We start from the raw sequence: 57,671 nt of genomic DNA, 5'->3' as shown, positions 1-57,671 counted from the left end.
ACTAAAAGATAACCTTATTCCTTCTTCTCTTGGTACCATCTTAGTAGGATTTTTTTCTGGATTAGCCTTAATCACCGAATACACTTCCGCCATAATAATTATGCTCTTGTTCATCTACTTAATAATTACTCTACCTGAAAAAAAGAAGCTCTGGCTTTACTTTCTTTTTGCCTTACCTTCCCTTATTCTTCTTCTGATTTATAACTATTTATGCTTTGAAAATCCTTTTGATGTAGGATATGCCCACCAAGCTCCGGAAATAGCTGCAAAAGCTATGGGAAAAGGTTTTTTTGGCTTTAGCCTACCTAAACTAAGTATCTTATATCAGATTCTCTTTAGCTCTTATCGGGGTGTATTTTATACCTCCCCTGTTCTCCTTTTTAGTATTCTTGGATTTTACTATCTTTATAAAGAAAGACATCTCCGAATGGAATTTTATATCTGTCTTATTTCTACCATAACCCTTTTTTTATTAAATTCTTCTTTTGCGGCTTGGCATGGAGGATATGGAATTGGTCCCAGATATGTAATCCCCATGTTACCTTTTATGGCCTTTCCTATCATCTTTATATTTAACAAAAATAAACACTACTTTAAGCTTTTTCTCCTTTTAACTTGCCTTTCTATCTTCTTAATGTTTATCACGGTAATGATTGATCCAGAAGTTCCTCAATTCTTTGAACATCCTATTAGAGACTATATACTACCCCAAATTTTTAATAATCATTTAGACTATAATATAGGATTTTTTCTTTTCTCAAAATCAAACTTGATATCTATTCTCTCTTTATTTACCATTATCTCAATTTTGAGCATCTTGATATATAAGCATTCAGCCGTTAGATGCCAGCTTTGTCAGCCAGGACAAGAAAACAAAAGGGAGCAGTAAGTATTAGACTCTCTTCTGGAATATCCTGAAATAAGTTTAGGACAAAATCTAAAAGTTGAAAGTGAAAGAAGTTAACTATATGGCAGATAATTTAATCTCTATTATTGTGCCGGTGTATAATGCTGCTTACACTCTTAAAGAATGCTTATCAGCTATCTATGCTTCTTGTTATCCTAACCTTGAAGTCATAGTCGTCGATGACTGCTCTACTGATCATTCTCTAAAAGTAGTCCAAGAGTTTCCTTGTAAAATTATTAAACTTCCTGAAAATAGCGGGGCTGCAGTAGCTCGGAACGAAGGAGCAAAACTAGCTCAAAGTGAGATATTATTCTTTATTGATGCTGATATTATCATTAATCCTGATAGCCTTTCTTTAATAAAAGAAGATTTTAAGAGGGGGAATATTTCAGGAGTAGTTGGGCTTTTGTCTCCTCAATTAAGGTATAAAAACTTTGCCAGTCAGTATAAAAACTTATGGATGCACTATACCTATAAAATCTTACCAGACTTTATAGGGGTATCTTATACTAGTATTACTGCTTTTAAAAAAGATGTTTTTTTAAAGTTAGGCGGGTTTGATAAAAGATATAAAGAGGCTAATGTAGAAGATACTGAATTTGGCCAAAGACTATTAACTCAAGGCTACAAAGTTTACTCTAATAAAAAGCTTGAAGCAGAACATATAAAGCATTATAATTTAAAGCAAGTTTTAAAATTAGACTTTAAACGTTCTTATGAACTTACCATAATGTTTATAAGAAACTTCTTTAAAAAAGAAAGACAAAAAAATTATACTTCGGTCCCTTTTTCATTTATCCTTAGTCTCTTTCTTGTCTATTTTGGTCTTTTGTTACTGGTACTTTCACAAGCTTTATCAAGCTTTTATCTTTTGATCGGTGGTTTATTAGCTTTAATAGTAGCGGTATTTTCAAATATTAATTATCTACTATTTTTGAAAAAAGTAAATGGACCTTTGTTTATGCTGAAGAGTGCTTTATTTATTTGCCTTGATTCTTTTGTTTCAGGTTTAGGAGTAATATCTGCTTTTTTGGCTTATTTATTAGGGAAAAGATATTAAAAAATAGATAAGAAGGAGAACAAAGATGAAGTCTTTAAGTTATCTCAAGTATGCCAAGAAGATGTTTTATAAGAAAGATAGTTTACCTCTTTACTTAGTCTACTTCATTACCTTAAATTGCAACATTAAATGTAAACATTGTTTATTAGGCGATCTTCCTCCTACTAAGGATGAACTTACTATTGATGAGATTGAGAAGATTTCTCAAAGTATGGATGACTTCTTATTCTTACTTCCCACAGGTGGAGAGCCTTTTTTAAGAAAAGATATTGCTGAAATAGTAAGAATATTTCATGTTAATAATAAGATAAAGATCGTGGGTATTCCAACTAATGGTTCCTTAACCCAAAGAGTGGTGGAATCTACTAAACTAATCTTAGAAAATAATCCTAACTTAGAGGTTACAGTCGATGTTTCTATAGATGGTATCAGTGAAGATCACGATCATATTCGGGGAGTTAAGGGTCTTTTTCAAAAGACCATTGCTACTTATAAAGAACTTAGGGAATTAGAAAAACATTATAAGAATTTTAATATTAATGTAGAGACTACAGTCTCTTCTTATAATGATAGTAAATTATTCGATATCTATCATTATGCCACCAAAGAATTAGAGGCAAAAAACTTATTTACTTTACTTTGTCGGGGTAAGCCTCGAGAACCATCCTCTAAATTCTTTAACATTAATAACTATGAAAAGTATGCCCAACTTTTAGAAAAGAGTATTAAATCACAAACCTTAAGTGGTTACGATAACTTTCCATTTTGTGATATAATTAATGCTAAAAGAATAATCCGCCACCAAATTATTACCAAGTTAGTTAGAGAAAATCAGTACCAAGTTCCTTGTTACGGCGGTTCTTTAGGTGCAGCTATCCTTAGCAAAGGAGAGGTGCTTCCTTGTGAACTCCACAATGATCTGCCATTAGGGAACCTTCGAGAAGTTAATTATGACTTTAAGAAGATCTGGTTTAGTGAAAAAGCTAATCATGCTCGTCAATACATTCAAAAATCTAAGTGTTTTTGTACCTATGAATGTTTCCTGACTATTAATATCTTATTTAATCCTCGGCTTCTACCAAGAATTTTAAAAGAATACTTAGCTATAAAACTAGCTAAGATCTTAAAAAGATTTGGTGGTAAAGATGTATAAAGATAAGAAAATATCGTTAGTTACCCCTTGTCATAACGAGGAAGAAGGAATTAAGGCAATCTTAGTCAAGATGCCTGAGATAGTAGATGAGATTATTGTGGTAGACAATAACTGTACTGATAAAACAGTAGAAGTAGCTAAAAGTTTTGGTCATAAAGTAGTAGTGGTGGTAGAAAAAAAGAAAGGTTATGGAATAGCTTACCAAACAGGTTTTAAGGCTGCCACAGGTGATGTTATTGTCACTATGGATGCTGATGGAACTTATCCTCCAGAAAGCATTCCTTTACTACTCTATATTCTCTTTGAAGAAGAAGTAGCCTTTATTACTGCCCGCCGTTGGCATTCTAATGCTGGAGAAAAGAAGAGCTTTTTAAGAGTCTTTGGAAATATTGTTCTGAGCACCGTCTTAGCCATCTTATTCTTTAAAGTAATTGTCGACTCTCAATCTGGAATGTGGGTCTTTAAGAAAGAGATCTTAAATAAGATAAAACTCACCAGTGATGGTATGGCTTTATCCCAGGAATTAAAGATTGAGGCTTTTACTAACCAGACCATTAAAGCTATTGAGATACCTATCTACTATGGTCAGAGAGTAGGTAAAAGTAAGTTAAACCTTTGGAAGGATGGTTTTGGTAATTTATTCTTCTTATTTAAAAAACGGTTCTTTAGATAGGATAAAATTATGAAAGCATTAGTTACTGGCGGAGCAGGCCTTATAGGTTCTCATCTGGTCGATCTTCTTTTAGAGAGAGGATTTGAGGTAAGAATCTTAGATAGTCTGGTTAAACCTACTCATTTAAAAGGCAAACCCCCCTGGATTCCCAAGGAAGCAGAGTTTATCCTTGGTGATATGCGTAAGATGGAAGATGTGGATAAAGCTTTAGAAGGAGTAGATTATGTCTTTCACCAAGCTGCTGAAGGTGGTTTTATGCCAGAAGTTTCTAAATATGTCCATGCCAATTGCTTAGGAACTGCTATTCTCTTAGAATTAATTATTAAAAAACACCCTGTAAAAAGATTAGTAGTTGCCTCTTCTCAAGCTGTTTACGGAGAAGGGAAATATAGCTGTTCTACCCATGGTCCAATTAATCCTAACTTACGAGCAATGAATCAACTTGCTAAAAGAGAATGGGAAGTTAAATGTCCTTTTTGTAATTTAGATCTTAAGCCTTTGCCTACTGATGAAAATTCTCATATTGGAGCTGAAACTACTTATGCCATCACTAAGTATACCCAAGAAAGATTAGTCATTGGCTTAGGAAAGGGGTATGGCATTCCCACTGTAGCCCTTAGATACTCTGTAACTTATGGGCCCAGGCAATCTATCTTTAATCCTTATACAGGAGTATGCTCTATCTTTTCAACGCGGATGTTAAATAATCTTCCTCCCATTGTTTATGAAGACGGCTATCAAACCAGAGACTTTATCTATGTAAGAGATGTAGCCGAAGCCAATCTTTTAGTAGCAGAAAAAGATGAAGCTATCCATCAAGTCTTTAATGTAGGCACAGGAGGGCAAACTACTGTCTTAAAACTTATTCAAACTTTAGCCCATAAATATAATTTAGAGATAAAATCTTTAATGAAGAATGAGTTTCGACCAGGAGAGGTTCGCCACTTATTTGCAGATAACAGTAAATTAAAAGCTTTAGGTTGGAAACCTAAAATTACCATAGAAGAAGGAGTAGACCGGTATGTAGAATGGATCAAAACTCAAAGTGATATTAAAGAATATTTCACTGAAGCAGAAGAGCAGCTGAAAAAAATGAAAGTAGTAATGAAGACTTAAAATAAAGGAGATAATATGCACTCTAAAAGAAAAGTTATTGCTATACCACCAGCTTTTAACGAGGAAAATAGAATTGGCCAGGTAGTTAAAAAAATCTCTAAAGATGTTGTAGATGTCATTTGTGTCGTCGATGATGGTTCTACTGACCGTACTGCGGCGGTGGCTAAAGAAGCTGGAGCAGATATAGTGATTAGTCACAAGCAACGACGTGGATTAGGAAGTGCCATTAGAACAGGTATTGATTATGCTATCTCTAACCACTTTGAGATCATAGTGATCTTAGCTGGCAATGATAAAGATAATCCAGCAGAAATTCCTCTCCTTTTAGATCCTATTGTTAAAGAAGACTATGACTATGTTCAAGGCTCTCGTTATTTAGAAGGAGGAAGATATGGCCAGATGCCTTTACATCGAGTTATCGGTACTCGCCTTTACCCTATCCTTCTTAATATAGCTACTTTAGGTAAGTCTAAAGCTAGCGATGCTACTAATGGTTTTCGAGCTTATAAGACCAGCCTCTTTCAAGATAAAAGATTGAATATTTGGCAAGATTGGTTAGATGGTACGGAATTAGAGTTTTACTTACACTACCAAGTAGTTAAGTATGGTTATAAAATAAAAGAAGTTCCAGTAAGTAAGCTCTACCTACAAGTTAAAAAATATAAAGAATATACTAAAGTAAAACCTATTGTTGATTGGTGGAAGATCTTAAAGCCTTTGGTTTGTTTAACCTTAAAAATCAAAAGCTAACCTTATGAAAAAAACAACTTACTTATTCTTAATCTTAATTATACTACTGGCTTGTTTTCTCCGTTTTTATAATCTTACCAATAAAGGTATCTTCTTAACCGATGAAGGTAATTATCTTCAAGAAACTCAATTTGTGGTAAGTGGAATCCAAAGTATCTTTAATAAAGAAGATCTTCAGAAGACGCGCATTCAAACAAAAGGCATTGCTTTAAGGCATAGCAAACCAACTCACACTCTTTTAATTTCTGCCCTGGCTCTTTGGGAAGGAAAGGTCAACGAATATGTAGCTTTTATCAACTCAGCTATATTTGGTGTCTTAACTGTTATCTTATTGTTCTTGATCGCTAAAAATATATTTAATAAAGAGATTGCTTTGATTTCTGCTTTAATCTTAGCCCTATCTCAATATCATGTAATGTATTCCAGAGAAGGTTTAGCTGAAGTGGATAGTGTCTTCTTCTTTCTTTTTTCCTTCTTCTTTTATCTAAAAAGCTGTAAGGATGACACTAAGTATAAGTTGCTTTTTTTAGCTATTTCAGGACTTCTGGCTGGAATTGCTTATACTTGTAATTATCGGCTCTTTTTAATACCCGTATTTCTATGGATATATGAAATTGTCTACTTCTTTAAAAAACCACCTTTATTATATAGGGACCTGATCAATCGGATCCTTATTCTTAATCTCTGCATGGTTTTGCCTATCTTATTATTTGAGGTGCCATACCATTTAGCTCTTCTTGTTTTTCGAAGAAATAATGGTGTTCTCCCCTTCCTTACTTATTTTGAACAATTATTTGAACACCTCTTCTTTTATGGAAGTAAAAGTAATTTAAACTTTAATGATATTTTAACTTATCCATATCTTATTTGGCACTTAGAAGGTCCTATTATCACCCTTCTACTCATTATCGGCTTGATCTTTTTATTCATCAAGATGAATTTGCATAAATTTTACATCTTACTTCAATTTTTACTTCCTTTTATCTTCTTTAGCCTCTTTGAAGAAAATAATGCTCGTCATTTAGCTATTTCCTTGCCAGCTATGGCTTTAACCTCAGGATATGGTCTTTATCATTTAAACCAGAACCTTAAAAAAAATATTGATAAAATTATCATTCTTCTTATTTTAGGAATTGGAATTTATAATTGCTCTCACCTTCTTTATTTAAAATCTGGGTTTAACGAAGCTTATCAATTCTTAAAAGACAAGAAACATCTCAGTACCCATTGGTGGGTTTCTACCTTTTATGTTGACCATAAATTAGTAGCTGATTTTAGAAAGGTCAAAACTAAAGAAGAGTTAAGAAGGTTTTATCATCAAGGTTATGATTATTTATTGGTGGACATTATGAAGTATTTCAGCCATCCTTGGCCTAACTGGTTAGGAGAAAAAAGTCAGTTGTTAGTTGATATTGAAACTAAGTGTCAACCTCTTTATACTACTTTTGATAATCGAGGTACTCATCTTCAAGTTTGGTTTGAACATAACATTTCTTTTAAAAAGACTAAGGAGTACTTTAATAATGTTCCTTGGAAAGAAAAAAATTATATTAAGATCTACGATCTAAAAGAATACTTTTCTGGAGAAAAGATTGACTAAGATAAAGAATAGCATTTCTATTATTATGCCTGCTTATAATGAAGAAGAAAATATAGAAGAAGCCATCACCAGTTCTTTAGAAAACCTATGTAAACTTACTTCAAATTATGAAGTAATCATCGTTAATGATGGCAGCGTGGATAAAACTTTTGAAAGGGCCACTAATATTTCTAAAAATAATCCGGCGGTGAAAGTATTGTCTTTGGTTAAAAATGAAGGTATGGGTAGCGCCATTCGATTAGGAATTAAACAAGCTAAAAGTAATCTATTATTTATTACTTGTGCTGATAATCAATTTAATATCGCTGAACTTGATAAGTTTTTACCTCCTTTCTTAGATATGAATGTAGATAATGTAGATATAGTAATTGGGACGAGAATTAATAGAAAATATACTCTTTTTAGAAAGGTTAATACCAGAGTTTATAATTTCTTAATATGGTTACTCTTTGGTGTAAGGTTTAAAGATCCAAGTTGGGTAAAGCTTTATAAAAGAGAAGTCTTTGACAAAATAAGTATTACTTCCCCTGGCTTTTTTTGGGATATCGAAACTTTAATTAAGGCTAAAAGAGAAGGCTTTAAGATAAAAGAAGTAGATGTTTCTTCTTACCCTCGCACCAGAGGTGTAGCCCATGGAAGTAATCCTATAAAGATTGTTAAAACTTTTTTCAATATGGTCCATTTTTGGTTTCAACTAAAGTTTCATAAATGAATAAAAATGAATAAAAAACTATTTCTTTATCTTTTGTTAATTATAATCTTGTTTTTAGGGGGTCTGCTTAGATTTTATCACCTCAAGGAAAAAGGCTTTTTCCTTACTGACGAAGCTGCTAATTCTCGAGAAGCAGTCTTCGTAGAGAGTCTATTTAGCCATACTTTTAAGAGTCTTTTCTTTAAAAATATTACCGATCAAGAAAGAGCTACTTATATCTCTAACCACCTGGAGGGATTACCTTTAGCTAACCCTAAGCCTGGCCATGCAAGTTTAATTGCTCTATTTGGTACTTTTACGGCCGGGGTAAAAGATTATACCAGTAGTTTAATGTCTGCTTTTTTTGGATTAGCTACTATTTTTTTAATCTACCTCTTAGGTAAATCACTTTATTCTTCTCAGGTAGGAGTATTAACAGCCTTTTTACTATCTATCTCAGGATATCATTTATTATATTCTCGACAAGGAATAGGAGAAATAAATACCCTCTTTTTCTTTGTTTTAGCTACCACCTTATACTTACAAAGCATCAAAGACAAATACTTCTCTTTATGGTATCTTGCTCTTTCCGGTCTCTTTATAGGAATAGCTTATAGCTGTAACTACCGTTGGATATTAATGCCGATGTTCTTCTTTTTATATGAATTATACTTTTTCTATAGAAAAAGGCCTTACTTCTCCACAGAAAATCTGAAGCGGTTTTTAACCTTATCTATAGCCATGATCTTACCTTTGGCTATCTATGAATTATTTTACCATTTAGTATTAATCATTTTTAGGAGAGCCAACGTTATCTTTTCCTTCAGAACATATTTTGAATTATTATTCGATAATTTTTACCGATTTGGGGGTAGCGCAAGTTTTAATATTTATGACTTTATTTCTTACCCTTACTATTTGTATAAATTAGAAGGAATAATTATTTGTTTATTACTTATTTATGGAGTATTTAAACTCATCAAATCTTATCAACCTCTTCATTTTATTATTCTCTCTCCATTTCTTATTTCTTTAATCTTTTTTGGGTTCTATAGCGCTGACTTCCCTAGATTCTTTGTTATTGCTCTACCAAGTATCTTCTTAATTATCGCTAAGTCTTTAGAAGATTTAATTAAGTCCTCAACATCCCGTAAAAAGAAGATCTTGATCCTTATCTTGATCTTAATTGGTATCTTCTCCGTACCTAAGATAAGAAATATCTTAAGTTTAAATTCGGGTTTAAGGGAGTCATTTAAATTTTTAGAAAGTTTAAAAGATTTAAAACATATTACTACTCACGAACAAGTTTCTCTTTTTTATGTTAAAGACCCTAAGTTAGTCAAGGATATTCGCAGTATTAAGAATTTAGCTAATTTAAAAGATTTGTATGGTGAGGGTTACCACTACTTATTAGTCGATACTCAAAAATATATAACTAAATTCCCCCACTTTCCTTTAGAAAGTTCACCTCTTCTTGTCAAGATAGAATCTAAGATAAAACCTATCTTGGTAATTAAGGAAAATAGAGGCCTTTATTTTCAATACTGGTTTGAACATTGTGTTGTTTCTTTCTCTAAAACCTTAGCTTTTTTTAAGAATGTTGATAAAAAAGAAGTCTCTGAAGTAAGAATTTATCATCTAAAAGATTTATTTAAGAAGGAGAAGCTATGAAAAAAAATATTTTTTTCTATCTTATCTCCTTAACCTTTTTATCTTTATTTTTGGTTAATACCTCTACTGCTTCCCAGACTATACCTATCTTAACTTACCATAGTTTTTGTAAAAAAAATTATAGAAGAATAAATATTCCACCTCAACAATTTTTGGAACAACTTCAATTCTTAGCTTCTCAGGGTTATCAAGTGATACCCTTAGAAAGGCTAATAGAAGCTTTAAAACTTAAACTACCTCTTCCTCAAAAATCAGTAGTCATTACTATCGATGACGGGTGTAAGACTGTTTATGAGGTAGCTTTTCCTTATTTGAAAAGATTTAACTTTCCAGCTACCTTATTTTTAACCCTTAATTTTGTAAATAAAGATTTTTCTTGGGAAAAAATAAGGATGATGGAAGCAAGTAAAATAATTGATACCCAGGGACATTCAAAAACCCATTACCCTAGAGCCCTGGTAAGAAATTTTAAGACTGAAATAAAAAAATCTTATCTTAAACAATTAGAAAGAGAACTCTTGGAATCAAAGAAGATTATTGAGAAAAAACTAAATAAAAGAGTAAAATACTTAGCTTATCCTTATGGTAAATACGACCAAGTGACGATTGAAAAAGCTAAGGAATATGGATACGAGGCTTTATTAGCCTGTCATGGAGGAACTAATACCTTAAAGGCTGATCCTTTTAATTTAAATCGTTTAGAAATACATAATAATCTTGATTTAAAAAAATTTGCTTCAATCTTAAATATTAAACCATTAGAAGTCGACTACTTAAATCCACCTTTAGCTACCTGGACATTTTACAAAAAACCTAAGATTTTTGCCCTGCTTAAAGAACCTGTTAATTTAAGTAACTATCAAATAACAGCTACCTTGGACGAAAAAACACTTCCTTATAATTATGACCAGGAGACTAAAAAACTTAGTTTAATCCTTAAAGCTCCTTTAATTCAAGGAACTCATTTCGTCGCAATCCAACTAATAAATAAGCACACTCTTCAAGTTGAAAAGGAAGTAGGTTGGGTCTTTACCAGGCAAGGCATTCCTTTTATTACTGTAAAAAGCATTGAAATCTTTTTAAAGATTCTTACTCTTTTAGCAATAGGCTCAATCTTGGTCATTATTATCATCAAAACAATTAAAAAAACACCCTTTAAAGACTTAAGGTGATGCCTATATGTCCAAACCATTAATCTTAATTCCTACTTATAACGAAGCTAAAAATATCGAAGTATTAATTAACCAGATCTTAAGTCTAAACATAAGTTGTCTTATCTTGGTGGTAGACGATAACTCCCCTGATGGCACAGGAAAGATTGTCGATAAATTAGCTCTTCGTAATACTCAAATAAGGATAATTCACCGCCAGGGAAAACGAGGTAGAGGCCTGGCTGGAATCGAAGGAATGCTCTACTCTTTCCAAGAAAAAGAGATTGATTGTCTAATAGAGATGGATGCTGACTTATCCCATGATCCTTCTTATATTCCTGAATTTTTAAAAGAAATTCAAGACTATGATCTGGTTATCGGTTCAAGAACTATTAAAGGAGGAGCAGAAAAATATCGTCATATTATCAGAAAATGGATAAGCCTTTTTGCCCATGTATACCTAAGATTAATCTTAGGACTTAAAGTAAGAGATCCATCCTCTGGATATCGTTGTTTTAGAAAAGAAGTCTTAGCTAAGATAAGATTAGATAAGCTTATTTCTCAAGGACCTTCTTTGGTTTCAGAAATTCTTTACATAGCTAGCCAAAAAAATAACTTTTCCATTAAAGAAATACCTATCATCTTTGAAGATAGAAAATTTGGTGATTCTAAACTAACTCTTAAGATTTTATTACAAAATTTAATATTTCCTTTAAGGCTTCGGTTAAATTCTTTATTACAGAAGTTTAAGTAGTAAGATGAATAAAAATATCTTATCTATAATCTTAATAGGTGTCATCTACTTTACCTTAACTTTTTCTTTTTCTTCCCATCAAGTCTTCTTTAGTGGCGATAATGCCGCTAAATTTATCCAAATTCAAAACTTAATTAAGCATCATTGGGGAAAACTTCAAATTGAATATCCAGGAGAGTACTTAGATTCAGATCATAAGCATTTTCCTCTTAGATTTCCCCCTTGTTATGAAAAAGATAAAAAATTTTATCTTATCTTTCCTATAGCTTTCTCTTTTTTTTCTTCTTTTCTTTACCAGATAATAGGATCCTTTGGTCTATACATCCTTCCTCTTTTATCCTCTGTCTTGACCATCTTTTTAATTTACCAACTCTTCTGGTCTATCACCAAAGTAAACTCTTTCTTGATCATCTTAGTAGCTGGTTTCTGCACTCCTATTTTCTTTTACAGCTCTGTCTTTTGGGAACATTCTTTAGCTATGCTTCTCTCTTTCTTGGCTTTTTATCTTTTCTTTAAAGATAAAGACCAGAAGATATCTAAACTCTTTATTTCTGGGTTAATATTTGGTATTAGTCTCTGGTTTAGATTAGAAATAGTATTCTTCTTTGTAGCTACCATAGTCTCTTATTTCTTAATTGATTCTTCAAGTTATTCTAAAAAACTATTAAATATCTCTATTATTAGCTTAGGGTTAATATTAGCTACTTCTCCTCTTTTGTGTTACAATTATACTGTTTTTGGAAATCTTATTGGTGCTCATGCTTCCATTAATTGCTCCTTGTATGAAACTAAATCAGTCCTTTATTTAGTAAAGAGCAAAATCTCAGATCTTTATCATTTATTATTTGATACCGGTATCAATCGAAGTATAAATTTACTCTTTCTCTTCTTAACCTTTTTAATCCTCTCTTTCCAGGTAATTCCTAAGTTAAGAAGATTAAATAATATCATCCTTATGATGCTTATCCTGATCTTATTTGTATCTGCATATATAGCTTGTTTATGTGGCTTTTCCAGAATTATTGGTCTCTTGGTTACTTCTCCTTTTTTGATAATCATAGTTTTAAATATTCCTACCTTTTTAAAAAAACAATCTCCCGATCGATTGAATTTACTCTTTTACACTTCTCTTTTTTATATCTTCTTCTTATTTACTCCTCCTGGGTTTGGAGATAAACAATGGGGACCAAGATTTTTATTACCTCTTTATCCTTTATTAATCATCTTATCTTTATCTACTTATTACTCTTTAAATAACCTCAATCTTAAACCTACCTTAATTAAGATTACTAAAAAGATATTTATTCTTCTCTGCTTAATTAGCTTCCTTATTCAAGGTATAGGAATTTATAAAAACTTTAAAGAAGAAAATATTATCCTAAAAGAGATAAAATCTTTGAAAGATCTCAACTCTCAAATAATAATTACCGATGTTTGGTGGTTACCACAAGAATGTGCTTCTATCTTCTATGAAAAATGTTTCTTCTGGGTAAGAAATGAAGAATCTCTTCATCATCTCCTTCGTAATCTTAAAAAAAGAGGGGTAGAAAGCTTTACTTTTTCTACCTTTCTTGCTCCTACTTCTAAGGAAAACATAGCTCGCACTATTAGTGACCACTGGTATCAAATTATGACTCAGTATGGGTATGGCAGAGAAAGAGTTATCTTCACTTCTCAAAGGTTTGAAAATAGTCTTTTGGTGTATAAGAAATAATTTCCTGTGGTTAAGATAAACAAAATTTATGGTAAGGGGATGGGAAAGCGAGTGAGAAGGTTGTAAGAATCTTAATAGTAGTTATTAACAAAAACTAGACATAGGAAATAATACCGAGCAATAAAAGATAAACTCGTTGGCCATCAGATTAATTTGCTCTAGGTCAAATTTTCATTAATAAGTATCTTAAGCAGCAGGTGATAAATGGATAAATTGCAAAGTAGTTCAGAATTAAACTTATCATTAAAAAAAAATGAAAGGATAGCTCTTAGAAATTTAAAAGAGATGCTATCCCAGAAATTTAAGATTGTAGACTTTCGCCTTTTTGGTTCAAAAGCTCGAGGTGAAGATACTCCTGAATCAGATATAGATGTAATGGTTGAAGTTGAGAAGATTACTTCTGAAATAGAATCACAGATAGATGATATTGTTTTTAAGATTAATCTTGAAAAGGACACTTTTATGTCTATAATTATATTTGGTAGGGATGAGATAGAAGAAGGCCCGATGTCGGAATCACCTATTTATAAAATAATCCAGAAAGAAGGTGTTCAAATTTGACGATTGAAGACAAGCAGTTTCAACTAGCTAAATACAGATTAAAACAAGCTAAAGAAAGCATTGAGGAAGCAACTTGTTTACTCTCTGCGAAGAAAAGTTCGCGTTCAGTTATCAATCGTGCTTATTATGGAATGTTTTATGCAGTTCTCGCATTAATAATATTTGAGCCATTTACATCGTCAAAACATAGTGGAGTTTTATCTTACTTCAATAAGCGATTTATTAAAGGTAAAGTATTTTCTGAGGAGATAGGGTATTCAATAAACAAGGCTTTTGAATTAAGACAGAGAGGGGATTATCGCGAATATGCTGAACTTACCTATGAGCAAGCTGAACCATTCATAGAAAAGGCTGAGGTATTTGTGCAAAATATTAAAGAATACTTAGAAGAAAACAAATTTTTCTCTTTCTAATCTCTTCAATTTTTTATATTCGCTTGGAGTTATACCAAATCCGCGGTTAAAATTTCATAGTCTCTTTGTTCTTTTGCTCCTCGTTTTTGCCACTCATCAGTTAACTCTTCACGAATGGCAATTCCGCGCATTCTTTTTTCTATCCAGTCATCAGAATATCCCTTGAGTTTGTAAAGCATTCTTGTCCGTTTAGTTGCCAATTCAGGATTTTCAATTTCCTGCACTCGTTCATAACCAACTTTTGCCAGCCAGCGTTTAAATGGCCTCAAAGTTAAAATAAATTCCATAGTAAAGGTCAGAGATTATTCCATAGCAGCAGTAGTTATTTTTCTTTCTTTTTTTTAAAGGCATTTTACATCTTTTTCGGTTCTTTTAATGGGTAATTTTCAATTACAATTTATGAGTATTATTGCATTAAAATTTTCAACTACGGCGTAATTTCCGGAAGCTTAACCACAAAAATCGTTCCTTCCCCTACCTTGCTTTTGATCTCAATTGTGCCTTTATGTGCCTCAATGATGTGTTGACAGATGGTTAAGCCTAATCCTGTGCCTTTACCTTTTGTGGTAAAAAACGGGTCAAAGATACGACTTAACTCTTCTGTTGGTATCCCCTTACCCGTATCAGAAATACTTATTTGAACAATCTCTTCTTCCTTAATTTTTAATTTTTCACTTTTAATTTTTAATTTTCCCTTTTCCTCCATGGCTTCAGCCCCATTCTTGATGAGATTGGCGAAGACTTGTTTGAGTCGGTCAGGGTCTGCTGTTAGAAGTGGCACATCAAGGGCGAAATCCTTCTCTATTTCTATCCCGGTTAACATCTCTTGATGTAGTTCGTTAATAGAGTCCTCAATAACCTTATGGACATCAACCGGTTTCAGATTAAGCAGCGGTGGTTTTGAGAAATTCAGCAGGTCATTAATATCTGTCCGTTCTTTTACCAATTTCTCAAAGTCATTTTTATTCATAACACTCTCCTATTACTCAATGTTTAAGTTTTTTCGATTTGTACTGTTAGCCTTAAAAACGGACACCCACAAGGAGGTAGCACCTCTGGCAGAGATGTCTCTACAATTTTTGTTGATATTCCGTTGTAGGGACAGGGTTTATCCATGTCCGTAACCATATAAATCAAGAATCTTTGTGTTTTTGCGGTAAATCACCCTAATTACAAGTCAAACAGTTCAAGTATGTGGTGATTTCTAATTGCACAGATCAAAAAACTTGAACATCGAGTATAAGTTTATCTGCCCAATTATACACATCTTCTGCAAGTATTAATGCCTCCTCATATTCTTCCTCGTCAACCGGTTCTATCTCTCCAGGGTATCTTGTTCTTACTGCATAGTCTGTTAAGTCTATTGCCATTTTGACTTTGTCAGGAATCTCAATGCCTTCTTCTAAGACTAACTCTAATAGTTTTGCAATAGAATGGGTCCATGGAAATTTTTTATTGCGGGAGATGAGCAATGCCTTTATAGTCTTTTCAACTGCCTGTTGACAGTCAAAGCAAAGGTCTTCGTACAATACTTCTTCAGATGTTTTGCCCATCCTTGCCCTTGCAAGATGGCTTTTTGCTCTCTTCAACCATTCCAGAACAAATTCCTTATCTTTCATAAACCACTCTCCCAAATTTTGCAATCTCACTGTGAACAAGAAACCATTTATCCTTCAATTCCTTAAACTTCTCAGGGGTTTCGATTATGACATCCACAGCCGCTCCCACACCAAAGAGTCTCCGGTAGATTCTCTTTTCAAGCACTCTTCTGTTCTCAACACCACTCTTTAATATGCAAATATCATAGTCACTATCCTGTGTCCCTCCATCCTTCCCCCTTGAACCAAAAAGAATAATTTTATCAGGAGCTATTTCATCCACAATTCTATTAGTTATCTCTGAGAGTGTATCCTTCATTCAAATAACCTCCCTGTCAATGGCTGGCACCGGCAAATTAACCACAAACATCGTCCCCTTCCCTACCTCGCTTTTAACCTCAATCCCGCCTTTATGTGCCTCAATAATGCGTTGACAAATGGCTAAACCTAATCCTGTGCCTTTACCTTTTGTGGTAAAAAACGGGTCAAAGATATGTTTCAGGTCTTCCTTTGTTATCCCTCTACCCGTATCAGAAATGCTTACCTGAACAATCTCTTCCTCCTTAATTTTTAATTTTTCACTTTTAATTTTTAATTTTCCCTTTTCCCTCATCGCCTCAACCCCATTCTTGATGAGATTGACGAAGACTTGTTTGAGTTGGTCAGGATCTGCTGTTAGAAGTGGCACATCAAGGGCGAAATCCTTCTCTATTTCTATCACGGTTAACATCTCTTGATGTAGTTCGTTAATAGAGTCCTCAATAACCTTATGGAGATCAACCGGTTTTAACGCCATGACAGGTGGTTTTGAGAAATTCAGCAGGTCATTAATATAGGTAACTGCCCTTTGTGTGGCTTCATTCATTCGGAAAAGTGTCTTTTGAGCCGTCTCATTCTCAGGCAGAATTTTTTCTAAGTAATAAAGCCCAGCCTTAATAACGGCTAATGGATTTTTTATTTCATGGGCAGCCTCAGAGGCAATCTGAACAGCGGCGGCAAGTTTTTCTGCCTTTATAATCTTTTCCTCCATTTGTTTTTGTTCAGTAATATCTGCATCTGCACCTCGATATCCAAGAAGAATCCCCTTCTCATCCAGGATTGGCAATCCACTTGTTTTCAAGATAACTAAATTGCCATTCTTGTGGACATTGGGATTAATAAATCCTGTAAAAGTTTCTTTTCTGCCAAAAACATCAAGGGCTGCTTTTTTAAATTCTACCCTTATATTCGGAGCAAAAAAATCATAAAAATGTTTCTTTCCGACAATTTCTTCTGGTTTATAGCCCAATATTTTTTCTACGATAGGACTGGCATAAGTGTATAACCCATCTGCATTGACTTCCCATATCCATTCATCAGCACTTTCGGCTACCTGACTGAAGCGTTCCTCGCTTTCTGCCAACTTCTCGGTACGTTCTTTTACCAACTCCTCAAGGTGCTCTTGGTCTCTTAATGTCTGCTGATATGCAAGGCAACCCTCAATAGAAATAGTGAACTTGTAGATTAGTGCTTTAAGTTGATTGATTTCTTCTTCCGATATTTTTGCAAGAGAAAAAAGTTTTAACACACCTATCTCTCCTAAGGCGAATATGAGCAGTCCCCCTTCTGTAATCCCTTTTTCGCTAACAAGTAATTGGGCAAAGGTATCCTCGGCAGATGAAACGAAGAGAACATCCTTGCCTTTTAATAACGAAAAGATGGGGTGTTCAACAGAAATCCGTTTTTCCCCTACCCGAGCCAGAGGATGGGCATAAACCAGGGTAGCCCAACTTTCATCTGTTTCATCCGGCAGATACTTGTTTTTTATCCAGACAGAGACATAAGAAAGATTTTTTCGGGACATAAGGGTTTTCAGGAAGCCCTCACAATTTGCCACCAAATCTAATGACTTGCCGATAGAAAGGGATAGCTCATAGACCAATGATAGATTATCTAATATCGGTTGGTCATTTTTATTCATAACACCCTCCTTTTATAATATCTGAAGACTTCTGCAAAATAGCTGCTTGACTGCACAAATCGAAATTATTTTGATTAAATGGGTAGTAGTCGTACCCGATATCTTGTTTCTTCAACGTAATGTGTCAGTGATTGGGGGAGGGATTTCTATAGGAAGGAGATTCCACCCCCTAACCCCCGCCAGCGGGGGATATTCGGAGCCTCAACCTTCTGCCGCCAAATATCAGTACCCTATCCCTCGCTGGCGGGGGATATAATCCACTAACCTCTCTCAAGAAAGGATTTAGGGGTGTGTGAAGTTCACTCCGCTAAAACAAATTCCCCCAATCACTGACTCATTACTCTTCAACACTTATTATATCCCTCGCTGGCGGGGGTTAGTGACCTCTGCCAGGGGTGCTCTACTCCCTCAGCAGGCAATATCCCCCGCTGGCGGGGGTTAGGGGGTGGCTGTCCCCCGCTGGCGGGGGTTAGGGGGTGGAATCTCCTTCCTTCCCTGAATTTCCTCAACATTAAATTCTATTTCTCTTCTCACATTTTCAATATCATTTAATACTTCCTCATCATTAAATCGTATTACTTTAAATCCTGCATATTCCAAATCTTTTTGTTTAATTTTATCTTTTTCATTTACTTCTTCCTGTTGATGTGTTATCCCATCTACCTCAATCACTAACATTAATTCTTTACACATAAAATCAGCAATATATTTTAAAACCGGTCTTTGTCTGCGAAAGATAAATCCTTTCATATTGCCGGCTCGTAAAACAAATTTCCATAAACAAGCCTCAGCCTTTGTCATATTTTTACGCAAGGTATTTGCAAAAGGCTGTAATTCTTTTTGATAGCCAAAGTTATTTGTATTATCAGAGTTCATTCCACCCCCTACCCCCGCCAGCGGGGGATATTCAAAGCCTCTCAACCTTCTGCCGCCAAATATCAGTACCCTAATCCCCACCAGTGGATGAGATTCCACCCCCAGCTACCGCCAGCGGGGGATACTTATCATATCATCAAAGGTAATTCTTTTTCCCCCTGACCGATCATTTTTATTTATAACATCCTCCTATCACAATAGTTTTATTAAAAAACTCTAATGTTGTCTCACCGTAAGATGAGATTTCACCTAAGGTCAACATGCCTGCGGGAATACCTTGCTCACCTGTTCCAGACGCGTCTGACACCACAAGATTTTCCTTTACAGCGGCTAATTCTCTGATAAAATCCTCTCTCAGGAAAAGTGTCCTTGAGATGCAGTCAGCCACCAAAGGACAATGGATTTCTTTTCCGCAAGCCTCTTTAGCTGCCTTGCCTGCGGCTTGAATAAGGGAGTCCGGCTCACCCTTTAAGATGTTTAACAGACTATGCTCAGGCACCTCACCTACACAGATTAATTCTCCCTTCTCATTTGTCATAATCGGGTCGCGCACAATATCCTCAGCCCCTTCTTTGTATATCCCAAAGGGATACCGCATTGCCAGATCATAAAAGTTTTCTATAGATAGCTTAATCCCTGAATCAGCTTCTACTATTTCCCGGTACACGGTAAGGGCGTTTTTCCAGTTTAGTTCCATGACTACATTTTTACAGGTTTTGTTGGCGACAATGGGTCCGGCAAGTTTTTTCCAGCCATGGGCAACACCAAGTTTACATTGTGCTTTGATAAAGGTAACCACGGCGGCATCCTGGACAAATCCCTCCCGAGTAAAAAAAGGCAGGGTTGTGGTTTGAGGGTAATAGAACCTGCCCCACCACCAAAATAATGGACAGAATTGCCCAGCCGGTCAAACAGTTGGGAAAGGAATAAGGCGATATTTGAGGTCAGCCCATCTACAAGAACCATAGCCGTATATTTTTTGTTTGGGTAGCTGAAAAAATCGGGTATCTCAATCTGTTCAGTGTCAAGCCCCTTAATCAAGTACGGACCGGCTAATGCCGGCAAAACCTTAATCACCGCCCCTTGTTCATATTTCTTGTCATCGTAAATAAGACCGGGAAAGACCCCGCCAAAAAACTTTAACCCACTTTCATTCAGCCCCGAAATCATCCGGGTAACATCCGGCATATCCTTTTCGCCAAGCAGGATCAAGACGACATCTGTGTCCCTTATCTCCATACCGCAAACGATGTTAACAATCTCCTCGGCATTAGTTGTTGGAAAATACATTGTTTTTGCCTCCTTAATTCATTCGTAACTACTCAAAATCTTTTCGGAAATATTTAACCACAAAGTGCACAAAGGAAGCACAAAGGACACAAAGAATGAATGAAAATGAATTATATTGTAAATCTTTGTGAACTTTGTGAATTTTCTTTGTGAACTTTGTGGTTTATCTTTATGGTTTTTCCCCCAATTTTATGAGTAGTTACATTTTATTCCATCTTCAATAAGGGCTTCAAGATACCCGCCCATTGCCTCTTTAAGATTAGCTAAAGATTCTTCTTTTGTAGCACCTTGCGATACGCAACCCTTTAATATAGGGCAAAAAGCAACATAACCAGACTCTCTTCCATTTTCAATAATAACTGTATATCGCACCTTGATTCACCTCCTATTTACAGATTCGCCTCCTTGAGTAGCTTAGTTAATTCATCAATATCAATTGGTTTTTTGATATACGCATAAACAGATAATTGCTTTTTATCCTTGAGCATCTCAGATAAGTCGCAATCCGCCATAATAATAACCACAATATCAGGATATAATTTCTTTGCATCTTCTAATATCCTTAAGCCGTTTACTTCAGGCAAACTTATATTTAGCTAAGATACAATGATAGGACTTCTCTTTAAGTTTTGTAAGTACTTCTTTGCTGTCCCTGGCTGTGCAGGTGCGATAACCTTTTTCAGCAAGTGCCGACTGGACCTCTTCCCTTGTTTTGCTATCACCATTAGCAATTAAGATTACCTTTTTGTTTTCGCTGATAACCTCTTGTATTAATTTTATCACCTTCTGTAAATCAAATGGTTTATGGATGCAGGCATAAGCCCCTTGTTTAATTGCCTCTTCAATCAAATCCTCTACCGCAAACCCGGTCATCATCACTACCTTTACCTTCGGGTCAATCTTTTTAATCTGGATAAATGTCTCCACCCCATTTATCCCGGGCAATCTAATATCCATCAGGACAAGGTCATAATGGGTATTCTTTGTCTCCTCAATTGCCTTATACCCATCTAATACTGAGGTTACCTGATGCCCTTCAAGTTCAAGGATATCCCCTAATGTAATAGCTAAGTCCTTTTCATCATCAACAATCAATATTTTGGCCATAGTATTCCTCCTTAGTAAGATTAGGTCGTTATCTCAACAAGATTTTTAGATCAATTAACCCCCACTCTTCTTTTTCCTTTAAATAATCTGGGAGTTTTGAAAATCTCCATTTCGAAATAATTTGGGAAGCTAAAGAATCTACCCTTCTATCACCAAAAGACTCTTCTACTGAGACCTTATCTACATAACCATCGGGCAGCACCCAAAATTTAAATTTACCTCGCCAAGTAATTCCTTCTCTTTCTAACCAAGAAGGAATGGGGAAATTTTCTTGATGTAAAATTTTTCTAAGAAATACAGGGCCGCTAATCTTAGTGGTGCAAGTAATATTATTTAATAAATCTTTATCTTCTTGGATCATTAGTCTTTCCTTCTCTTTAGCCCGAGGAAAAGAAATAGGCATTTCCTCCTCTATGTCTTTGGCCATGGCCAAACCAGAATTTAATTGATACGGCAATATTTCCTTAGTGATAGAGACTTGCTTAGAAATAAAGTCTTCTTTTAAACGATTTTTAGGTTTAACCTCTTCTAACTTCTTTAAAATTAAAGGATCTTCCTCTATCATTCCTTCCTTTTTAGCTTGAAAACTCTCTAACAGTGAGGTAAGTTTTACCTCACTACTTTTGTTCTTCTCCTTAAATTTTAACATCTCTTTTCTTTCGCAAATCTCTTTGACCATGCCTTTAGCAATTACTAAATAATTATCAGGGACAAGATCTATTAAAGAGATTTCAATTACTTTAAAAGTAGAAGATCGATTATAATTTATAGGTACTCTCGACAATATTAGTCCAAAAACAAGATGAATAAACATAGAAATCATGAGAAATTTAGTAAATCTTACTTCTTTCATTAACCCTTCCTTCTTGGCTATCTTCCACCTTTAATCTTGACTCTTTACTTCCTCTGGCTGAGTAGCAATGGCTAATTTACTTAAACCTGATCTTTTTATCTGATCTAATACTCCGACTACCCTTCCATGTCGAACATCTTGATCTGCTTTGACAATGACTAACTTATTAGGATCTTCGCTAGCCAGCCTTAGCAATCTCTTATTTAATTCTTCTTCAGGGATTAACTTTTCATTAAGATAAAGAAAGTTATCCTTATCAATAGTAATATACACTTCTTCTTCCTTTGATATCTCGGTAGTTTTAGCTTTAGGTAACTTTACTTTAATTCCTGGTTGTAAAACAAAAGAGGAGGTTAACAAAAAGAAGATCAGTAGTAAAAAGACAACATCAATTAATGGAGCCATATCCAGACGAGCCTTTAAAACTAAAACTTTCCTAAACTTCATAAAAGATCTCCTGATGGTTTATCTTTATCACCAATCAAGCTTACTAACTGATAGGAGTCTTCCTCTATCTCTTTAATTACATGATTGATTCCATCTACTAAATAATGGTGAGCAGCCATAGCTGGAATAGCTACTACTAATCCAGCGGCGGTAGTAATCAAAGCTTCCCAAATCCCTCCAGCTAAAGAAGTGGCGTTAACTCTTCCTGCTAACTGCTCTACGACCATAAAAGCTCTGATCATTCCGGTCACGGTCCCTAATAATCCTAAAAGAGGAGAAATATGAGCTACGGTAGCTAAAGTATTTAACCCTTTTTCTAAGGATAAGACTAAATCTTCTGATTTATGAGCTATTACTTCTTTGAAATCTTTCTTTTTTTGTAAGATTCTCTCTAAACCTTCTTTCCAGATCAAAGCCACTATAAAATCTTCTTCCTCGCAAAAAAATTTGGCTTGTTGATAATCTTCTTTCTCTAAGATCATTCTCAAATTAGGCATAAATTCTTTGGATCTTCTTCTAAGTCTTATTAAGACATAAGCTCTTTCAATGATAATAGCCAGAGCGATAATTGAACAAATAAAGATGGGAATCATTACCACGCCACCTTTTACTAATAACTGAATCACTTTTTTCCTCCTTAAAAATAAAGTAAATATTTAATCTTCTGTAGGTCGAAGCTGGGGAAATAATATTACCTCTTTGATTGAAGAAACATCAGCTAAGATCATGACTAATCTATCAATACCAATCCCCAACCCGCCGGTAGGTGGAAGACCATATTCTAAAGCTTGCAAGAAATCTTCATCCATCTTTTCCTTTTTCTGAGCTTTAAACCTTTCCCTTTGCTCGAAAGGGTCATTTAATTCTGAATAAGCATTACCGAGTTCTTGTCCCGCCATGTATAATTCAAACCTTTCTACCCACAAAGGATCCTTCTTCTTTTTAGCTAAAGGAGAAACTACGGTAGGATAATCCATAATGAAAGTAGGGGCTATTAAATTTGGCTCGACATATTTTCCAAAGATATGGTCTAAGACTTCTCCTTCATTTTCTTCTTCTTGAAATTCTACTTGTAACTTTAAAGCCAATTCTTTCACTTTGTCCAAAGAAGTTAAATCTTCTCCAGTGTATTTCTTGACCGCCTCTAATAAGGTCATTCTTCTCCAAGGTTCCTCTAAGTTTATTGGTTGACCTTGATAGGATAACTTTAAAGAACCTAAGGTTTCTAAAGCCACAAATTTTATTAATCTCTCGGTGAGATCCATCATGCTTAAGTAATCAGCTAAAGCTTGATAAATCTCGATCATGGTAAATTCTGGATTATGTTTAATAGAGATTCCTTCATTGCGAAAACAACGATTTAATTCATAAACTTTATTAAGACCCCCTATGATTAACTTCTTTAAATATAACTCAGGAGCAATTCTTAAAAAAAGCTTCATATTTAAAGCATGGTGATAAGTTTCAAAAGGACGAGCTAGGGCACCTCCGGCAATAGGATGCATCATTGGTGTTTCTACTTCTAAAAAATCTTCTTTATTTAAAAATTCCCTTATTTTATGAATAATCTTACTTCTAAGAATAAAAACATTCGTCACTTCCTTATTGACCATTAAATCTAAGTATCTTTGACGATAACGAAGCTCAACATCCTGCAGTCCATGATACTTTTCTGGAAGTGGATGTAAGGACTTAGTTAAAAAAGTAAACTCTTCTACGGAGATAGTAATCTCTCCTTTTAAGGTTCTAAAGACTTTACCTGAAACCCCGATAAAGTCTCCTATGTCTAACTTAGTAAAAAAACGATAATTCTTTTCTCCTAAAAGATCATATTTAGCATAAACTTGAATCTCTCCTTTGGCATCTTTGATGTTAGCAAAACAAGCCTTCCCATGTTGACGAAGAAAGATAATTCTTCCTCCTATCTTGACTGTCTTTTCTTCCCCCTCTTTAAAATGTTCTTTAATCTCTTGGGAATTACTATTAACTTCATACCTGCCTCCAAAAGGATCTATTCCTTCTTCCTTTAGTCTTTCTAATTTTTCAAGACGACTTTTAATAATTTCATCGGTAACTTTCATTTCTTACTTTACTCCTTTTTTAACCTGATCTCTTTTTCCTTAAATTTGAAGGAAGGACGCCTAACTCTTCTCTATATTTAGCTATCGTGCGACGAGCCAGCTTAAAACCCTGCTCTTTAAGCTTTCCAATAATCTCTTCATCCTTTAAAGGAGCATCTTTTTCTTCTTGATCTATAATTTTCTTTAAGATCTCCTTGATCCCTACTTTAGAAACTTTCTCGCCAGAAGCATTCTCTTTTCCACCAGCAAAGAAGTATTTAAAGCTAAAAAAACCAAGTGGTGTTTGAAGATATTTATTAGCCACAGCTCGACTAACTGTACTTAAATGAACTCCCAGGGAATTAGCAATGCTTTCCATCTTTAAAGCTTTTAACTTATCTGGCCCGTCTTCTAAAAATTCCCTCTGATAGCTAAAAATAGCCTCAGCAATAGCTAAAATAGTTTGCTGACGTTGATCAATACTTCTGAGAAACCATTTAGCTTTCTTTAATCGCTCGATGAGATAAGATCTAATCTCCTTTTGAATATCTTCCTTCTTTAATAAGAAGGTGTAGTATGAACTAATCTGAAGAGGAGGCAACCAATCGTTATACAATTCTATTAGATAGCTAGAATCTTGTTTGGTAATGATGACATCTGGCACTAGATATAAAGGATTTGCTCTTCCGTAAAGCCTGGTAGGTTTGGGCTCTAAAGTCTTAATCTGGCTAATATAGTCCAGCACTCTTTCTTGAGAAATATTTAAACCCAAAGCAATCTTCTTATATTCGCCTTTCTGGATACTAAGTAGATAACTCTTGATAATCTGCTCTAAGTTTTGATCTAATATGCCTAAATAATTAGCTTGGATAAGTAAGTTTTCTTCTAAATTTCTTGCTCCTATCCCTGGAGGTTCAAAGTTCTGAATCTTCTGTAAAACCTCTTCTACCGCCTTAACTTCTTCTTTAACTATTTCGGCAATAGATTCTAAGTCACCCTCTAAATAGCCATTAGGTGTTATTCTTTCTAGAAGGAGTCTGCCAATAAGGAATTCTTTTTCACTTAAAGAGAGAAGTTGAAGTTGATGGAGTAAGTAATGGTATAAAGTATCTTCTTCTGAAGCTAACCATTCGATGCCTTGAGATTCTCTCACGATATTATCTGGATTCTTTAAAGTTCCAGATATTGCTGCCTCTTCTTCGAGATCATGGATAACCTTTTCCAAGTCCCTTTCTTTTTTTAAATCTTCTAACCTTTCCAAAGGAGATACTTCTACTTCTTCTAAAAAAGGATTCTCTAACACTTCATTCTTAATTTCCTCTATTAATTCTACATTTGAAAGTTGAAGAATCTTTAAACTTTGCTGGAGTTGAGGAATTAAGATTTGTCTTTGTTGGATATTTATATCTTGTCTTAACATTAAAACTCCTTATAAAAATAAACGTTCAGCCTTCAGTTATCTTTATTTTCTGACTACTATAGTAGTTATATGCAATCCATTAATTAAGTTGACATACCTCGTAGGGAAAATCCACCCCCTACCCCCGCCAGCGGGGGACAGCCTCGAGCTTATCCCCCGCTGGCGGGGGTAGGGGGTGGAAATACAAGTTATTTATCAGATTGCATATATTAACAAAAACCTTCCCTGGCCGTCTTGAGTCTATGGTCTAAGGACTACCGTCTTCTTTAACTACTTTTTGCCAACTTGATTTATTTGGATCTTAGTTGGTAAAAATATCTCCCCAGCCAAAACTTCCTACATTTCCACCTTGAAAAATACTCGACTGTAATCTCTTAAATTCTTTTAAGTTAATCTTATATAAAACTTTTGTCTCCCATGGCTTACTTCCATAAGTCTTATATCTTTGAATATTTAACTCTGACTCCAAGCAATGAAGATCTCTCTTTAAGATTATTTCCCCTTGTTGAAGTTCTTGTCTTTTTAAATCATACCAAATAGCTATACTTAATGGTAAATATTTAATAAAGTTGGTAGAAAACTTACTCTTAAGTTGCCAGGTAACTTCAGGCACATAGCTATTAGCCAGAGATAGATAGTAGTCTTTCTTGTTTTTTTCAAGATTACAAGTTAAAGAACCCTCAATACTCTCTATCTTCTGGTTTTTTAAACTATAATTTTTATTTAAAATAAAACTAACTTCTTTTAAGTTTAAGCCATCTCTTAATTTAATCTCTTGCTTTTTTAGGGTTAATTGAGAAATTAAATTATTATATTCCTTCTTTAAAAAGTTATATCCAAAAGTAGTATTAAAACTTATACCCTTTCTCAGGGGATGAAGATAATTTAACTTTACTTCATTTTCTTTGCTCTTCAAATCTTTTAAACTTCTTTTATAACTATATTGAGGAATAACTCTAATTTTTCCAGAATAAAAATTTATGGGCAGGGAAAGATTAGTATAATAATGAGCATTAAAATAAGGATCCTCTTGATAAACACTCTCCTGATCTTTCCAATCCCCTTCTATTCCCAAACAAGGAGAAAAAGAAAGCCACTTGCCTATCTTATATCTTCTCAAAGAGTAACTTTTAAGAAACTCTACTCTTCCTTCCCAGAAATTACGATAATATCGATCTTGATATGTTCTTCCTAATTGAGTAAAAACTTTATAGTAGTAACCACTTCTCTTAATTTCTAACTTTTTAGTATCAAAAGTGATCTCGGGCAATTTTTCTTTCTTCTTGATCATCTCGTCTTTGTCTCTATCTAAAAGATCATATCGGTCATAAGTACCTCTAAGGGTATAAGCTGGCCTGGTCCTGGTTAAGGAAATACTTGAGGTAATTTCATTTATAAAACCATCCATACTTTCCAGATAGTCTTTACTAAAAGACTTATCACTAATGTAATTAAGATTAGAGACCAAGGTCAAATCATTAGGAAAAGTTTGGTAGTAATAATTAGATAAATTCCACCTCTTTTTAATCTTTAAATCTTCTTTTCTTTCTTTGAGGTAATAAAAATTCAATCTTCCTTTACCTTGATCTTTAAAGTTATACCCATGATTAATTCCCCAACCACAACCCCTTAACTCATAATAATCCAATAACAACAAACCTGAATTTAGCTTATTTAAATAATAACCATACTTAACTGAGGTTGTCCAGCCATTTATCTGGCTATAGCCAGGCTTAACACTCAAATGAGTATGCTTGTCTTCTAAAGAAGACCACCAAAAAGGAAGATAAAATATAGGTGTCCCCCCTACCTTAAGAAAGATATGCTTAGCTAAAACTCTATCTTTAATCTTTAAATCAATACTTTCTGCTTCCATGGTATAATGAGGTTGTTCACATCGACAAGTAGTTGAGTCCCCTTCTTCAATCTCATAGTGATTTTTAGCTTTAATATGGGCTACCTTTCCTTTATAAAAAGTAGGCTGATGATAAGAAGAGATATTGATCATTTGACCTTGATAGTTATCTAGATTTAAGCTTAAAGTATCCCCAAAAACTTCCTGATCTTCATCCTTTAAGGATACTTCTTTTTCAGCAATTAATCTTTTCAGGTGTGGAAAAAACTGGACTGATTGGGCTTGCAAGGTAGTCTTTTCGTGAAGAAGTTTAACATTACCGGTAAGATTGATCACTCTTTTTTCTTCTTTACCCTCAAAACTTAACTCTTCTGCCTGTTCAATAATTACCTTTTCCTCTGCCCATAAATTTGAAGAGAAAAAAATAATAACCGCGAAAAAAATGACCAAGTAATTCATTTCTTTAAATCTTCAAGATCGCTTGAAAGGCTTCTTGAGGAATAGCTACTTTTCCTACTTGCTTCAATCTCTTTTTCCCTAATTTTTGTTTCTCTAATAGCTTTCTCTTTCTGGTAATGTCCCCTCCGTAACATTTTGCTATTACATCCTTACGAAAGGCAGGTATAGTTTCTCGGGCAATAATTTTACTACCTATCGCTGCTTGAATAGGGAGAACAAAATTCTGACGAGGAATTATCCCGCGTAGTCTTTCGACTATACTTCTTCCTGTGGTCTGGGCTTTCTCGTGAAAAACTACCAGGGAAAGAGCATCTATGACCTCGCCTAAGATTAAAATCTCTAATTTAACTAACTTGCTTTCCCGATAGCCAATATGTTCATAGTCAAAAGAAGCATAACCATGACTCAAGGATTTTAACTTATCGTAAAAATCTATAATGACTTCAGCTAAGGGTAACTCGTAAGCAAGGATTACTCTCTTGTCATCTAAGCTGACAAAAGATTTTTGCTTACCTCTTCGACTATTAAGTAAATCTATCAAAGGACCAATATGGTCAGAAGGAGTAATAATGGTGGCTAAAATATAAGGCTCTTCCATTTTTAAGACTTCACCAGGATTAGGAAATAAAGCCGGATTACTAACTTCAATGACACTATGATCTTTTTTGGTTATCTGATACAAGACATTAGGAGAAGTAAGAATTGACTCAATGTTATACTCTCTTTCTATCCTTTCTTGAATAATCTCTTTATGTAAAACTCCCAAAAACCCACACTTAAATCCAAATCCTAAAGCATTAGAAGATTCTCCTTCGTAAGTAAAAGAAGCATCATTAAGTCTTAATTTTTTAAAAGCCTCGCCTAATTTTGAATAATCAGAAGAATTTATAGGATAAAAACTACAAAAGACCATTGGTTTTTCTTTTTTATAACCCGGTAGAGATTGTAAAGCAGGATTACTCTTTAAAGTAATCGTCTCTCCCATGTTCACATCTTCTATATCCTTAATTCCAGCAAAGATATAGCCTACTTCTCCTGCTTCTAATTTCTCCTTAGGGTGTAAACCTAAAGTTAATACTCCTACTTCGGTAACTATGTAGCTTTTATGATTAGACATCAAGATAATTTGATCTCCTGTTTTAATCAAACCATTGACTACTCTAAGGTAGATTATTACTCCTTTATAAGGATCAAACCAGGAGTCAAATACCAAAGCTTGAAGAGGTTCATTTTTATTTCCTTGGGGTGGGGGAATTTTCTTAATAATAGCTTCTAATAAATCTTTAATTCCTATCCCTTCTTTAGCGCTGACTAAGATAGTTTCATCAGGATCTAAGTTTAGCGCTTTTTCAATCTGGTGTAGGGTAGAATCTAAATTAGCATTAGGTAGATCTATCTTGTTGATACAAGGAATAATCTTTTTAAATAAGGATTTAGCTAAGTTGGCGTGAGCCAAGGTTTGAGCTTCTACTCCTTGAGAAGCATCAATTAACAATATTATTCCCTCAGTAGCTACTAAGCTTCGAGAAACTTCATAAGTAAAATCAACATGACCAGGAGTATCAATTAAATTTAAGATATAAGTTTCGCCTTGACCAGCTTCAACTTGGTAAGATAGCTTTATGGGATGAGCTTTTATGGTAATTCCTCGTTCTCTCTCTAAATCCATATTGTCTAAGATTTGATCTTTTTCTACTTTTTGCTTTCCTAAAGTATTGGTATCTTCAATCAACCTATCAGCTAAAGTTGATTTACCATGATCAATGTGAGCCACAATAGCAAAATTCCGAATCTTAGAAGTAAACTTCATCTTTATTTCACCACCAAAAGAGAAACTTTTTCTTCGGTATCATCTTCTATATATTCAGTAGCTTGTGAATCAGAAAGCCAAATAGTCTCATTGATTAAAAATTTATACCTATAGCTGCCAGGAAAGAGTTTAATCTTAATCCTCCACTTCGATTCACCAATATTTTCTAAGAAATGTTTATCTTTCGACCAATTATTAAAATCACCGAGCACCACTACTTTTTTAGCTTTAATAGGTAGTTTATGAACATACTCGATAATTAAATCTTTACAAAAACAAATTTGATTCTTACCTTCCTTTTTAGCCTGGTATAAAGCTTTATCTGCTTCCTCGATTAAAACAACATTAGTTAAAGCATCATCAGGATACGTGGCTAATCCAATACTTACCGTAATCCTCTTTCCTTTTTGATTACTTTCTTTAGGAAATTTATAGCTTTCTACCTTCTTAACAATCCTTTTCCCTAAAACAATAGCTTCTTCTTTATTTGTCCAGGGCAAAATAACTCCAAATTCTTCTCCACCATATCTAGCCACAATATCGGTAACTCGAGTAGTTTCTAACAAGATTTGAGCAATTTCCCGCAAGACAATATCTCCGGTAGGATGCCCATACCGATCGTTATATTCTTTAAAATAATCAATATCAATCATAAATAATGAAACAAGATGAGAATCCACGGCTGCATTTTTTAGCTCATTAATCAAGGCTTCTTGAAAGTGTCTATGAACAGCCAACTTAGTTAATCCATCAGTAATAGATAGCTTCTCTAATTTTTCATAAAGCAGAGAATTTTCTAAAATTATCATTAAGTGATCTCGGATCAAAGTTAAAAGTCGAAGATCTTCTTTGCTAAAGGCTTTTCTTTTAAATTGCCCCAGAAAGATCAGGCCCACTACTTTATTAGCTGTCTTGATAGGTAAGAATAAAATGGAAGCAATCTCAGCATTGCTTACCTGGCTTGTTTCTACTAACATAGAATTTAAAAAGACTTCCTTGACCTTACTTTCTTTAAACTCTAATCTATCTGAAAAATTATTATACTTTTCTATAACTTGGGTCTTAATCTCTTTAAGGCATCCTTGATCTAACGAGTAGGGAGAATCTATGAATAATTCCCCCTCCTCTTCTTCATTTATTAAAAGAAAAGAAAGAATATGGTAATCAATAATTTCGTTTATTACCTTAACTACCGCAATTACCACATCCTTATGCCGAGAAGCTGGATTTACGACTTTATTAATCTTATTAATGAGCGTTAAATCATAAAGCTTCTTGTCTAAAAGCAGATTAACTTTAGAAACAACCAACTTACTGGCGGCAAGTTCTTTAGTCATATTAGATAATTCTTCTACTCTTTTCTTTGTTTCTTCATATAACTTAGAATTATCCATAGCTATGGCTACTTCGCTAGCAAAAGTCTCTAATAACCAAAGATCATCCACCACAAAAACATCTTTAGAAATCTTATTATTAATATTGATTACCCCCATAACCTTATCCTTGACAATGAGGGGAGTGCCAATAAAAGATTTATTATAATACTTTTCACTGCTCTCTTTAGCAAACCTGCTATCCTTTTCAATATCTGAGATTAATAAAGGTTTCCCATGCTTAAAGACCCAACCTGACAAACTCTCCCCAACTTTGATTCTTGTTTCCTGGATCACTTTTTTACTTAATCCTTTGGCTACCTTAATGGTAAGGCAATTAAACTCTTGATTAAATAACATTAGCGAACCAATTTCTGAATTTAAAATGAAAGTAGCTCCTTCGATAATCTTTTTAAGAAGTGATTCCAGATCTAAGGTAGAGTTAATATCTTTAATAATTTCCACAATTAAAGAAAGTCCTTTTACTTTCTTCTTTAATAATTCAACCTCAAGTGTTTCTTTAGTTAATAAACCATCACTCATCTAAACTTACCTTTCTTGATTAATAATTCTTCTAGACAGTCTAATACTTCGTTGGGTAAAGATTGATAATTCTTGTCTTCTTTTGATAATCCCACTCATCTAAACTTACCTTTCTTGATTAATAATTCTTCTATGCAATCCAATACTTCCTCAGGATTAAAAGGTTTAGTAATATATTTATCTGCACCAGCTTCCATTCCCCAAAAACGATCTCTCTTTTGACTTTTAGAAGTTAAGATGAGAACGGGTAAAGATTGATAATTCTTGTCTTCTTTCAATAACCTGCATACTTGGTAACCATTCATTTCTGGCAGATTAATATCTAAAATTACTAAGTCAGGATTTTGTTCGTAAACCATATTGACTGCTTTTATCCCATTGCAAGCCTCTAATATTTTATATTTACCTTCTAAAGTTACTTTTAAAATATCAATGATGTCTGGATCGTCTTCGACTATCAAAATCTTCTTCATAACTTTCCTCTTTAAATAAATCACCACTTTACCCTAACCTTTTAAATCTAAGACAAAATTGGCTACTTTTATTTACTTCACTCGAAACTTCAATCAGAGCTTGGTGAAGATCTAAAATTTTCTTGACGATATTTAATCCTAAACCGATACCTTTCTTATCTTTAGAAACTAATGAAGAACGAAAAAATTTATCAAAGACTTTAGGCAACTCTTCTGGCAAAATACCTAGACCAGTATTAGTAAGATAAACTTTAATCTCATCTTCCCCGCCTTTTAATTCTAACCTTATCTTTCCCTTAAAAGGAGTGTATTTAATAGCATTATCGATTAAATTAACAAATACCCTCTCTAAACTAGGTTCATCTCCTAAGATGCAATAAGAATCTTGATCTTCTTTTAATTTGAAATCAAGTTCCTTCTTCTTAAATTCCTCTTTAAAGATATCCACTGTTTCTCTAATTATTTTGCTTAAAGAAACTTTCTCTAAACTTATTTTATCTAGACCAATTTTAGGCAGTTCTAATAAATTATTGGACATATTATTCAAACTATTTACTTGTTGTTCAATCTTAGTTAATCTATTTCTTTGAGCTTGGGTAATCTTTCCTAACTTTTCACTTAATAAGATAACGGCGTAACCTTTTATGATGGTTAAAGAAGTTTTTAATTCGTGAAATAACAAGGAATTAGTCTCTGCGTCTACTTCGTCCATCTCTTTAAATTTTGAAATATCATTAAATGCTTCAATTACTCCTACGATCTCCCTTTTTTCATCTTTTAAAGTAGCTTGATTAATCATTATTGATTGAGATTTTAAACGCTCTTCTAAGCTCTGGTTATAAGTCTCAATTTCATCTTTATCTTTAGCTAAAGCTTTATTAAGGTGGTATAAATTATCGATTAAAGCATTTTTTTCTTGCAAGACCATCTCTTTTTGTTTACTCAAATACCACAATAAGAAACTTACTAGGTATAAAAATCCTACCTGAGGGATTACTTCATAATATCTTAGCTCATAATATCTTAGCCCTGGTCCCTCAAGAGAAAAAGAAGCTATCAAGAGATAGAGGATCGAAAAAAAAGTAGTTAAAAAGAAAGATCCTTTCTGGTTCCTGAGAATCCAATCTTCTATAATCAATAAAGAGCATAGATAAGGAGCAAACCCTAAGATAGACTCTTTATTTAAAAAGATAATTATGTTTAAACTTAAAATATCCAAGACTACCACGAGAAAGTTAGGAAATACCTGATCTCTCTTAGCATATAAGCTATAAGTAAGATGAAATAACACCAAAAAAGAAATCACTCCTAAAGAAAGTAATAAATAAAAACTCGGCTCTTTAATGAGAAATAAAGTAACTACCAAAGTTAAAAACAAGAGAAAGATCCATTTTATCTTAATAAAATGAACTATTTTATCCTGTAAACTTCTTTCTGTTCTTTTTCTAATCATGGTCTTTAAATCTATAAGCCTTAAATTTATAAGCCTTCAGCTATCAGCAGTCAGCAGTTTTTCCTCATAGAGAACTTCTTCAAACACTTCCACGATTTTAGGATCGTATTGAATCTCTTTACCTTTCTTAAGTTCTAATAAAGCTTCTTCCGAAGATAGACTCTTTCCATGAAAGTATCGAGGTCTTCTTGAAGCCATAGCTGCAAAACTATCTGCTACAGCAATAATTCTTGCCCCCAGAGGAATTTTTTCACCACTTAGTCCCTCTGGATAACCACTACCATCATACCATTCATGATGATGGTAAACATAAGGGATAAGAGGTCTTAGGCTTTTTATGGGAAAAAGGATCTGTTTTCCAACAACTGGATGCATTTTAATAAGATGATCTTCTTCTAAGTTTAAACTACCTTTTCTCTTTAAAATTTCATCGCTAATCCCTACTTTTCCTAAATCATGGAGTAAGCTAGCATTATAAATCTTATCTATTTCCATCGGATCAAGATTTAATTTGATTGCAATCAACTTAGCTAAACGAGCTACTTGGGCTGAATGCCCATGGGTATGGGAATCTCGAGCATCAATAGCTAAGGCTAAACCTTGAATAATGGAAAGATAAGATCTTTCTAATTCTTGATATAATTGAATGTGCTTAATAGAGATAGCAGCTTCATTAGCTAAAATATTTAAAGAAATTAATTCGTTAATTGAAAATAGCTCATTAGCTATCTTATTTCCAAACCAAAGCAAGCCTATCACTTCATGCTTAATCATTAAAGGAACATAAACAAAGGAACCATTTTCATAAGTTAATCTCTCTAGATCTTGAAATCTAATATCTGTCTTAATATCATGAACCAAGACTGATTCTTTCTTCTTTATGGCCCAACCAGAAATAGTATTTTTAGTAGGAATAACTTTCTTAATCCTAACTTCTTCACTTTCACCTTTTTCACTTTTAACTTCTTTACTTTCACCTCCAATAAGACTATTTATCACCCACTGGGAAGAATCAGGATCTAATAAAATCACCATTCCTGATCTGGCTTTTAATATTTCTAAAGCCACTTGAAGTATTAAATTACAAAGTAAAGTTAAATCAGAAGTTAAAAAGACAGTTCTTTCAATCTTCTTTAAAAAGGCTAATTTTTCTACCTTTTCTTTTAACTTGGGAATATACTCCTCAAGAGTCTTAGTGCAATTATGATTGATAGTCTGGATAATCTGAAAGAAATTTTCTATCATTTAACAAATGTAACTCATAAATTAAGATCTACTGACGGAACTTTGGCTAATTTTGATATAAACCAGTTAAATCAAAGGTTTTCTTAAGCTAAGAGGCTTAAGTTCAAAGGTATAATCCAAATGCCAAATCAATGTCAAATGTTCAGTCCTTAAATAAACTAAGCTGATAATTAATTATAACATAATTTCTAAAAAATCAAAGTTTATTTTATTCTTCTAATGATTCCTCATCTTATATTCTTCCCACCTTTTTTTTGTCTTGACGAAAGAATTGTAGTTATGTTAATTTTTCTTAACAGAATTTTTTTAAAATTAGATTTGGCTATAGAGATAATAAGATGAAGATTATAACATTAGGGATAAGCTACCATAAAACACCTATTGAGTTTAGAGAAAAAGTGTTTTTTAGAAAAGAAGCCCTCCCCCTAGCTTTAACTGCCTTAAAAGAAGCTAAAGAAATAAAAGAATGTGTTATTCTTTCCACCTGTAATCGAACTGAAATATATATTGTTACCGATAATTTAATGGGTGGAAAAGAGACTCTAGAAAAATTTATAAGTAATTATCACCAGGTCAAGATAGAAGAATTAAAGCTATATCTATGGGAAAAGAAAGATAAAGAAGCCATGGAACATTTAATAAAAGTAGCTAGTGGTCTTGATTCTATGGTTTTAGGAGAACAACAAATTTTAGGACAAGTTAAAGAAGCTTATCAAATAGCTTTAGAAAACAAGACAACGGCTTTTATCTTTAACATTTTATTTCAAAAAGTTTTAAGTATTGCTAAAAAGATTAGAACAGATACTACTATTGGAGAAGGAGCTATTTCGATAAGCTATGCCGCCGTGGAGTTAGCTAAAAGGATCTTTAATGATTTAAATGATAAAAAAGTAATGATTATAGGCACCGGAAAGATGGGGGAGCTTTTAATTAAACATTTAGTAGATAATGGCATAAAACAATTATTGGTAGTCAATAGAGATTTAAAGAAAGCTACAGAATTAGCAGAAAAATTCAAAGGAAGAGCGGTCAGCTTTGACCAATTATATAAAAACATACCTTTAGTAGATATTGTCATTACTTCTACTAACTCTCCCCACTATGTAATTAAGATGGATCATATTAAGGATATTTTAAAGAGACGGAAAAATAAGATTATCTTCTTAATCGATATTGGTCTTCCCCGAAATATAGAACCTGAGGTAAATTCTTTAGAAAGTCTTATTTTATACAACCTTGATGATTTAAAAGTGGTGGTAGAAGCTAATAAAAGAGCAAGATCAAAAAAAGTAAAGGCAGCAGAAAAGATCATTAACCAAGAATTGCCAGAAATTATTTCCTGGTATCGATCTTTGGAATTTGTCCCTTTAATCCATGAAATAAAGAAGAAGATTGAAGAAATTTGTCGAAGAGAATTACTAAAGATCCAGACATTTTTAGATGAAAAAAGTAGAGAAAAACATATAAAATCTATATCTAATAAGATTTTAGCTTTGCCTATGAGTAAGATTAAAGAAGCAATAAGTTCTGGAGACGGCTATGTATATTTAAAAACTCTAAAAGAACTGTTTCAAATTGAAGAAAAGGTAAAATGAAATACTATAATTTAGAGTTAAATATTAAGAATAAAAAGTGTGTCGTGGTAGGAGGAGGAGACATAGCTTATCGAAAAGTTCTCTCTTTATTAGAATGTGGCGCTAAAGTACATGTGGTAAGTAAAAAATTAAATGAAGAACTAAGAGTTTTTTTCAAGGAAAATAAAATTTGTTCCCACGAGAATAAGATTTGTTCCCACAAGAATAAGATTTATTTCCACGAAAAAGAGTATCAAACCAAAGATCTCAAAGGAGCTTTTTTAGTAATCGGAGCCACTAATTGCTTAAAAACCAATGAAAAGATTGCCAAAGATGCTCATAAGTTAAGAATCTTAGTAAATATAGTTGATAATATAAAATTATGTAACTACATAGTCCCCGCCGTAACTAAAAGAGGAGACTTAGTTATTAGTGTCTCTACTGCTGGAAAAAGCCCTTTCTTAGCTAAGAAGATAAAAGATGAGATCGCTCAGCTTTACGGCCAGGAATATGGAGAATTAGTAAATATCTTAGGAAGTATTAGAAAAAAAGTCATCCAAGAAGTTTCTGACCCCCAAAAGAGAAGATTAGTTTGGGAAGGTGTAGTTAGCTCAAAGACTATAGAGTATCTCAAAGAAGGTAACTTAGATAAAGTAAATAACTTAATAAAAAAAGTGATTGAAGAAGGTAAAAGGCAATGAAGAAGATTATGGTGGGTAGTCGAGGAAGTAAACTTGCTTTAGCTCAAACTAATTTAGTCATTGAAGAACTTAAAAGACTTAACAGTTCTTATTCTTTTGAAGTTAAGATAATTAAGACCAAAGGAGATCTATCGCTAAATTCCTCTTTAGATAAGGAAGGAGGAAAGGGCTTATTTGTTAAAGAAATTGAAGAAGCCTTGATAAAAGAAGAAATTGACCTGGCCATTCACAGTATGAAAGATCTGCCTACGGAATTACCTTCAGAGCTTACCATGGCGGCGATACTGCCAAGAATAAATCCAAAAGATGCTTTAATCTCAAAAAATGGTCATAACTTACTCCATTTACCACCAAGAGCCACCGTAGGAACAAGTAGTCTTCGAAGAAAGGTACAGTTACTAAATCTGCGAAGAGATTTAAATGTAGTAGAGATAAGGGGGAATTTAGATACCAGAATTAAAAAACTAAAAGAAGGTAGTCTTGAAGCTATAATAGTAGCTGTTTGTGGGCTGATTCGACTAAACTTAATCAAGTTAATGACTCAAGAATTACCCATCAAAGCCTTTCTTCCGGCCGCAGGCCAAGGTGCCTTAGGCATAGAAGTAAGAAAAGAAGATTGCAAAATAAGAGAGTTAGCAGAGAAAGTAAATTGTTTAAATTCCCAGTGGGAAGTACGGGCAGAAAGATCTTTTCTTAAAGAACTGGGGGGCGGTTGCCAAGTTCCTATTGGTGTTCTTGCTCAAACAAAAGATAAAATGCTACTTATTCAAGGAATGGTCTCCTCTTTAGATGGCCAAAAAGTAGTCAAAGATAAAATGATAGGGAAAAAGACAAAGGCAGAAGATTTAGGAAAAGAATTAGCTACCAGATTATTGAACAAGGAAGCTAATGAAATTATTAAAGAATTAAAGAGAGAAGGTTAAAATGTCAGGTAAGGTATTTTTAGTTGGCGCTGGACCAGGAGACCCTGATCTTATTACCTTAAAAGCTATTAATTGTCTAAAAGAAGCCGATGTAGTTATTTATGACTATTTAATAGATAAAGAACTCTTAGACTACACTAAGATTGAGACAGAATTAATCTATGCAGGAAAATATAGCAAGCACCATGTTCTTTCTCAAGAAAAGATCAACAAGCTTCTCCTTAAAAAGGCTAAAGAAGGAAAAATGGTCGTGCGGCTTAAAGGGGGTGATTCTTACTTATTTGGAAGAGGAAGCGAGGAGGCTCTCTTCTTAGAGAAGCATCGTTTACCTTTTGAAGTAATTGCGGGAGTTTCCTCTGCTTTAGCTGTCCCCAGTTATGCCGGCATTCCTTTAACCCATAGAGAGATTGCTTCTCAGGTTACCATAATTACTGGACATGAAGATCCAAACAAGGAAGAATCATCTATTGACTGGAAAGCATTGGCTAAACAAAAAGATACTTTAGTCATCTTAATGGGCATGGAAAATTTATCTCAAATTATTGATAAATTAATTTCTTATGGAAAGGATAAAGAGATACCCGTAGCGGTTATTCGTTGGGGAACTACTTCCGATCAAAAGACAGTGGTAGGAACATTAAAGGATATTACTAAAAAAGTAGCCAAAGAGAAGGTCAAGCCTCCTTGTGTCATCGTCGTAGGAGAGGTAGTAAACTTAAGAGAAAAGTTAAATTGGTATGAACAAAGACCTTTGTTTGGCAAAAAGATCCTGGTAACTAGGCCATTAGAGCAAGCCAGTGAATTTTGTAAATTATTACAAGCCAACGGAGCTGCTCCTATTGAATACCCTTTAATTAAGATAGTGGAGTTAGAAGACTATACGGAATTAGATAATAAGATTAAAAACTTATCTCAGTACCACTGGCTTATTTTTACTAGTGTCCAGGGAGTTAAGTATTTCGTAAAAAGACTTTTTAAATTAGGCAAAGACATCAGGGAATTAAAAGGAATTAAGATTGCCGCGATAGGTCCTAAAACAGCCAAAGAGATTAGTAAGTATGGGGTGTTGATAGATTTAGTTCCCCCAGAAAGATTCATAGCTGAATCTATCGTCTCTAAATTTAAGGAGGTTGATCTTAAGAATAAGAAGATCTTATTTCCTCGAGCTAAAGAAGCCAGGGAAGTAATCGCCCAAGAACTAGAAAAAAGAGAAGCTACCGTAGATGAAGTGGCTTGTTACCAGACGGTAAAAGAAGATAACTTAAAAAAAGAAGAGATCAAGGAGCTGATTAAGAAAAAGGAGATAAATGTGATTACCTTTACTAGTTCTTCTACTGTAAAATATTTCTACCAGGATTTTGGTAAATGTAATTTAGATGGCATGAAGATTGCTTGCCTTGGTCTCGTGACCGCTAAAACAGCTCAAGATTTAAAGATAAAAGTTGATATCATCAGCCCTGTTCATACCATCGAAGGATTAATTGAGGAGATGATCAAGAAATTATGATTGGTATTAACAACCATTAAGGACAGCGACTTTTATTCCTCTTTATACCATCGAATCATACCATTTATACCATCGAAGGATTAATTGAGGAGATGATCAAGAAATTATGATTGGTATTAACAGCCATTAAGGACAGTGACTTTTATTCTTCTTTATAAAAAAGGGACAAATTGCTTTGACTTTTATAATCCGTATGAAATCAGGGTGTAATTTTGGAGTAACTTTATTCTTCATTTTTACACCTTGGGCATACTTAATAACTGCTATCTTCTTGACCTTGGCCTTTGACCCCACCTTGATCAGGTAAAGATAGACTCCGCTGGCCACCTTGTCTCCATGGTCATTCTTGCCATCCCACCTTACCTGATAGGTCCCAGGAGCATAGTTCTCATCGATTAACTCTCGGATTAAGCTCCCCGTAAGGTCATAAATTTTGATGGCCACCTTTTCGGCTTGAGGTAAATGAAATTTAATGGTGCAGAGATCCTCTTTATTCACCTTAAATGGATTGGGATAAATATAAGTCTTGAATCTTGAAGGGATGAGAATAAAGTTTACCTCTGTTCCTGGGGTAATATTATCCTTGATCTGGGTGACAAAGTCTTCCTGGTAAGCTCTTACTCCGTATATCCCTGTCAGACCAGAAATTAAATAGTTACCGTTAGCCTCTGTCAGGATTGACTTCTCAACACCCCCTCCCTTTAATACCTCTATCTTAACACCCTTTAAGCCAACACCATCCGTACCTGTTGCTTTTCCAAAAATGGTATCTAAACCACCAAAGAGACCAAAAATGGTAAAATGATTAGTAATAGCCGTAGCCATATTCTTCACTGGATCTATGGTAGTGGGAAGCTCAACCCAGTTATTTCCATCCCATCGGCATAGCTTTAGATTTGCCTCCAGAATCCTCGTTCCATCGACTAAGCCATTGCTGTCCTTATCTTGGTAAGGTAGGGAAATGGTAGCTGGTTTATTTAATAAGTTCTGTTTGCTCTCGAGGGTAACCTCAAGATATAGCCCCGTAGGGTTCTCCCTTAAGGAAGGAAGGCTATGCCAGTCTGGTCTTGAGACTCTAATAATCGTCTTACTATTTAGAGCACCGTCAGGTATCTTTATCTTAGTTCCATTCCCACCCTCGATCAGATTGTCTTTATCCTTTTCTACCTCATCTTCAGCATAATCAAAGTTATTATGCTCAATGATCAGGGTAATGGTAAGAGGCTCCTCGTCTTCGTTATTGGCGTTGTCCCTGGCAACTGCCCTTAAATCATAGCTACCACTTGGTAGATTGGTAGTATCCCAGGTTAGAGAAAACATGGACGTTGGATTGGTGCTACTAATAATATCTGTCCATAACTTTCGGTTTTTTTGTCTATATTGGTATTTTATGCTGGCAATGTCTGAATCAAGACTTGTTGCCTCAATAATGACTGTCTTCCCAGAAACTTTAGCCCCATTCTTTGGTCTAATAATATTTGCCTTGGGAGAGGTGTTTTCAACAGTCGTAACAATAATGGCAAAGGTAGCGGTTGGAGAAGCTGCAACTTTACTTAAAGATAGGGCCAGGAAAAATACCACCAGAGAGGTCATCCTTACCTTTCTTCTCAAGCCCAAAAACCACCACTTCATTTTTTTACTGTTCTTAGTTTAACCCTAACAAAGACTGCCCGCCCTTCTTTGGGCTTGACCAAGACTATCCCTTCCCACCTTTTACCATAAAACTCTGGTTTGGCTGGGATATCAAGCCTTAAAAAAATGATAGCATTTCTCCCTCCCTCTATCCTGATCTCTTCCCTTTCAGGGATAATCCAGGCTGGATTAGGTAAGGGCTCATATGAATCCGAAAGACAAATCCCTTCTCCTATTTTAGTAGAGAGAGAAGTAGACGTAATCTTATAAGTATTGGCTGAATCATCGTTGTTGTAGATCTCTACTTCGGCAGCCCCTCTGGTATCCTCTGAGAAAATATCTTCTAAGGAGATTTGACTTGGCTTAAGGCCGGTTGAGCCGTCTGGTCTTTGAGTTAGATCAGTCCTTGGTTCTGTCTCAAGGAAGAGGAAAGGATAGGCAGCTAAAACAACTCCCTCACCCTTCTTGTGTTCACCCTTTACTTCAATTAAAGCCACCCAGTGTTGGTTACAATACCTCTCTTCCTTGGGGATAGCAAGACAGATCTTTGCCTGGGCTAGATCATTTGCCGGAACCATTAATTTGGCTGGTTCAAGATGAAGAAAGCTTTCTTCCGGTATTTCCAAGTAACCCTCAGGCCACCTGGCCCCAATCCGAGAAGGTTTACAGATCAAAAGGTGATAAACCAGAGGCTCCTCACTCCTATTCTGAATAGTGAGGGGAACGGCTAATTCATAGGACTTTCCTACTGATATCCCTTGAATAAGCAGGTTGCCCGGTGAGACCCCAAGACCTTTAGCCAGAGACTCTTTCACACCCAAGGAGATTACCATTGCGATCATTAATATCCAGAGGGATAGATTCACCCGGTTAGAAAACTTTTCTAACAGGGCTATCCCGAGTTTTCTAACGGGATTCATCCCTATCCACCAATTACTCCTATGGTTACGGCTATAGTCTGTTGGGTATTGACCGTGGACGATGAGGGCGCTTTAAACTGGAGCCAGAGTGCCCTGGCTTCACCAGCAGAAACTGAAACACCATTGGCCGTAGCAATGGCCCCGGTGGCATAGGTTTCAGTAGTAGCCGTCTTCGGATCTGTAGATTTAATCACATCATCATTCGTGCCGGTGTTGAAGTTTGCCCCTACTACCCCCGTATCAGCCGTGGCTGAGAATACCCCACTTAAGACAAATTTGTCTTGACCATTGCTTTCTGTCGAAGAGGCAGTCCAGATTCCACCGGTATTTGTCACCTGGAGGGTATAGGTCTGGGAACCATTACCATCATTTAAAATAGTAATCTTCTGGTTATTGGCCATGGTGGTTGTAGACCCAACCCCGACCATCCCCATATTCCAAGTCCCGTTGGAGGTAACCGAGACAGAGATGGTCTGAAGAGTAACATTCACTTTGATATCAGCCGTCTCTGCGACCTCTCCCTGAGTAGTAAGGAACACTACCCCAAGAAAAATCACCCTTAGAAAAATCCTCAACAACTTCATTTTACATCTCCTTCAGGCCCAATGTCCAGTTTCAACAGTTTTTACTTTTAACTTTTTATTTTTCCTTATTTTTTTAATTCCCGAATTAAAAATGCCGTAACTACCATGGTAGCAACAGTTACCGTCACAAATTTTACGGCAGAAATTATCTTGTCCAAGCGATCTACGATCTCAGTAACCATTACTTTGGTTGGAAGATAAATAATATCTCCTTCTTCAATAAGAGAATTTTTTTTATAGTTGGTAGATAAGATAGTCCCATTAGCCCGGGTAATCATAATTTTTTTTAGATCGGCATCTTCGGTAGCTCCCCCGGTCTGTCTAAGATAATAGTGGAGGTTCATATTTTCTTTATAGCTTATATTAGAGGCCTTAACCACTGCCCCGATTACAGAAACAAGATAAGGTCGGCTCGGAATAATAATGGCATCACCATCTTTAAGGATGATATCCTTTTTACTCTCTTTCCTTTCTAAGATTGATTTTAAATCTATAACGATCCTTTCCCCAGGAAAGAGTTGTTTGAGTTGGCGCGGAGGGCTAACTACACTTAAAGGTAAAGTAGGTGAGATGGCCTCGGTTATTTGTCCAATAGCTTCTCCAGCTAATTGTCCGGCCTGTTTACTTGCCTCTAAAGAGGCAACTTCGCTGGCGCCTCCGGAAATGATGGGTGTACCAGCCGACACTCCTTTAGTGGAAGAAATTAGTTCTGTAGCCTGAATCTTTTCCAGCCATTGTGCCCGGGCGAGACTCCGTTTATATTCCAAATCATTCAAAACATCAATTAATTCATTAACTATCTGCAGATCCTTTTTCTGCTCCTCGGTAAAGGCAAGATTACGTTTAAATATTGTTCCTGAGATAAAGGCATCTTTAGTAAATCCTCCCGCCCTCTCAATCAAGGCTGATAATTTTTCTTCTTTATTCTTTAAAGCATAGGCGCCAGGATACTTTACCTCTCCCTCAAGGCTAACAAACTGGGGGGTAGAAATAAACTCAGACTTACGGGGGATAAAGACCAGATCCCCATCCCTTAATAGTTTGTTTTCCTGTTCCACCCCGGCACTTAGTTTCTTTAAATCAATATCTTCTATTTCTGTCTTTCCCTCTCCATAGGCATGGGCAATGTAACCTTTCTCATAGGCATCTGGTAATAATCCTCCCCCTCTGATAATCAGGTCAGAAAGGTACATATTATCTGCCCGTTCCACACTGCCTGGTCGGGAGACTGCCCCCAGGATCCGCACTATCCTCGCCGGTATCCATCTTGTCTCCCACTTAGAATAAACAATCACCCGGTCCAATTCTTCTAACAAAAGATTGTTTTTCGTCTCTTCTGTTAATGCTTTTTCTAAGTTGATAGAAATAAGTCGGGTGGTGCGCATATCTGTATTCCATCTTACTATATAGGCCATTTCTAAGTCAGCCTCTCCTAAAATCTTATTAGGCAGAGAAAATAAGTCTTTTACCCGCATTCCTTTTTTTAACTCATATTCACCAGGAAAGAGCACCTTTCCTTCTAATCGGACTAAATTTTTTCTAAGTTCGGGTATGGATAAAACCATAATCAGATCTCCATCATGTAAAGAAACTTCTTTTTCCTGGTTAAGATCAATATCTCGGAGAATTTGTTTTTTGTTGGGGTCTACGGTTTCTAAATGCACCCTTTCTGGCAGTCCTTTAGGGGTTAGTCCGCCACAAAACTTTAATAATTCGGCAATTCCTTCTTTTTCTTTTAACTCATAGATACCTGGCCTTTTTACTTCTCCTCCAATTGTAACTAAACGTTCATAAGGCTTGACATAAATTATATCTCCCCCTTTTAAAGGAAGATCCTGCTTACCATCCCCCTTGATCAGAAAATTATAAAAATCTACCTGGGTAACCTGATTATCGCGGAGTAATTTTATATCCCGCAAAGAACCAGAATCATTTGGCCCTCCAGAGGCATTTAAAGCATTAAAAAGGGTAGTTAAGGAACTTAAGGCATATGCCCCTGGCCTAAAAGCATAACCGGTAATATAAACTTGAATACTCTTTAAACGATCAAACGTAACAATAAGACTTAAATTCTTGGTGGTTGTTTTCCTTAAAAGTTCGCTCCTAACTGCATTCTCAAATTGTTCTAAGTTTAAGCCTTTGGCCATAATTCGTCCGGCACTGGGAATATTTACCATTCCATCGGCCTCAATAAGTAAAAGGATATTTCGTAGTTCTAAAAAATCCCCCCAAAAATATAGGTTTAATTTGTCTCCTTCACTTAAAATATATTGGGACGGTGGAGTAGCAATCACCTCACCGCTAATCATTTCCATTGGCCCAACCATGCCGGTCAAGGCACTTTTTGGGGGAAGCAAAGGCAATGTTTTACCTTCAGTAATCAATGCCTCAATCTGCTTGATTCTTTTCTTTGCCGGCGCAAAATAAGAAAACCCAAATCTCTGGGTTTTTTTTTCCTCTTCTATCGTTATTGCTTCTTTCTTCGTTACTACTTTTTCCTTTTCTTTCAATATTTCTTTGTCTGCGGGTATTTCTGGAGATTCTTTAATGCTTTTTGGGGAAGTAGAAGTAGGTTTTAAACTTGTTTCTTCTGGTGATTGAACTGATGTTGGCAAAGGTAAACCTTGAAGAGTAAAGAGTTGTTCAGTAGAAGCTTGTTGTTGGGCGACCACTAGACCAGGAACAAAGATCTGCCAAATAAACAGAAATAATACCAAACAAGCAACATTTTTATTTTTAAACCCTTTTAACATGTATCTTCTCCTTCTTGGAATAAATATTCCCCAAAAAATTGTAATATTTTTTTTCGTAACTACTTAAATATCAACAAGTTATACCGAGCGAACCGTTTTACCTTGATAGCAACAATGATATTTTAAGCCAAATTAATAATTTACTTAGTTTGTAATTTTATCATAGGTAGTGGTGAATATCAAGAAAAACCCCAGCAATGTGATTATGAAATTTTCTTTTTATTCTATAGGTAATTTAAGACAATATTCCCCTTGGCCGATTAGTTAATAAAGACCAATTTACTAGAACCATTCTTAAACCATTCTTAATTGAATTGAAATCTCCTCGGGTTCAAATATCCGCAATGTTGATGAATTTTTAGTTTAAAGTGATGAATGTCTTTATATCCATAAGCCATTCGTTTAAGCCGTTTGATCTTACTATAAAAAAAACGCTACCGCTGATTTTTACTATTAGGCACAATTAAAAAGGTTATGTAAACTGCCTCCTACTCCCTTATCCCATCCCTAAAATTTCTTGTAATTTTTGGATGAAAAACTTATTTTGATGATGAGCTTTTACCGCTATCCTAAAATAATTATTGCTTTCTAAGTGAAAAGACTGGCTATTTCTAATTAAGATCTTTGATTTTATTAACTCTTCCTCTATCTTCTCCACATTAAGAGTGTTAGCTAAAAGTTTAATTAAAATAAAGTTAGTTTGCGAATCAAATATTTTTAAGTACCTTAATTTAGAAAGCCGAGAAACTAAAAATCTCTTTTCTCTGTTTACTTTCTCTCTAATTTTCTCATCTGCCTCTTTATCTTTTAAGATACCTAAAGCTACTTCATAAGCAAGGCAATTTACATTCCAAGGAGGAAGCATTTGGTTAAGTTGCTTGGATAGCTCATTACCAACTAAGGCATACCCAAGTCGAAGACCAGCTAAACCATAAACCTTAGTTAAAGATCTAATTAAAAATACATCCCCTTCTTTAACTAATTCTCTTCTAAAATTAAGGTCAATCTTATCTTGACAAAAATCAAGAAAAGCTTCATCAATAACTAAGAATATCTTTCTCTTCTTAAGACCTTCTATTAATCTTAACAGATGGTTATCTTTAATTAACCTCCCGGTAGGATTATTAGGGTTACAGATAAACAAGACCTTTTCGTCTCTTAAATTATCTAAGAGTAAATCAATATTTAAATCAAAGTTATCCTTCTCAAGGGTCTTAAAATAACTTATCTTACTTCCAAAAATCTTTAATGCCTCTTCATATTCTCCAAAAGTAGGCACAACTATCTTTACTTGGCAAGGAGATAAGTACTTACTAATTAAATAAATTAGTTCAATCGAACCATTGCCTAAAACAACATTCTCATTGTCTAATTTATTTCTTTCCGCCACTATCTCTTTTAAATCATGTTGTTTAAGATCAGGATAACAACTAATCTTAGAAATATTTCTTAAGATTATCTTTCTTATTTGTTTTTGATCCTTAAAGTTATTAACATTAGCACTAAAATCTAAGATCTTTTCTGGCTCAAGATTATATTTTTTAGCATAAGCCCAAATATTACCTCCATGGAACAAGTTTTTCTCCTTTTGTTAGGGAGAGCTACTTATTTTTAAATGCACCAAAAATAAGCAGCTCTCTTTCTTTTAGTACTCTAATCTTAATTGGTAACTTATCTTCTTGCTGTTTTCTACTTGAGGTTGGTCATAAGGATTGACCGCTCGAAGCAAGGAAGCATACACTGCTAAATACTGAATAAACCCTAAATATTCTCCTACTCTTTTAGCCTCTACTTTATCCAAAGTCAAGACTGCAGTTGGAATCTTCTTCTGTTTAGCCTCTTCTAATGTTCCTTTAAACTCAAATTCTAAAGCTTTAGCTAAAGGAATATTATTTAATATGGCTAAGCTTTTATTATCTCCTAAAGAAATATCCTTTAAATCCAAAGGAACTACTGTTTTTAAATCTTGTTCTTTATTTAAAGCCACATTTAAGAAGAACCCTACCACATTTTTCTTTCCTCCAAAGAAACGTTGATTAGTATGATGTTGAGATTCAGGCCCTAAGCTTCCATATATAGTTTGACCCTTCCCTTCTTTACCTGAACTTTCATGGATAAGTTGAACTATTAAGTTGATAAACCCTTCTAACTGTGGCGAATAAACAGGATGAAATATTTCACTATATCCTGCTAAGTCCTTAAGATATAAGAAGGTAGCTAATCTCAAAGCTATATTTATAGATAGATCATTATCAGGCTTACAAACTTCATATACTTCTTCTAAACCTTGATCAATCTCTTCTATATCAATATCGAATAAAGCAGCTGGAAAATACCCGCAAGCAGTCCTGGCTGAAAATCTTCCTCCAATCTCTTGGGGAATAGTTAAGTATTCTAAATTCCTTTTTCTGGCAATCTCTCTTAAAGCTCCACTATCTTCTGAAGTAATAGGAAACATACTATACCCCTCAAAGGCAAAGATGGCTTCTAATACACCGACAGTATTTCCTGACTTACTTATGGGTATGACTAAAGTATCCACCGAAGTACATCTTTCTTTTATACTACTTAAAAAATCTGGATCCATCGTCGAAACAAGATAGAGGTTCTTTTTACTCTTATATTCCGCTAAAGCTTTATAAAACGTCCAAAAACTAGTAATGGAACCCCCATTGCCAATAATGATAATATTACGATAATGATCATATCTTTTAGCTACTTCTTTTATCTCTTTTAAGTCAGGTTTAAATTTAGCAAAAGCTGGCACTTTTACATATTTAATCTCCCTTAACTTATCTTCTACCTTCTTTAAATCATATTCACCAAATATTTCTAAGTTTAGACTCATTATTACTTCTCCTTTTATAATATGTTTAAATTTAGGGTCTTCCTGGCTATAATTAAGTTATAGCCTTATAGGAAAGGACTATTCATCTCCTCTCTCCTATGAATGCTATGAAAAGGTCAACATTTTCTTAATAAAATCCCAACATTTATCATAGCCGTAGATTATCTTTCCATCTCGAAAGACTGCTTTTCCTATATTATCTACGCTATTATCCTGGCTTAAGATCAATTTACCAAAAGAATTTAAGTCAGAATTAATAGATCTTACTCTTACCCCATACCTTAAATAAGTAGAAGCTAAGACTTTTTCGATAAGCATAAAATTATCTTTGTTATTTTTAATAATAGTAAATAATTTAATAATTCCATCTTTTATACTTTCACCCACCTTATCTTCTCCATAATAAATGATAAAGAAGAGATCATTCATTAAAACTTTTCTTAATTCTTCAACCAGATGATCAATTGTCTCGCTTATTAAACCTTCTCTTTCTTTTAAATATCCTCTCCATTCATGTTGAGCTGCTAAAGTAAGCCATAAATCTAATTTTTTAGAAGAATATAAATAGTATAAATCTTCTCCTTTTTCTAGATCTCTTTTGACAAGACTAATCTTCTTTAACTCTTCTAAATAAACAAGAACTTTATCTTTAGGCCAGATTAAACCCTCAGAAATTTCTGATAAAGAGACCTTCTGGCTTACCTTTCTTCTTAAATAATTTATTAATTCATAAGTCTCCTCGTTCTTCATTTTAAAAATTTATCTTACCTTTCTCTTGTAAAGATTAATAAATTTCCTTAAAAGCATTAAAACTTGCCTTGATGGTTTGTTCAATATCTTCTTTAGTATGAGCTAAAGAAATAAACATAGTTTCAAACTGTGAAGGTGGTAAATAAACTCCTTGTTGAAGCATCTTCTTAAAGTAAAGACGATAATATTCAGCATTAGACCGCTTCGCCCTTTGATAATCATAGACCTCTTCTTGACTAAAGAATAAGGTCAGCATTGAACCTAAGCGATTAATCCAACAACTTACCTTACTTTTTAAAGAAACCTCTCTTAATCCTTCTTCTAATGTCTTAGCTTTTTCTTCTAATTCTTCATAAACTCCTTCTTTGGATAAAAGCTCTATCGTCTTAAGCCCAGCCATTATCGCTATTGGATTTCCCGATAAAGTTCCTGCTTGATAGACCGAACCTAAAGGGGCTACTTGTTCCATAATTTCAGCTCTTCCCCCATAAGCACCTACCGGAAAACCACCTCCTATAATCTTTCCCAAACAAGTGAGATCGGGAACTATCTTAAATAATTCTTGGGCTCCTCCTAATGAAAGACGAAATCCAGTAATTACTTCATCAAAGATAAGTAAGATCTTATTTTCTTTGGTTATCTTCCTGAGTTCTTCTAAGTAACCTTCTTTAGGTAAGACTAGACCCATATTTCCAGGAACAGGCTCTAAGATTACAGCGGCAATTTCATCCCGGTATTTATTGACCGTCTCTTTTACTGCTTTCAGATCATTAAAAGGCAAGACTAAGGTCTCTTTAATGATCTGAAAAGGCACACCAGCACTTCCTGGAATATTTAAGGTAGCTACCCCAGAACCTGCCTCGGCTAAAAGACAGTCTACATGTCCATGATAATTTCCTTGAAATTTAATAATCTTATCTTTTTTGGTATATCCTCGAGCTACTCTAATCGCACTCATGGTCGCTTCGGTTCCTGAAGAAGTCATCCTTAATCTTTCTATAGAAGGATATATTTCTACGATCTTCTTAGCTAATTTTGTCTCTAACTCGGTTGGCGCTCCAAAGCTTGTCCCGCTATCTAACGCTTTTTTTACTGAAGCTAAGACTTCCGGGTGAGCATGTCCTAAAATTAAGGGACCAAAGGAAGATAGATAATCAATATATTCATTTCCATCTACATCAAAGATCTTTGAACCCTTGGCCTTGCTTATAAATAAAGGATGACCTCCCACGGCTTTAAAAGCCCTCACCGGGCTATTAACTCCACCCACTAAATACTTTACAGCTTCATTAAAAAATTCCTTAGATTTATCTCTCTTAAGATTCATCGCTAAAATACCTCATCACTGTCTTTTTAAACTCTCTTCCTGTAAAGAACATCTTATAATCCTTAATCTTAGTCTTAAAAAAGATCGTTGGCCCTCAATTAATTTGCTCTATGTCAAATTTTCATTAATAAATGCTATAGTCTTTTAGTCGCATTCCAAGAAATTAGCATCGGCTCTCCTTATTCTTTAGCTGCTCTTCAATTTCTTTTAGGCAATCTTGATAAACCTCTTGAAAGGATAAGCCATGGGCTTGGGCAATCTTCTTGCAATCCTCATATTCTACTGAAACCTTATCCCTTCCTTCAAAATTAATCAATTTAGCTTTAACTTTTCCGTATGGCGTCTTAAACTCTTTTAATTGCCGAGGTAACTTAAGTCTGCTTACTTTGTTAAGTCTTATCCCGGTAGTACTGGTCTCTCTAAAGATTAAAGAAGACAAAACTTGGGTTTTCTCTTTTGGGGCAATGACACTTAAGATAATTCCTGGCCTAAATTTCTTCATCTGGATAGGAGTAAGATAGACATCCAAAGCTCCTTCCTCGAAAAGCCTTTCTGTTAAATTTTCATAGATTAAGGGAAGGCTATCATCAATATTGGTTTCTAAAACCATCACTTCCTCTTCTTGAAAAGAAAAACTTTTTTCTCCAATAAAGATCCTTAAAAAATTAGGGAGATTTGGTAACTCCTTTTCTCCTGCTCCATATCCAATAGCCTCTATCTTCATCTTGGGCAAATGGCTATATTCGTAAGCTAAGGTAGAAATTATCGCCGCACCGGTAGGTGTCACCAGCTCTCCTGCTTCTTGGCTATAAACAGGTATATTTTTCAAAAGCTCGCAAGTTGCTGGTGCTGGAACGGGAAGCTCTCCTTCCCCAAAGTTAGTTCTTCCATAACCTAAATTAAGGGGTGAAGAAATAACTTGCTCTACTTGAAAAAAAGACAACCCCACTACTGCTCCTACAATATCAACGATGGTGTCGATAGAAGAAAGCTCATGAAGATGAACTTGATCCGGGTCTTTTCTATGAAGTTTAGCTTCAGCTTTAAATAAATTTTGATAAATCCTAAGGCTCTCTTCCTTAATCTCTTTCTCTAAAGTGCTGCCTTCAATGATTTTAGTTACTTCTGCTAAGGTCTTAATCTTTCTTTCTCTGTCATAAATAACCTCAAACTTACATCCACTTAAATGATGCTTGGCTACTTCCTTGACTTGAAGTTTAAAATCTACTCCTTTTAAAGATGATAATTTTTCGTTTAAATAATCTAACTTTAACCCGGCATCAATTAAAGCCCCGATAATCATATCACCACTAAGTCCAGAAAAGCAGTCAAAATAAGCTATCTTCATTTATTATCTTCTCTTTCTTCTCTTCTCTCGTCCTTAAAAGCATGGCTCCAAAATATCCTGCTCCAAACCCATTACTTTAATTATATCCACTTAACGTTTGAGTTCAACGATTGGTTAGGTAACATTTTGTTTCACTAAAGCTTGAGGAAAATTAGGACTATCAGGATTTACAACAACTTTTTTATGAGCGGGAGATACTATTAAGTCCATATCTTCCATAGGGACTGCGCCAAGTAGAACATCATCACCCAACACTAAAGCTCCTACAAAACAACTCCTATTCTCAAAATGCACTAAGGCTGGCCCAACATAAGGTACTAATTGTTTTTTACCATCAGCCGTTGTAACTTCTCTTTTCTCAAGTTCTTCAAAGCCCATCTGAACACAGATATGTTCAGGGATACAAAGCATTAATGCTCCTGTATCTACGAGAGCTTCTTTTGTTATTTTTTCCAGTTTTGGATTTTTAGGATTTCCTATTTCGATTTTTGCTCGTACATAACCCATACCATTTCTCCTTTCTTTTTAATTATTTTTCTAACATCCTCTTTCTTCTCTCATCCTTAAAAGGATGTCCCCAAAATACCCTGCTCCAAACCCATTATCTTAATTATATCCACTTAACGCTAAAAATAACCTGCTCCTTGTCAGGTTCATTTTTTTGTTAGGCTTTGCTTTATTTGCCCCTGATTCCTTCCTTGTCAATATTTTTTCTCTAATTGCTTGAATTCAATAGGGTTATCGAAATTGTTTCGGTTCTTCTCGTTGAATTTCTGATCAGTTAATTCTGCTTTCGAGGTCTGACCCCGATTCCCGTCTTCTTTCATCTTTTAAAAGCATGGCTCCAAAATATCCTGCTCCAAACCCATTATCAATATTTACTACCACTACTCCAGGAGCACAACTATTAAGCATCGTTAAAAGCGCAGCTAAACCTTGGAAGCTTGCTCCATACCCAGTGCTGGTAGGAACAGCCACTACCGGGACACTAACTAAGCCGCTAACCACACTGGCTAAAGCTCCTTCCATCCCAGCAACGACTATAATAACCGAAGCTTTCAAGAGCATCTCTTCTTGAGAAAGGAGGCGATGAAGGCCAGCTACTCCAATATCATAAAGACGTTCTACCCTTGTGCCTACAAAATCAGCCGTTACATAAGCTTCTTCGGCAACAGGAATATCAGCAGTCCCACCGGTAATAATTAAGAGATAGTCTGATTTATTAAGGGATTTTAAAGGTGGCTTTTTTAAAATGGTGATCATTTTTGCTTCTTTTTGATAAGAAGCATTTTGATGATACTTAGAGAGGTATTGATAAATATCTTCAGAGGCTTTGGTAATTAAGACATTTTCATTCTTTTCGAGAAAAGAATCTACAATCTTTAAAATTTCTTCAGCTTTTTTATTTTGACCAAAAATTACTTCTGGAAAACCACATCTTATCTTCCGACTAATATCTACCCGAGCAAAGATTAAGTTGTTTTTAGCTAATTCTTTATAACTTAAGCTTTCCACAGCTCTTTCAAGAGTTAAATTACCTTCTTTAAAGCTCAGTAATATTTCCTTAATGCGATCCTTATTCACCTTCTATTCCCTCAAGTTTTACTTTAGAGCACCTCTTTTTCATTGTTTTCTGTCTTTTTTTTAGAGGGAATCTTTTTAGATTTTATCTCCTTCTTCGCTTCGCCATTTCTTTTTTTTAAAATCTCTTCAATCTCCTCTGCTTCTAATACTTCTTTCTCTACTAAAGCTTTAGAAAGTTTATCTAATAACTCTCTATTTTCACTAATAATCTTAAAAGCTCTCTCGTAACAACCATCAACAATCCTTCTAGTCTCTTCATCAATTACAGAAGCTATTCTTTCGCTGTAATTCCTTTCTTTGACAATATCTCTGCCTAAGAAGATTTGTTCTTCCTTTCTACCAAAAGTTAAAGGACCCAATCTTTCACTCATTCCATATTCACATACTATCTTATGAGCAGCTTCTGTAGTTCGTTCAATATCATTCTTGGCTCCAGTAGAAACATCATTAAAAACTAAGATTTCAGCTACTCTTCCCCCTAAAAGAACACTCATCTTATCTAATAACTCATTTTTAGTAGTTAAATATCTATCTTCTGTAGGAAGTTGTAAAGTATAGCCGAGAGCGGCCGCTCCTCGGGGCATAATAGAAATTTTATGAACAGGGTCAGTTTCGGGGATACACTTAGCTACTAAAGCATGTCCTGACTCATGATAGGCGACAATGCTCTTTTCTTTTTCGCTAATTAACCGGCTTTTACGCTCAGGACCTGCTACTACCCTATCAATAGACTCTTCTATCTCCTCCATAGTTACTTTATCTTTATTTCCTCGAGCTGCTAATAAAGCTGCTTCATTAACTAAATTAGCTAAATCAGAACCTACAAAACCTGGAGTTCTACGAGCAATAACCTTTAAATCAACAACCACATCTAAGACAACTTTCTTGGTGTGAACCCTTAAGATCTCTTCTCTTCCTAAGATATCGGGTGTATCTACTACTATATGGCGATCGAATCTTCCTGGTCGAAGTAAGGCGGGATCTAAGACATCAGGCCGATTAGTAGCCGCCACCAAGATTACTCCTTCATTAGTATTAAAACCATCCATCTCCACTAAAAGTTGGTTTAAGGTTTGTTCTCGTTCATCATGTCCACCACCTAAACCTGCCCCTCTTTGTCTTCCTACCGCATCTATTTCATCTATAAAGATAATACAAGGAGCATGTTTCTTTCCTTGATCAAATAAGTCCCTTACCCGTGAAGCTCCCACTCCCACAAACATCTCTACAAAATCAGAACCGCTGATATTTAAAAACGGAACAGAGGCTTCTCCGGCAACGGCTTTAGCTAAAAGAGTCTTACCTGTGCCAGGTCTTCCTATTAATAACACTCCTTTTGGAATTCGGGCTCCTAATTTTTGAAACTTCTTAGGATCCTTTAAAAACTCAATAATTTCTTGTAGTTCTTGTTTAGCCTCGTCTACACCAGCTACATCCTCAAAAGTAATCTTTGTTCGTTCTTCAGGTAAGACCTTAGATTTAATTCTACCAAAAGATAAAATTTTACCTCCTGGGCCTTTTACTTGTCGGTACATAAAAAACCAAAGTAACCCAAAGAAGATTAACATGGGAATAATAGAATAAACTAAATTCATCCACCATCGAGGCTCAGCAGACTTTTTACCTTTAAAAATTACATTATTCTCTTGTAATAGTTGGATCAATTGAGGATCTTGACAAGGAATAAGAGTGCTAAAGATAGTTACTTTTCCTTGTTCAATTCGTTTACCAGTAATATCATTTTCAGCAATCTCTATCTCTTTTACTTTGCCATTTTTTACCTCTTCTAAAAATTGACTATATGGTATTTTAATAACTTTAAGCACAGTAGGACCTTGAAAATTATAAAATAAAGTAAAGGTAATTAAACCAATTAAGATCCATAAAGCTAAATTCTTTACTTTTTTGTCCATAAAAACCTTTTTAGTAAAAACATCTATTATTATCTATCAATTCTAAACTCGTTGGCACTTAATTAATTTGCTCTATGTCAAATTTTCATTAATAAGTGCTATGCATCTCAGGTAAGTATGTAATTTGTAAAATTTTTTTGGTATCTTTATCTATCTTAGCTAATTCACTAATCTCTAAACTGGCTATCCATAAGATCTTTCCTCTATCAACCACCAGAGGGATCTTATTCCTCTTAAAAATTGATACTTTCTTATCAATAAGATAGTCTTTAACCTTTTTACTTCCTTTTAACCCTAAAGGATAAAACCTATCACCTCTTCTTCGATTTCTTACCTTTAAAGGTAACTTTATTTTATCATAATCTAAATTAATTTCCAATTTATTTTTATCAAACACCTTCTTATCAAACCCTATATTATCAATTACTTCATTATCAATTACTTTATCTGGGGTAATTTTTACCTTAAATTCCATCTTCGCCTTAATTTTATCAAGATAAACTTTATTGGGAACTTCTTCTATTAGATACTCATAATCAATAATCTCTTCTTTACTCCTTTGGGTAAAAGTAAGATATTGATAATCTCTATATACCCTTACTTTATTAGGCAATACTATTTCAGCATGAGGACTTCCTTCTGCCAGCCTTAAAATATTATCCACCTGATAATATTTTATTTTTTTGATATTTTCAATAAACCTTTCTAAGATTCTTTTAATAATCCTTGATTTCAAGCAAAAAGAAAGTTTTTTCAAAACTTCATTATTAAGAATTACTTCTTTTGAGCTTTCTTTGACTATTAAATCTTCTTGATGTCTTTTCGCTAATTCTTCTAAAAACTTATGGTCTTCTTGCCATAAATAAGCTGTCTTTCTTAAGTTTTCATCAAAATTTGGATTAATTTCTCTGATCTTTGGTAAGACCATTAATCTGATCTTATTTCGTTTATATGTTGTCTTTAAATTAGAAGAATCTAGCCGATAAGAAAATTGGCGCCTTTTTAGATATTCTTTTACTTCTTGTCTCTTTAAGATTAATAAAGGTCGAATAATTTCTAAATTAAAAGATAGTTTTCTTCTTACAGGCATTCCTTTAAATCCTTCTGGACCTGTACCTGAAATTAATCTCATCAAAATAGTCTCTGTTTGATCATCATAAATATGACCTAAAGCTAATTTATTAGCTCCTAACTGGTAAGCTTTCTCTATAAAATACTGATATCTTTTTTCTCGGGCTTCTTCTTGAAGAGAAACACCTCTTTCTTGACTTAAGATTACTCTTCTTAAATAAAAGGGTAATTTATAACTTAAGGCTAATTTTTTTACAAAGACTTCATCTTCTATCGATTCTTCTCCCCTTAACATATAATTTATGTGAACTATATTTAAACACAAATTATATTCTTCTTTAATCTCTCTCAAAATATGAAGTAAAGCTACAGAATCAGAGCCACCAGAAACACCAATAGCTATTTTATCATATCTTTCCACTAATCTTTTTTGGTTAATAAAGTTTCTTACCTTTTGTAGAATCATACTTGGTGGAGCTAAATTATCATTGAGGATCTTGGGTAGTCTTTAGAGGCATTGGTAGCGGTGCAGGGACTCGAACCCCGGACACACGGATTATGATTCCGTTGCTCTAACCAACTGAGCTACACCGCCATGGTTTTTAATTTGGTTGCGGGGGTAGGATTTGAACCTACGACCTTTGGGTTATGAGCCCAACGAGCTACCACTGCTCCACCCCGCGATATAAAACAAAACTCAGATTTTTAGTGGTGTCTGAAAATAGCTTAGTTATAATGAGACATCTGAAAAAGATATAAAAAGGTAGATTATTCATTGTAAATTTGCAATTTAAAATGAATTTATCCCCATCTTACACAAGTCTTACACAAGTTAGCTATTCACAGACACCACCAGATTTTTTTGTGTTTTTTATTCTGTGTTCTGCAACCTGGCGTTCTGGTGCCGAAGGCCGGACTTGAACCGGCACGGGAAAAATTCCCAGCGGATTTTAAGTCCGCTGCGTCTACCTATTCCGCCACCCCGGCTTTATTTTTAAATAATCTTTTTTAGATTACCTCTTTATACTACACCGATGAAATCTTGTCAAGATATTTTTCAGCAATGTAACAGCAAAATGAAAATGTCCTGTTTTCCGTTAAATAGAAATGTCCTATTTTGTATTAGATAAAAATGATCTTTTATATGGGTTTATTTTAAACTTCCTCCAAGGGTGATCCAATGGAAGAATATGCACCTTT

The 57,671-nt window shown here is 34.5% G+C and carries 52 protein-coding genes, 3 tRNA genes and 1 pseudogene (1 of these 56 running past the window's edge); 18 read left to right on the top strand and 38 right to left on the bottom strand.

Translation table 11 applies throughout. From position 1 onward, the window contains the following. The 14 genes from KJ849_07760 to KJ849_07695 all read left to right on the top strand — a co-directional run. Positions 1-889, top strand: the 3' portion of a protein-coding gene (locus KJ849_07760) for a hypothetical protein (GenBank protein MBU2600452.1). Its footprint begins 518 nt before the window's first position; only the last 889 of its 1,407 coding nucleotides appear in the window; its start codon lies beyond the left edge, outside the window; its stop codon occupies positions 887-889. Positions 890-968: 79 nt separating this feature from the next. Beyond that, positions 969-1,967 carry a glycosyltransferase family 2 protein gene (locus KJ849_07755; GenBank protein ID MBU2600451.1) on the top strand — a complete coding sequence of 333 codons (999 nt, stop codon included), beginning with the start codon at positions 969-971 and terminating at the stop codon, positions 1,965-1,967. 25 nt (positions 1,968-1,992) lie between these two features. Next, positions 1,993-3,120, top strand: coding sequence for a radical SAM protein (locus tag KJ849_07750; protein ID MBU2600450.1), 1,128 nt, complete (start codon positions 1,993-1,995; stop codon positions 3,118-3,120). Continuing rightward, positions 3,113-3,793 (top strand): glycosyltransferase family 2 protein, encoded by a 681-nt coding sequence (locus KJ849_07745; protein MBU2600449.1) that lies wholly within the window; start codon positions 3,113-3,115, stop codon positions 3,791-3,793. Before KJ849_07750 ends, KJ849_07745 begins: the two co-directional genes overlap by 8 nt. A gap of 9 nt (positions 3,794-3,802) precedes the next feature. Continuing rightward, positions 3,803-4,909: an NAD-dependent epimerase/dehydratase family protein gene (locus KJ849_07740; GenBank protein ID MBU2600448.1), complete on the top strand. Its 1,107-nt coding sequence runs from the start codon at positions 3,803-3,805 to the stop codon at positions 4,907-4,909. 15 nt (positions 4,910-4,924) lie between these two features. After that, the gene (locus KJ849_07735) at positions 4,925-5,659 is read left to right on the top strand and encodes a glycosyltransferase family 2 protein (GenBank protein MBU2600447.1); all 735 of its coding nucleotides are present in this window, start codon (positions 4,925-4,927) and stop codon (positions 5,657-5,659) included. Between the two features lie 4 nt (positions 5,660-5,663). Then, positions 5,664-7,259 (top strand): glycosyltransferase family 39 protein, encoded by a 1,596-nt coding sequence (locus KJ849_07730; GenBank protein ID MBU2600446.1) that lies wholly within the window; start codon positions 5,664-5,666, stop codon positions 7,257-7,259. After that, positions 7,252-7,971, top strand: coding sequence for a glycosyltransferase family 2 protein (locus KJ849_07725; GenBank protein ID MBU2600445.1), 720 nt, complete (start codon positions 7,252-7,254; stop codon positions 7,969-7,971). The genes KJ849_07730 and KJ849_07725 overlap by 8 nt, the downstream gene beginning before the upstream one ends. Positions 7,972-7,977: 6 nt before the next feature. After that, a complete protein-coding gene (locus KJ849_07720; protein MBU2600444.1) occupies positions 7,978-9,621 on the top strand; it encodes a glycosyltransferase family 39 protein in 1,644 nt (547 codons plus the stop codon). Continuing rightward, complete coding sequence (locus KJ849_07715) at positions 9,618-10,793, top strand: polysaccharide deacetylase family protein (protein ID MBU2600443.1); 1,176 nt, start codon at positions 9,618-9,620, stop codon at positions 10,791-10,793. Before KJ849_07720 ends, KJ849_07715 begins: the two co-directional genes overlap by 4 nt. Positions 10,794-10,800: 7 nt before the next feature. After that, complete coding sequence (locus tag KJ849_07710) at positions 10,801-11,526, top strand: polyprenol monophosphomannose synthase (protein ID MBU2600442.1); 726 nt, start codon at positions 10,801-10,803, stop codon at positions 11,524-11,526. Between the two features lie 4 nt (positions 11,527-11,530). After that, positions 11,531-13,240 (top strand): glycosyltransferase family 39 protein, encoded by a 1,710-nt coding sequence (locus KJ849_07705; protein MBU2600441.1) that lies wholly within the window; start codon positions 11,531-11,533, stop codon positions 13,238-13,240. A 204-nt stretch (positions 13,241-13,444) separates the two neighbouring features. Next, complete coding sequence (locus KJ849_07700; protein MBU2600440.1) at positions 13,445-13,801, top strand: nucleotidyltransferase domain-containing protein; 357 nt, start codon at positions 13,445-13,447, stop codon at positions 13,799-13,801. Next, complete coding sequence (locus KJ849_07695; GenBank protein ID MBU2600439.1) at positions 13,798-14,214, top strand: HEPN domain-containing protein; 417 nt, start codon at positions 13,798-13,800, stop codon at positions 14,212-14,214. Before KJ849_07700 ends, KJ849_07695 begins: the two co-directional genes overlap by 4 nt. Here the strand turns inward: KJ849_07695 and KJ849_07690 are convergent. The 22 genes and pseudogenes from KJ849_07690 to KJ849_07585 all read right to left on the bottom strand — a co-directional run bounded on the left by KJ849_07690 (position 14,203) and on the right by KJ849_07585 (position 35,036). Continuing rightward, positions 14,203-14,477: pseudogene (locus KJ849_07690) on the bottom strand (phage antirepressor protein). The gene KJ849_07695 and the pseudogene KJ849_07690 overlap by 12 nt on opposite strands. 164 nt (positions 14,478-14,641) lie before the next feature. Beyond that, a complete protein-coding gene (locus KJ849_07685) occupies positions 14,642-15,184 on the bottom strand; it encodes a GHKL domain-containing protein (GenBank protein MBU2600438.1) in 543 nt (180 codons plus the stop codon). 247 nt (positions 15,185-15,431) lie between these two features. Continuing rightward, positions 15,432-15,833 carry a HEPN domain-containing protein gene (locus KJ849_07680; protein MBU2600437.1) on the bottom strand — a complete coding sequence of 134 codons (402 nt, stop codon included), beginning with the start codon at positions 15,831-15,833 and terminating at the stop codon, positions 15,432-15,434. Continuing rightward, positions 15,823-16,131, bottom strand: coding sequence for a nucleotidyltransferase domain-containing protein (locus tag KJ849_07675; protein MBU2600436.1), 309 nt, complete (start codon positions 16,129-16,131; stop codon positions 15,823-15,825). The genes KJ849_07680 and KJ849_07675 overlap by 11 nt, the downstream gene beginning before the upstream one ends. Next, positions 16,132-17,772 (bottom strand): PAS domain S-box protein, encoded by a 1,641-nt coding sequence (locus KJ849_07670; GenBank protein MBU2600435.1) that lies wholly within the window; start codon positions 17,770-17,772, stop codon positions 16,132-16,134. It lies immediately after the preceding gene. Positions 17,773-18,210: 438 nt separating this feature from the next. Beyond that, the gene (locus KJ849_07665) at positions 18,211-18,648 is read right to left on the bottom strand and encodes an endonuclease domain-containing protein (protein ID MBU2600434.1); all 438 of its coding nucleotides are present in this window, start codon (positions 18,646-18,648) and stop codon (positions 18,211-18,213) included. 172 nt (positions 18,649-18,820) lie between these two features. Then, a complete protein-coding gene (locus KJ849_07660) occupies positions 18,821-19,447 on the bottom strand; it encodes an FIST C-terminal domain-containing protein (protein ID MBU2600433.1) in 627 nt (208 codons plus the stop codon). Further along, a complete protein-coding gene (locus tag KJ849_07655; protein MBU2600432.1) occupies positions 19,348-19,938 on the bottom strand; it encodes a hypothetical protein in 591 nt (196 codons plus the stop codon). The genes KJ849_07660 and KJ849_07655 overlap by 100 nt, the downstream gene beginning before the upstream one ends. 189 nt (positions 19,939-20,127) lie before the next feature. After that, entirely contained in the window at positions 20,128-20,310 is a 183-nt protein-coding gene (locus tag KJ849_07650) for a type II toxin-antitoxin system HicB family antitoxin (GenBank protein ID MBU2600431.1), read from the bottom strand. A 17-nt stretch (positions 20,311-20,327) separates the two neighbouring features. Next, positions 20,328-20,522: a hypothetical protein gene (locus tag KJ849_07645; protein MBU2600430.1), complete on the bottom strand. Its 195-nt coding sequence runs from the start codon at positions 20,520-20,522 to the stop codon at positions 20,328-20,330. Next, positions 20,515-21,045 (bottom strand): response regulator, encoded by a 531-nt coding sequence (locus tag KJ849_07640; GenBank protein MBU2600429.1) that lies wholly within the window; start codon positions 21,043-21,045, stop codon positions 20,515-20,517. Before KJ849_07640 ends, KJ849_07645 begins: the two co-directional genes overlap by 8 nt. Before the next feature lie 28 nt (positions 21,046-21,073). Next, positions 21,074-21,898, bottom strand: coding sequence for an energy transducer TonB (locus KJ849_07635; GenBank protein MBU2600428.1), 825 nt, complete (start codon positions 21,896-21,898; stop codon positions 21,074-21,076). 30 nt (positions 21,899-21,928) lie between these two features. Then, positions 21,929-22,345: a biopolymer transporter ExbD gene (locus KJ849_07630; protein ID MBU2600427.1), complete on the bottom strand. Its 417-nt coding sequence runs from the start codon at positions 22,343-22,345 to the stop codon at positions 21,929-21,931. Beyond that, positions 22,342-22,971, bottom strand: coding sequence for a MotA/TolQ/ExbB proton channel family protein (locus KJ849_07625; protein MBU2600426.1), 630 nt, complete (start codon positions 22,969-22,971; stop codon positions 22,342-22,344). Before KJ849_07625 ends, KJ849_07630 begins: the two co-directional genes overlap by 4 nt. A 30-nt stretch (positions 22,972-23,001) precedes the next feature. Next, a complete protein-coding gene (gene lysS, locus KJ849_07620; protein MBU2600425.1) occupies positions 23,002-24,426 on the bottom strand; it encodes a lysine--tRNA ligase in 1,425 nt (474 codons plus the stop codon). Between the two features lie 19 nt (positions 24,427-24,445). Beyond that, entirely contained in the window at positions 24,446-25,825 is a 1,380-nt protein-coding gene (gene rpoN, locus KJ849_07615; GenBank protein ID MBU2600424.1) for an RNA polymerase factor sigma-54, read from the bottom strand. 301 nt (positions 25,826-26,126) lie between these two features. Continuing rightward, positions 26,127-28,139 carry a hypothetical protein gene (locus KJ849_07610; GenBank protein ID MBU2600423.1) on the bottom strand — a complete coding sequence of 671 codons (2,013 nt, stop codon included), beginning with the start codon at positions 28,137-28,139 and terminating at the stop codon, positions 26,127-26,129. A 4-nt stretch (positions 28,140-28,143) separates the two neighbouring features. After that, positions 28,144-29,949, bottom strand: coding sequence for a translation elongation factor 4 (lepA, locus tag KJ849_07605; GenBank protein MBU2600422.1), 1,806 nt, complete (start codon positions 29,947-29,949; stop codon positions 28,144-28,146). Between the two features lie 2 nt (positions 29,950-29,951). Continuing rightward, positions 29,952-31,865: a diguanylate cyclase gene (locus KJ849_07600; protein ID MBU2600421.1), complete on the bottom strand. Its 1,914-nt coding sequence runs from the start codon at positions 31,863-31,865 to the stop codon at positions 29,952-29,954. Positions 31,866-31,960: 95 nt separating this feature from the next. Further along, positions 31,961-32,338, bottom strand: a complete 378-nt coding sequence (locus KJ849_07595) for a response regulator (GenBank protein ID MBU2600420.1) — start codon at positions 32,336-32,338, stop codon at positions 31,961-31,963. Positions 32,339-32,366: 28 nt separating this feature from the next. Beyond that, complete coding sequence (locus KJ849_07590; protein ID MBU2600419.1) at positions 32,367-33,791, bottom strand: HAMP domain-containing histidine kinase; 1,425 nt, start codon at positions 33,789-33,791, stop codon at positions 32,367-32,369. 36 nt (positions 33,792-33,827) lie between these two features. Continuing rightward, positions 33,828-35,036 carry an HD domain-containing protein gene (locus KJ849_07585; protein ID MBU2600418.1) on the bottom strand — a complete coding sequence of 403 codons (1,209 nt, stop codon included), beginning with the start codon at positions 35,034-35,036 and terminating at the stop codon, positions 33,828-33,830. Between the two features lie 338 nt (positions 35,037-35,374). On the opposite strand from KJ849_07585, the gene hemA reads away from it, so the two are divergent. Genes hemA through cobA form a run of 4 tightly spaced genes read left to right on the top strand, consistent with a single transcriptional unit; the run spans position 35,375 to position 39,741 of the window. After that, positions 35,375-36,631 carry a glutamyl-tRNA reductase gene (gene hemA, locus KJ849_07580; GenBank protein MBU2600417.1) on the top strand — a complete coding sequence of 419 codons (1,257 nt, stop codon included), beginning with the start codon at positions 35,375-35,377 and terminating at the stop codon, positions 36,629-36,631. Beyond that, on the top strand, positions 36,628-37,311 hold the full coding sequence (locus KJ849_07575) for a bifunctional precorrin-2 dehydrogenase/sirohydrochlorin ferrochelatase (protein MBU2600416.1): 684 nt from the start codon (positions 36,628-36,630) through the stop codon (positions 37,309-37,311). The genes hemA and KJ849_07575 overlap by 4 nt, the downstream gene beginning before the upstream one ends. Next, the gene (hemC, locus tag KJ849_07570) at positions 37,308-38,234 is read left to right on the top strand and encodes a hydroxymethylbilane synthase (GenBank protein MBU2600415.1); all 927 of its coding nucleotides are present in this window, start codon (positions 37,308-37,310) and stop codon (positions 38,232-38,234) included. The genes KJ849_07575 and hemC overlap by 4 nt, the downstream gene beginning before the upstream one ends. Position 38,235: 1 nt before the next feature. Continuing rightward, positions 38,236-39,741 carry a uroporphyrinogen-III C-methyltransferase gene (cobA, locus tag KJ849_07565; protein MBU2600414.1) on the top strand — a complete coding sequence of 502 codons (1,506 nt, stop codon included), beginning with the start codon at positions 38,236-38,238 and terminating at the stop codon, positions 39,739-39,741. A 126-nt stretch (positions 39,742-39,867) separates the two neighbouring features. Here the strand turns inward: cobA and KJ849_07560 are convergent, their stop codons facing one another. The 16 genes from KJ849_07560 to KJ849_07485 all read right to left on the bottom strand — a co-directional run bounded on the left by KJ849_07560 (position 39,868) and on the right by KJ849_07485 (position 57,458). Next, the gene (locus KJ849_07560) at positions 39,868-41,352 is read right to left on the bottom strand and encodes a T9SS type A sorting domain-containing protein (protein ID MBU2600413.1); all 1,485 of its coding nucleotides are present in this window, start codon (positions 41,350-41,352) and stop codon (positions 39,868-39,870) included. A 17-nt stretch (positions 41,353-41,369) separates the two neighbouring features. Next, entirely contained in the window at positions 41,370-42,293 is a 924-nt protein-coding gene (locus KJ849_07555; GenBank protein ID MBU2600412.1) for a hypothetical protein, read from the bottom strand. A gap of 2 nt (positions 42,294-42,295) precedes the next feature. Further along, complete coding sequence (locus tag KJ849_07550) at positions 42,296-42,877, bottom strand: hypothetical protein (protein MBU2600411.1); 582 nt, start codon at positions 42,875-42,877, stop codon at positions 42,296-42,298. Positions 42,878-42,942: 65 nt separating this feature from the next. Continuing rightward, positions 42,943-45,630: an SLBB domain-containing protein gene (locus tag KJ849_07545; protein MBU2600410.1), complete on the bottom strand. Its 2,688-nt coding sequence runs from the start codon at positions 45,628-45,630 to the stop codon at positions 42,943-42,945. 496 nt (positions 45,631-46,126) lie between these two features. Continuing rightward, positions 46,127-47,206, bottom strand: coding sequence for a threonine-phosphate decarboxylase CobD (gene cobD, locus KJ849_07540; GenBank protein MBU2600409.1), 1,080 nt, complete (start codon positions 47,204-47,206; stop codon positions 46,127-46,129). A 69-nt stretch (positions 47,207-47,275) separates the two neighbouring features. Further along, positions 47,276-48,478 (bottom strand): hypothetical protein, encoded by a 1,203-nt coding sequence (locus tag KJ849_07535; GenBank protein MBU2600408.1) that lies wholly within the window; start codon positions 48,476-48,478, stop codon positions 47,276-47,278. Positions 48,479-48,583: 105 nt separating this feature from the next. Further along, positions 48,584-49,228 carry a hypothetical protein gene (locus KJ849_07530; GenBank protein ID MBU2600407.1) on the bottom strand — a complete coding sequence of 215 codons (645 nt, stop codon included), beginning with the start codon at positions 49,226-49,228 and terminating at the stop codon, positions 48,584-48,586. Positions 49,229-49,262: 34 nt separating this feature from the next. Then, entirely contained in the window at positions 49,263-50,555 is a 1,293-nt protein-coding gene (gene hemL / locus KJ849_07525) for a glutamate-1-semialdehyde 2,1-aminomutase (protein ID MBU2600406.1), read from the bottom strand. Positions 50,556-50,718: 163 nt separating this feature from the next. Continuing rightward, positions 50,719-51,903 (bottom strand): nickel pincer cofactor biosynthesis protein LarC, encoded by a 1,185-nt coding sequence (gene larC / locus KJ849_07520; GenBank protein ID MBU2600405.1) that lies wholly within the window; start codon positions 51,901-51,903, stop codon positions 50,719-50,721. Positions 51,904-52,017: 114 nt separating this feature from the next. Beyond that, on the bottom strand, positions 52,018-52,410 hold the full coding sequence (locus KJ849_07515) for a clan AA aspartic protease (protein MBU2600404.1): 393 nt from the start codon (positions 52,408-52,410) through the stop codon (positions 52,018-52,020). 270 nt (positions 52,411-52,680) lie between these two features. After that, on the bottom strand, positions 52,681-53,487 hold the full coding sequence (gene larB, locus KJ849_07510) for a nickel pincer cofactor biosynthesis protein LarB (GenBank protein ID MBU2600403.1): 807 nt from the start codon (positions 53,485-53,487) through the stop codon (positions 52,681-52,683). A 23-nt stretch (positions 53,488-53,510) separates the two neighbouring features. After that, positions 53,511-55,400 (bottom strand): ATP-dependent zinc metalloprotease FtsH, encoded by a 1,890-nt coding sequence (ftsH, locus tag KJ849_07505; GenBank protein MBU2600402.1) that lies wholly within the window; start codon positions 55,398-55,400, stop codon positions 53,511-53,513. A gap of 88 nt (positions 55,401-55,488) precedes the next feature. Continuing rightward, entirely contained in the window at positions 55,489-56,892 is a 1,404-nt protein-coding gene (tilS, locus tag KJ849_07500; GenBank protein MBU2600401.1) for a tRNA lysidine(34) synthetase TilS, read from the bottom strand. A 97-nt stretch (positions 56,893-56,989) separates the two neighbouring features. Then, positions 56,990-57,066, bottom strand: a tRNA-Met gene (locus KJ849_07495). Positions 57,067-57,079: 13 nt separating this feature from the next. Continuing rightward, a tRNA-Met gene (locus tag KJ849_07490) sits at positions 57,080-57,154 on the bottom strand. Between the two features lie 216 nt (positions 57,155-57,370). Beyond that, positions 57,371-57,458 (bottom strand) — tRNA-Leu (locus tag KJ849_07485). Positions 57,459-57,671: the final 213 nt, after the last annotated feature.

Source organism: bacterium (assembly GCA_018830565.1).
Taxonomy (GTDB): Bacteria; UBA9089; JAHJRX01; order JAHJRX01; family JAHJRX01; genus JAHJRX01.
Note: the sequence above shows the minus strand (reverse complement) of the source record. Positions and strands in the feature narration are given on the sequence as shown.

Excerpts from the sequence above, each read along its gene's own strand:
- KJ849_07755 (MBU2600451.1), top strand. The coding sequence starts at position 969 with ATGGCAGATAATTTAATCTCTATTATTGTGCCGGTGTATAATGCTGCT.
- KJ849_07750 (MBU2600450.1), top strand. The coding sequence starts at position 1,993 with ATGAAGTCTTTAAGTTATCTCAAGTATGCCAAGAAGATGTTTTATAAG.
- KJ849_07745 (MBU2600449.1), top strand. The coding sequence starts at position 3,113 with ATGTATAAAGATAAGAAAATATCGTTAGTTACCCCTTGTCATAACGAG.
- KJ849_07740 (MBU2600448.1), top strand. The coding sequence starts at position 3,803 with ATGAAAGCATTAGTTACTGGCGGAGCAGGCCTTATAGGTTCTCATCTG.
- KJ849_07735 (MBU2600447.1), top strand. The coding sequence starts at position 4,925 with ATGCACTCTAAAAGAAAAGTTATTGCTATACCACCAGCTTTTAACGAG.
- KJ849_07730 (MBU2600446.1), top strand. The coding sequence starts at position 5,664 with ATGAAAAAAACAACTTACTTATTCTTAATCTTAATTATACTACTGGCT.
- KJ849_07720 (MBU2600444.1), top strand. The coding sequence starts at position 7,978 with ATGAATAAAAAACTATTTCTTTATCTTTTGTTAATTATAATCTTGTTT.
- KJ849_07715 (MBU2600443.1), top strand. The coding sequence starts at position 9,618 with ATGAAAAAAAATATTTTTTTCTATCTTATCTCCTTAACCTTTTTATCT.
- KJ849_07710 (MBU2600442.1), top strand. The coding sequence starts at position 10,801 with ATGTCCAAACCATTAATCTTAATTCCTACTTATAACGAAGCTAAAAAT.
- KJ849_07705 (MBU2600441.1), top strand. The coding sequence starts at position 11,531 with ATGAATAAAAATATCTTATCTATAATCTTAATAGGTGTCATCTACTTT.
- KJ849_07700 (MBU2600440.1), top strand. The coding sequence starts at position 13,445 with ATGGATAAATTGCAAAGTAGTTCAGAATTAAACTTATCATTAAAAAAA.
- KJ849_07685 (MBU2600438.1), bottom strand. The coding sequence starts at position 15,184 with ATGAATAAAAATGACTTTGAGAAATTGGTAAAAGAACGGACAGATATT.
- KJ849_07680 (MBU2600437.1), bottom strand. The coding sequence starts at position 15,833 with ATGAAAGATAAGGAATTTGTTCTGGAATGGTTGAAGAGAGCAAAAAGC.
- KJ849_07675 (MBU2600436.1), bottom strand. The coding sequence starts at position 16,131 with ATGAAGGATACACTCTCAGAGATAACTAATAGAATTGTGGATGAAATA.
- KJ849_07670 (MBU2600435.1), bottom strand. The coding sequence starts at position 17,772 with ATGAATAAAAATGACCAACCGATATTAGATAATCTATCATTGGTCTAT.
- KJ849_07665 (MBU2600434.1), bottom strand. The coding sequence starts at position 18,648 with ATGAACTCTGATAATACAAATAACTTTGGCTATCAAAAAGAATTACAG.
- KJ849_07655 (MBU2600432.1), bottom strand. The coding sequence starts at position 19,938 with ATGTATTTTCCAACAACTAATGCCGAGGAGATTGTTAACATCGTTTGC.
- KJ849_07640 (MBU2600429.1), bottom strand. The coding sequence starts at position 21,045 with ATGGCCAAAATATTGATTGTTGATGATGAAAAGGACTTAGCTATTACA.
- KJ849_07635 (MBU2600428.1), bottom strand. The coding sequence starts at position 21,898 with ATGAAAGAAGTAAGATTTACTAAATTTCTCATGATTTCTATGTTTATT.
- KJ849_07630 (MBU2600427.1), bottom strand. The coding sequence starts at position 22,345 with ATGAAGTTTAGGAAAGTTTTAGTTTTAAAGGCTCGTCTGGATATGGCT.
- lysS (MBU2600425.1), bottom strand. The coding sequence starts at position 24,426 with ATGAAAGTTACCGATGAAATTATTAAAAGTCGTCTTGAAAAATTAGAA.
- rpoN (MBU2600424.1), bottom strand. The coding sequence starts at position 25,825 with ATGTTAAGACAAGATATAAATATCCAACAAAGACAAATCTTAATTCCT.
- KJ849_07610 (MBU2600423.1), bottom strand. The coding sequence starts at position 28,139 with ATGAATTACTTGGTCATTTTTTTCGCGGTTATTATTTTTTTCTCTTCA.
- lepA (MBU2600422.1), bottom strand. The coding sequence starts at position 29,949 with ATGAAGTTTACTTCTAAGATTCGGAATTTTGCTATTGTGGCTCACATT.
- KJ849_07600 (MBU2600421.1), bottom strand. The coding sequence starts at position 31,865 with ATGAGTGATGGTTTATTAACTAAAGAAACACTTGAGGTTGAATTATTA.
- KJ849_07595 (MBU2600420.1), bottom strand. The coding sequence starts at position 32,338 with ATGAAGAAGATTTTGATAGTCGAAGACGATCCAGACATCATTGATATT.
- KJ849_07590 (MBU2600419.1), bottom strand. The coding sequence starts at position 33,791 with ATGATTAGAAAAAGAACAGAAAGAAGTTTACAGGATAAAATAGTTCAT.
- KJ849_07585 (MBU2600418.1), bottom strand. The coding sequence starts at position 35,036 with ATGATAGAAAATTTCTTTCAGATTATCCAGACTATCAATCATAATTGC.
- hemA (MBU2600417.1), top strand. The coding sequence starts at position 35,375 with ATGAAGATTATAACATTAGGGATAAGCTACCATAAAACACCTATTGAG.
- KJ849_07575 (MBU2600416.1), top strand. The coding sequence starts at position 36,628 with ATGAAATACTATAATTTAGAGTTAAATATTAAGAATAAAAAGTGTGTC.
- hemC (MBU2600415.1), top strand. The coding sequence starts at position 37,308 with ATGAAGAAGATTATGGTGGGTAGTCGAGGAAGTAAACTTGCTTTAGCT.
- cobA (MBU2600414.1), top strand. The coding sequence starts at position 38,236 with ATGTCAGGTAAGGTATTTTTAGTTGGCGCTGGACCAGGAGACCCTGAT.
- KJ849_07555 (MBU2600412.1), bottom strand. The coding sequence starts at position 42,293 with ATGAATCCCGTTAGAAAACTCGGGATAGCCCTGTTAGAAAAGTTTTCT.
- KJ849_07550 (MBU2600411.1), bottom strand. The coding sequence starts at position 42,877 with ATGAAGTTGTTGAGGATTTTTCTAAGGGTGATTTTTCTTGGGGTAGTG.
- KJ849_07545 (MBU2600410.1), bottom strand. The coding sequence starts at position 45,630 with ATGTTAAAAGGGTTTAAAAATAAAAATGTTGCTTGTTTGGTATTATTT.
- KJ849_07535 (MBU2600408.1), bottom strand. The coding sequence starts at position 48,478 with ATGAGTCTAAACTTAGAAATATTTGGTGAATATGATTTAAAGAAGGTA.
- KJ849_07530 (MBU2600407.1), bottom strand. The coding sequence starts at position 49,228 with ATGAAGAACGAGGAGACTTATGAATTAATAAATTATTTAAGAAGAAAG.
- hemL (MBU2600406.1), bottom strand. The coding sequence starts at position 50,555 with ATGAATCTTAAGAGAGATAAATCTAAGGAATTTTTTAATGAAGCTGTA.
- larC (MBU2600405.1), bottom strand. The coding sequence starts at position 51,903 with ATGAAGATAGCTTATTTTGACTGCTTTTCTGGACTTAGTGGTGATATG.
- KJ849_07515 (MBU2600404.1), bottom strand. The coding sequence starts at position 52,410 with ATGGGTTATGTACGAGCAAAAATCGAAATAGGAAATCCTAAAAATCCA.
- ftsH (MBU2600402.1), bottom strand. The coding sequence starts at position 55,400 with ATGGACAAAAAAGTAAAGAATTTAGCTTTATGGATCTTAATTGGTTTA.